Annotated in this window: 61 protein-coding genes and 1 pseudogene (2 of these 62 only partly in view); 22 read left to right on the forward strand and 40 right to left on the reverse strand. The window is 66.0% G+C overall.

Annotated features, from left to right (window positions below):
- Together GGR44_RS08740 and mgtE are read right to left on the reverse strand one after the other, a co-directional pair.
- A protein-coding gene (locus tag GGR44_RS08740) for a DUF1489 family protein (RefSeq protein WP_183955172.1) crosses the window boundary here: on the reverse strand, positions 1-259 show its 5' portion. The gene continues 140 nt to the left of window position 1, outside the view; the window shows 259 of its 399 coding nt (coding positions 1-259); its start codon is at positions 257-259; the stop codon falls past the left edge of the window.
- 38 nt (positions 260-297) lie between these two features.
- The gene (mgtE, locus tag GGR44_RS08745) at positions 298-1,752 is read right to left on the reverse strand and encodes a magnesium transporter (RefSeq protein WP_183955173.1); all 1,455 of its coding nucleotides are present in this window, start codon (positions 1,750-1,752) and stop codon (positions 298-300) included.
- Between the two features lie 148 nt (positions 1,753-1,900).
- On the opposite strand from mgtE, the gene GGR44_RS08750 reads away from it, so the two are divergent.
- A complete protein-coding gene (locus GGR44_RS08750; protein WP_183955174.1) occupies positions 1,901-2,356 on the forward strand; it encodes a peptidylprolyl isomerase in 456 nt (151 codons plus the stop codon).
- On the opposite strand, the gene GGR44_RS08755 is transcribed toward GGR44_RS08750, so the two are convergent.
- Together GGR44_RS08755 and GGR44_RS08760 are read right to left on the reverse strand one after the other, a co-directional pair.
- Positions 2,334-3,002, reverse strand: coding sequence for a hypothetical protein (locus GGR44_RS08755; protein WP_183955175.1), 669 nt, complete (start codon positions 3,000-3,002; stop codon positions 2,334-2,336). The genes GGR44_RS08750 and GGR44_RS08755 overlap by 23 nt on opposite strands.
- The gene (locus GGR44_RS08760; RefSeq protein ID WP_246344428.1) at positions 2,999-3,676 is read right to left on the reverse strand and encodes a peptidase; all 678 of its coding nucleotides are present in this window, start codon (positions 3,674-3,676) and stop codon (positions 2,999-3,001) included. The genes GGR44_RS08755 and GGR44_RS08760 overlap by 4 nt, the downstream gene beginning before the upstream one ends.
- Positions 3,677-3,743: 67 nt before the next feature.
- On the opposite strand from GGR44_RS08760, the gene GGR44_RS08765 reads away from it, so the two are divergent.
- Both GGR44_RS08765 and GGR44_RS08770 read left to right on the forward strand, forming a co-directional pair.
- Positions 3,744-3,992: a hypothetical protein gene (locus tag GGR44_RS08765; protein WP_183955176.1), complete on the forward strand. Its 249-nt coding sequence runs from the start codon at positions 3,744-3,746 to the stop codon at positions 3,990-3,992.
- Complete coding sequence (locus tag GGR44_RS08770; RefSeq protein WP_183955177.1) at positions 3,989-4,543, forward strand: outer membrane protein; 555 nt, start codon at positions 3,989-3,991, stop codon at positions 4,541-4,543. Before GGR44_RS08765 ends, GGR44_RS08770 begins: the two co-directional genes overlap by 4 nt.
- Before the next feature lie 61 nt (positions 4,544-4,604).
- On the opposite strand, the gene rpoN is transcribed toward GGR44_RS08770, so the two are convergent.
- From rpoN to GGR44_RS08795, 5 genes are all read right to left on the reverse strand, one after another.
- Positions 4,605-6,128, reverse strand: a complete 1,524-nt coding sequence (gene rpoN, locus GGR44_RS08775; protein ID WP_183955178.1) for an RNA polymerase factor sigma-54 — start codon at positions 6,126-6,128, stop codon at positions 4,605-4,607.
- A gap of 51 nt (positions 6,129-6,179) precedes the next feature.
- Complete coding sequence (gene lptB, locus GGR44_RS08780; RefSeq protein WP_183955179.1) at positions 6,180-6,968, reverse strand: LPS export ABC transporter ATP-binding protein; 789 nt, start codon at positions 6,966-6,968, stop codon at positions 6,180-6,182.
- 155 nt (positions 6,969-7,123) lie between these two features.
- Complete coding sequence (locus GGR44_RS08785) at positions 7,124-7,669, reverse strand: LptA/OstA family protein (RefSeq protein ID WP_183955286.1); 546 nt, start codon at positions 7,667-7,669, stop codon at positions 7,124-7,126.
- A gap of 35 nt (positions 7,670-7,704) precedes the next feature.
- Positions 7,705-8,349, reverse strand: a complete 645-nt coding sequence (locus tag GGR44_RS08790) for an LPS export ABC transporter periplasmic protein LptC (RefSeq protein ID WP_183955180.1) — start codon at positions 8,347-8,349, stop codon at positions 7,705-7,707.
- Positions 8,350-8,373: 24 nt separating this feature from the next.
- Positions 8,374-8,991: a ribonuclease D gene (locus tag GGR44_RS08795; protein ID WP_183955181.1), complete on the reverse strand. Its 618-nt coding sequence runs from the start codon at positions 8,989-8,991 to the stop codon at positions 8,374-8,376.
- Positions 8,992-9,229: 238 nt separating this feature from the next.
- Here GGR44_RS08795 and GGR44_RS17090 point away from each other — a divergent pair, with 238 nt between their 5' ends.
- Positions 9,230-10,045, forward strand: a complete 816-nt coding sequence (locus GGR44_RS17090; RefSeq protein ID WP_183955182.1) for a cold-shock protein — start codon at positions 9,230-9,232, stop codon at positions 10,043-10,045.
- 112 nt (positions 10,046-10,157) lie between these two features.
- Here the strand turns inward: GGR44_RS17090 and GGR44_RS08805 are convergent, their stop codons facing one another.
- Positions 10,158-10,607: a hypothetical protein gene (locus GGR44_RS08805; RefSeq protein ID WP_183955183.1), complete on the reverse strand. Its 450-nt coding sequence runs from the start codon at positions 10,605-10,607 to the stop codon at positions 10,158-10,160.
- 82 nt (positions 10,608-10,689) lie between these two features.
- Complete coding sequence (locus GGR44_RS08810) at positions 10,690-11,133, reverse strand: cupin domain-containing protein (protein ID WP_183955184.1); 444 nt, start codon at positions 11,131-11,133, stop codon at positions 10,690-10,692.
- Positions 11,134-11,185: 52 nt separating this feature from the next.
- Between GGR44_RS08810 and dapE the strand changes: the two genes are divergently transcribed.
- Together dapE and GGR44_RS08820 are read left to right on the forward strand one after the other, a co-directional pair.
- Entirely contained in the window at positions 11,186-12,337 is a 1,152-nt protein-coding gene (dapE, locus tag GGR44_RS08815; RefSeq protein ID WP_183955185.1) for a succinyl-diaminopimelate desuccinylase, read from the forward strand.
- Positions 12,338-12,392: 55 nt separating this feature from the next.
- Positions 12,393-12,788, forward strand: coding sequence for a hypothetical protein (locus GGR44_RS08820; protein WP_183955186.1), 396 nt, complete (start codon positions 12,393-12,395; stop codon positions 12,786-12,788).
- On the opposite strand, the gene GGR44_RS08825 is transcribed toward GGR44_RS08820, so the two are convergent.
- On the reverse strand, positions 12,775-13,110 hold the full coding sequence (locus GGR44_RS08825; protein ID WP_183955187.1) for a hypothetical protein: 336 nt from the start codon (positions 13,108-13,110) through the stop codon (positions 12,775-12,777). The genes GGR44_RS08820 and GGR44_RS08825 overlap by 14 nt on opposite strands.
- Before the next feature lie 89 nt (positions 13,111-13,199).
- Between GGR44_RS08825 and GGR44_RS08830 the strand changes: the two genes are divergently transcribed.
- Positions 13,200-13,981, forward strand: a protein-coding gene (locus tag GGR44_RS08830) for an IS5 family transposase (RefSeq protein ID WP_183955188.1) whose coding sequence is annotated in 2 segments (ribosomal slippage) — positions 13,200-13,524 and positions 13,524-13,981 — 783 coding nt in all. Because the reading frame shifts where the segments join, the coding sequence is not laid out codon by codon here.
- 160 nt (positions 13,982-14,141) lie between these two features.
- Here GGR44_RS08830 and purN read toward each other — a convergent pair.
- Together purN and purM are read right to left on the reverse strand one after the other, a co-directional pair.
- Complete coding sequence (gene purN / locus GGR44_RS08835; protein WP_183955189.1) at positions 14,142-15,095, reverse strand: phosphoribosylglycinamide formyltransferase; 954 nt, start codon at positions 15,093-15,095, stop codon at positions 14,142-14,144.
- 23 nt (positions 15,096-15,118) lie between these two features.
- Complete coding sequence (gene purM / locus GGR44_RS08840) at positions 15,119-16,213, reverse strand: phosphoribosylformylglycinamidine cyclo-ligase (RefSeq protein WP_183955190.1); 1,095 nt, start codon at positions 16,211-16,213, stop codon at positions 15,119-15,121.
- Positions 16,214-16,303: 90 nt separating this feature from the next.
- On the opposite strand from purM, the gene GGR44_RS08845 reads away from it, so the two are divergent.
- From GGR44_RS08845 to GGR44_RS08865, 5 genes are all read left to right on the forward strand, one after another.
- Positions 16,304-17,584 (forward strand): heavy-metal-associated domain-containing protein, encoded by a 1,281-nt coding sequence (locus tag GGR44_RS08845; RefSeq protein WP_183955191.1) that lies wholly within the window; start codon positions 16,304-16,306, stop codon positions 17,582-17,584.
- The gene (locus tag GGR44_RS08850; protein WP_183955192.1) at positions 17,581-18,204 is read left to right on the forward strand and encodes a P-loop NTPase family protein; all 624 of its coding nucleotides are present in this window, start codon (positions 17,581-17,583) and stop codon (positions 18,202-18,204) included. Before GGR44_RS08845 ends, GGR44_RS08850 begins: the two co-directional genes overlap by 4 nt.
- Before the next feature lie 19 nt (positions 18,205-18,223).
- Positions 18,224-20,365, forward strand: coding sequence for an RNA degradosome polyphosphate kinase (locus GGR44_RS08855; RefSeq protein WP_183955193.1), 2,142 nt, complete (start codon positions 18,224-18,226; stop codon positions 20,363-20,365).
- Positions 20,366-20,370: 5 nt separating this feature from the next.
- Positions 20,371-21,888 (forward strand): Ppx/GppA family phosphatase, encoded by a 1,518-nt coding sequence (locus GGR44_RS08860; protein WP_183955194.1) that lies wholly within the window; start codon positions 20,371-20,373, stop codon positions 21,886-21,888.
- Positions 21,889-21,961: 73 nt separating this feature from the next.
- Positions 21,962-22,726, forward strand: a complete 765-nt coding sequence (locus tag GGR44_RS08865; protein WP_183955195.1) for an SDR family oxidoreductase — start codon at positions 21,962-21,964, stop codon at positions 22,724-22,726.
- Between the two features lie 154 nt (positions 22,727-22,880).
- Here GGR44_RS08865 and GGR44_RS08870 read toward each other — a convergent pair whose 3' ends face one another.
- On the reverse strand, positions 22,881-23,555 hold the full coding sequence (locus tag GGR44_RS08870) for a YggS family pyridoxal phosphate-dependent enzyme (protein ID WP_183955196.1): 675 nt from the start codon (positions 23,553-23,555) through the stop codon (positions 22,881-22,883).
- Positions 23,556-23,578: 23 nt separating this feature from the next.
- Here GGR44_RS08870 and GGR44_RS08875 point away from each other — a divergent pair, with 23 nt between their 5' ends.
- Both GGR44_RS08875 and greB read left to right on the forward strand, forming a co-directional pair.
- On the forward strand, positions 23,579-24,121 hold the full coding sequence (locus GGR44_RS08875) for a thiamine phosphate synthase (RefSeq protein WP_183955197.1): 543 nt from the start codon (positions 23,579-23,581) through the stop codon (positions 24,119-24,121).
- Between the two features lie 30 nt (positions 24,122-24,151).
- Complete coding sequence (greB, locus tag GGR44_RS08880) at positions 24,152-24,634, forward strand: transcription elongation factor GreB (protein ID WP_183955198.1); 483 nt, start codon at positions 24,152-24,154, stop codon at positions 24,632-24,634.
- On the opposite strand, the gene GGR44_RS08885 is transcribed toward greB, so the two are convergent.
- The 3 genes from GGR44_RS08885 to ygfZ are packed head-to-tail and all read right to left on the reverse strand — an operon-like array spanning position 24,622 to position 26,742.
- A complete protein-coding gene (locus tag GGR44_RS08885; protein WP_183955199.1) occupies positions 24,622-25,242 on the reverse strand; it encodes a YdeI/OmpD-associated family protein in 621 nt (206 codons plus the stop codon). The genes greB and GGR44_RS08885 overlap by 13 nt on opposite strands.
- Before the next feature lie 19 nt (positions 25,243-25,261).
- Positions 25,262-26,008, reverse strand: a complete 747-nt coding sequence (locus tag GGR44_RS08890; RefSeq protein ID WP_183955200.1) for a glutaminyl-peptide cyclotransferase — start codon at positions 26,006-26,008, stop codon at positions 25,262-25,264.
- Positions 26,005-26,742 carry a CAF17-like 4Fe-4S cluster assembly/insertion protein YgfZ gene (gene ygfZ, locus GGR44_RS08895; RefSeq protein ID WP_183955201.1) on the reverse strand — a complete coding sequence of 246 codons (738 nt, stop codon included), beginning with the start codon at positions 26,740-26,742 and terminating at the stop codon, positions 26,005-26,007. The genes GGR44_RS08890 and ygfZ overlap by 4 nt, the downstream gene beginning before the upstream one ends.
- A 48-nt stretch (positions 26,743-26,790) precedes the next feature.
- Between ygfZ and GGR44_RS08900 the strand changes: the two genes are divergently transcribed.
- Positions 26,791-28,122, forward strand: coding sequence for a dihydroorotase (locus tag GGR44_RS08900; protein ID WP_183955202.1), 1,332 nt, complete (start codon positions 26,791-26,793; stop codon positions 28,120-28,122).
- A gap of 15 nt (positions 28,123-28,137) precedes the next feature.
- Here GGR44_RS08900 and rarD read toward each other — a convergent pair whose 3' ends face one another.
- On the reverse strand, positions 28,138-29,043 hold the full coding sequence (rarD, locus tag GGR44_RS08905; protein WP_183955287.1) for an EamA family transporter RarD: 906 nt from the start codon (positions 29,041-29,043) through the stop codon (positions 28,138-28,140).
- Positions 29,043-29,264: a hypothetical protein gene (locus tag GGR44_RS08910; protein WP_183955203.1), complete on the reverse strand. Its 222-nt coding sequence runs from the start codon at positions 29,262-29,264 to the stop codon at positions 29,043-29,045. The genes rarD and GGR44_RS08910 overlap by 1 nt, the downstream gene beginning before the upstream one ends.
- A gap of 131 nt (positions 29,265-29,395) precedes the next feature.
- Between GGR44_RS08910 and GGR44_RS08915 the strand changes: the two genes are divergently transcribed.
- Complete coding sequence (locus GGR44_RS08915) at positions 29,396-29,890, forward strand: flavin reductase family protein (protein WP_183955204.1); 495 nt, start codon at positions 29,396-29,398, stop codon at positions 29,888-29,890.
- Positions 29,891-29,900: 10 nt separating this feature from the next.
- On the opposite strand, the gene yihA is transcribed toward GGR44_RS08915, so the two are convergent.
- From yihA to GGR44_RS08960, 9 genes and pseudogenes are all read right to left on the reverse strand, one after another.
- Entirely contained in the window at positions 29,901-30,542 is a 642-nt protein-coding gene (gene yihA / locus GGR44_RS08920; RefSeq protein WP_183955205.1) for a ribosome biogenesis GTP-binding protein YihA/YsxC, read from the reverse strand.
- Positions 30,543-30,683: 141 nt separating this feature from the next.
- The gene (gene yidC, locus GGR44_RS08925; RefSeq protein ID WP_183955206.1) at positions 30,684-32,372 is read right to left on the reverse strand and encodes a membrane protein insertase YidC; all 1,689 of its coding nucleotides are present in this window, start codon (positions 32,370-32,372) and stop codon (positions 30,684-30,686) included.
- 34 nt (positions 32,373-32,406) lie between these two features.
- Complete coding sequence (gene yidD / locus GGR44_RS08930) at positions 32,407-32,619, reverse strand: membrane protein insertion efficiency factor YidD (RefSeq protein WP_183955207.1); 213 nt, start codon at positions 32,617-32,619, stop codon at positions 32,407-32,409.
- 14 nt (positions 32,620-32,633) lie between these two features.
- Positions 32,634-32,942: pseudogene (gene rnpA / locus GGR44_RS08935) on the reverse strand (ribonuclease P protein component); the annotation flags it as partial.
- A 32-nt stretch (positions 32,943-32,974) separates the two neighbouring features.
- The gene (rpmH, locus tag GGR44_RS08940) at positions 32,975-33,109 is read right to left on the reverse strand and encodes a 50S ribosomal protein L34 (protein ID WP_183955208.1); all 135 of its coding nucleotides are present in this window, start codon (positions 33,107-33,109) and stop codon (positions 32,975-32,977) included.
- A 137-nt stretch (positions 33,110-33,246) separates the two neighbouring features.
- On the reverse strand, positions 33,247-33,711 hold the full coding sequence (locus GGR44_RS08945; RefSeq protein ID WP_183955209.1) for an SRPBCC family protein: 465 nt from the start codon (positions 33,709-33,711) through the stop codon (positions 33,247-33,249).
- On the reverse strand, positions 33,708-34,190 hold the full coding sequence (locus tag GGR44_RS08950; RefSeq protein ID WP_343052316.1) for a VOC family protein: 483 nt from the start codon (positions 34,188-34,190) through the stop codon (positions 33,708-33,710). Before GGR44_RS08950 ends, GGR44_RS08945 begins: the two co-directional genes overlap by 4 nt.
- Positions 34,187-34,996: a VOC family protein gene (locus tag GGR44_RS08955; protein ID WP_183955289.1), complete on the reverse strand. Its 810-nt coding sequence runs from the start codon at positions 34,994-34,996 to the stop codon at positions 34,187-34,189. Before GGR44_RS08955 ends, GGR44_RS08950 begins: the two co-directional genes overlap by 4 nt.
- Before the next feature lie 31 nt (positions 34,997-35,027).
- Positions 35,028-35,387, reverse strand: coding sequence for a DUF1428 domain-containing protein (locus GGR44_RS08960; protein WP_183955211.1), 360 nt, complete (start codon positions 35,385-35,387; stop codon positions 35,028-35,030).
- Between the two features lie 119 nt (positions 35,388-35,506).
- On the opposite strand from GGR44_RS08960, the gene GGR44_RS08965 reads away from it, so the two are divergent.
- A complete protein-coding gene (locus GGR44_RS08965; protein ID WP_246344431.1) occupies positions 35,507-36,169 on the forward strand; it encodes a winged helix-turn-helix transcriptional regulator in 663 nt (220 codons plus the stop codon).
- Here GGR44_RS08965 and GGR44_RS08970 read toward each other — a convergent pair.
- From GGR44_RS08970 to GGR44_RS08980, 3 genes are all read right to left on the reverse strand, one after another.
- On the reverse strand, positions 36,166-37,089 hold the full coding sequence (locus GGR44_RS08970; protein WP_183955212.1) for a tetratricopeptide repeat protein: 924 nt from the start codon (positions 37,087-37,089) through the stop codon (positions 36,166-36,168). The two genes, GGR44_RS08965 and GGR44_RS08970, sit on opposite strands and share 4 nt — an antisense overlap.
- 144 nt (positions 37,090-37,233) lie before the next feature.
- On the reverse strand, positions 37,234-38,199 hold the full coding sequence (locus GGR44_RS08975; protein WP_183955213.1) for an MlaA family lipoprotein: 966 nt from the start codon (positions 38,197-38,199) through the stop codon (positions 37,234-37,236).
- A gap of 273 nt (positions 38,200-38,472) precedes the next feature.
- Entirely contained in the window at positions 38,473-39,843 is a 1,371-nt protein-coding gene (locus tag GGR44_RS08980; protein ID WP_183955214.1) for a class II 3-deoxy-7-phosphoheptulonate synthase, read from the reverse strand.
- Positions 39,844-39,993: 150 nt separating this feature from the next.
- Between GGR44_RS08980 and GGR44_RS08985 the strand changes: the two genes are divergently transcribed.
- On the forward strand, positions 39,994-40,650 hold the full coding sequence (locus GGR44_RS08985; RefSeq protein WP_183955215.1) for a cyclic nucleotide-binding domain-containing protein: 657 nt from the start codon (positions 39,994-39,996) through the stop codon (positions 40,648-40,650).
- 3 nt (positions 40,651-40,653) lie between these two features.
- Here the strand turns inward: GGR44_RS08985 and GGR44_RS08990 are convergent, their stop codons facing one another.
- The 6 genes from GGR44_RS08990 to GGR44_RS09015 form a co-directional block, all read right to left on the reverse strand.
- Positions 40,654-42,177 (reverse strand): cysteine--tRNA ligase, encoded by a 1,524-nt coding sequence (locus GGR44_RS08990; RefSeq protein WP_183955291.1) that lies wholly within the window; start codon positions 42,175-42,177, stop codon positions 40,654-40,656.
- A gap of 119 nt (positions 42,178-42,296) precedes the next feature.
- Positions 42,297-43,028, reverse strand: coding sequence for a TorF family putative porin (locus GGR44_RS08995; protein ID WP_183955216.1), 732 nt, complete (start codon positions 43,026-43,028; stop codon positions 42,297-42,299).
- Between the two features lie 191 nt (positions 43,029-43,219).
- A complete protein-coding gene (locus tag GGR44_RS09000) occupies positions 43,220-44,503 on the reverse strand; it encodes a mechanosensitive ion channel family protein (RefSeq protein ID WP_183955217.1) in 1,284 nt (427 codons plus the stop codon).
- Positions 44,500-45,723, reverse strand: a complete 1,224-nt coding sequence (metC, locus tag GGR44_RS09005; protein WP_246344434.1) for a cystathionine beta-lyase — start codon at positions 45,721-45,723, stop codon at positions 44,500-44,502. The genes GGR44_RS09000 and metC overlap by 4 nt, the downstream gene beginning before the upstream one ends.
- A complete protein-coding gene (locus GGR44_RS09010; RefSeq protein ID WP_183955292.1) occupies positions 45,720-46,565 on the reverse strand; it encodes a sulfurtransferase in 846 nt (281 codons plus the stop codon). Before GGR44_RS09010 ends, metC begins: the two co-directional genes overlap by 4 nt.
- Before the next feature lie 71 nt (positions 46,566-46,636).
- Entirely contained in the window at positions 46,637-47,815 is a 1,179-nt protein-coding gene (locus GGR44_RS09015; protein WP_183955219.1) for a hypothetical protein, read from the reverse strand.
- 96 nt (positions 47,816-47,911) lie between these two features.
- Between GGR44_RS09015 and queF the strand changes: the two genes are divergently transcribed.
- Positions 47,912-48,370 carry a preQ(1) synthase gene (queF, locus tag GGR44_RS09020; protein ID WP_183955220.1) on the forward strand — a complete coding sequence of 153 codons (459 nt, stop codon included), beginning with the start codon at positions 47,912-47,914 and terminating at the stop codon, positions 48,368-48,370.
- Between the two features lie 167 nt (positions 48,371-48,537).
- Complete coding sequence (locus GGR44_RS09025) at positions 48,538-51,177, forward strand: M1 family metallopeptidase (protein ID WP_183955221.1); 2,640 nt, start codon at positions 48,538-48,540, stop codon at positions 51,175-51,177.
- Between the two features lie 487 nt (positions 51,178-51,664).
- Here the strand turns inward: GGR44_RS09025 and GGR44_RS17150 are convergent, their stop codons facing one another.
- Both GGR44_RS17150 and GGR44_RS09035 read right to left on the reverse strand, forming a co-directional pair.
- Complete coding sequence (locus GGR44_RS17150) at positions 51,665-53,005, reverse strand: ATP-binding protein (protein WP_183955222.1); 1,341 nt, start codon at positions 53,003-53,005, stop codon at positions 51,665-51,667.
- A 4-nt stretch (positions 53,006-53,009) separates the two neighbouring features.
- Positions 53,010-53,735: a response regulator gene (locus tag GGR44_RS09035; RefSeq protein ID WP_183955223.1), complete on the reverse strand. Its 726-nt coding sequence runs from the start codon at positions 53,733-53,735 to the stop codon at positions 53,010-53,012.
- 146 nt (positions 53,736-53,881) lie between these two features.
- On the opposite strand from GGR44_RS09035, the gene GGR44_RS09040 reads away from it, so the two are divergent.
- Both GGR44_RS09040 and GGR44_RS09045 read left to right on the forward strand, forming a co-directional pair.
- Positions 53,882-54,283 (forward strand): hypothetical protein, encoded by a 402-nt coding sequence (locus tag GGR44_RS09040; protein WP_183955224.1) that lies wholly within the window; start codon positions 53,882-53,884, stop codon positions 54,281-54,283.
- Positions 54,284-54,363: 80 nt separating this feature from the next.
- Positions 54,364-54,386 carry the 5' portion of an EF-hand domain-containing protein gene (locus GGR44_RS09045; RefSeq protein WP_183955225.1) on the forward strand. Its footprint extends 439 nt past the window's final position, so only the first 23 of its 462 coding nucleotides appear in the window; the start codon lies at positions 54,364-54,366; its stop codon lies beyond the right edge, outside the window.

Below are 54,386 nucleotides of genomic sequence, written 5' to 3' on the forward strand. Positions count from 1 at the left end.
GCACCGCGATCAGCCGGGGTTCCAGCCTGATCCACCAGCGCCCCGTTCCCGTTTCGGCAAACCCCAATATCGGGCTGCGCCCCACAATCTGCCCGCCATGAATCCAGAATAAGGACCCGCCCGCCAGTTCGTCCGCCCGCTTGGGCAGGTAGCGGGTGGTCAGCCGCGCTTCCCCGTCGGCCGCATGGGATTCGAGCCAGGCGCGCAATGTGTCGGCGCTCTCGCTTCGGAAGGCGATCTTGGTGATGTGCAGCGGCATGGGCGCACAGATGGCGCGGCTTGGGCCCGGCTGCAAGGTCAGCCGGTCAGCCCCGCCGCCGTCGCCAGCCCCAGAAAGGCGAGGAAGCCCATCGAATCGGTGATCATGGTGACGAAGATCGACGACGCCACCGCCGGATCGAGGTTCAGCCGGTCGAAGGCCAGCGGCACCGACACGCCCGCCAGGCCCGCAGTGACGATATTGACCAGCATGGCGCTGGCGATCACGGCCCCCAGCGCGGGATTGAGGAAGACCAAGCTGACGCCGATGCCCAGCACCACCGCCACCGTGCCGCCGTTGAGCAGGGCGACGCGCATTTCGCGCACGATGGTCCGACGGGTGTTGGAGGCGGTGATCTGGTTGGTGGCGAGCGCGCGGACGGTGACGGCCATGGTCTGGCTGCCCGCATTGCCGCCGACGCCGGCGACGATGGGCATCAAAGTGGCGAGCGCCACCATGCGTTCGATCGTCCCTTCAAACAGGCCGATGATGGTGGAAGCGACCAAAGCGGTGAGGAGGTTGGTGAGCAGCCAGCGCACGCGCGTGCGATAGCTGTCGAGCACCGGTTCGTTGATGTCGCCCTCGCCCGCGCCCGACAGGCGCAATATGTCCTCGCCCGCTTCCTCGGAAATGATGTGAACCACGTCGTCCACCGTGATCATGCCGACCAGACGGCCGCTGCCGTCGACCACGGCGGCCGAGATCAGCGCATATTTCTGGAAGCGCAGCGCCACTTCCTCCTGATCCATGTCGACCGGGATAAGGGTCTGTTCGCGCTTCATCAGGTCGCTGACCGCGACATTGCGCGGGCAGGTGAGAACCCAGCTCAACTGGCAGGTGCCGATTGGCCTGTGCGCTTCGTCGACGACGAAGATTTCCCAGAAATCGGTGGTCAGGTCGCGATTGTCGCGCAGATAGTCGATCAGCTGGCCGACCGACATATGTTCGGGCACCGCGACCAGATCGCGCTGCATCAGGCGACCGGCGGATTCTTCGGGATAGGCGAGCGCGCTTTCGATGGCGGCGCGGTCTTCGGGATCGAGCGCCTCCAGAACGGCCTGCTGCTCGTCCTCCTCCATATCCTCGATGATGGCGACGGCGTCGTCGGTATCGAGTTCGGCGGCGAATTCGGCCACCTGTTCGGGGGCCAGCGCCCCGATCAGGTCGTCGCGCACATAGTCGTTGAGTTCGGACAGCACCTCCGCGCCGACCAGATCGCCCAGCGCCGCCGCCACATCGGCGCGCTGGTCCGATGGGGTGAGTTCCAGAAGGTCGGCGATGTCGGCCGGGTGGAGCGGCGACACCAGTTCGCGCGCCTGTTCGGCCTCGCCCTCCTCCACCGCTTCCAGAACGGCGGAGACGAAGCCGGGCTTCAGCCGGTCGTCTTCGTCATGGCGGGTGTCGGCGCTGTCGAATGCGCCCTCGACGGGCGCCTCATCATGGCTGTCAGGATTGTTGCGCCGGGGATCGACCGGTTCGCCGCGCTCGCTCATGGCGCCCCCTACTGTCCGGTTCCTGAAGCATGTCCGATCCTTTCGCCCATGCACAATAAAATTGCAACCTTGGAGGAAGCGCTTTCATCCCGCACCTCAGGCCTTATATGGACGCAATCCGTTTACTGTCCCTTGAGAGGAACTGCCCATGGCCGACCAGACACTGACCCTTTCCCTCGATTCCGGCGGCGATGTCGTCATCAAGCTGCGCCCTGATCTCGCCCCCGGCCATGTCGAACGCATCACCACGCTGGCCAAGGACGGCTTTTACGACGGCGTCGTGTTCCACCGCGTCATCCCCGGCTTCATGGCCCAGGGCGGCGACCCGACGGGCACCGGCATGGGCGGATCGAAGCTGCCCGACATCAAGGCGGAATTCAGCCGCGAGCCGCATGTCCGGGGCGTCTGCTCCATGGCCCGCGCGACGAACCCGAACAGCGCCAACAGCCAGTTCTTCATCTGCTTCGACGACGCCACCTTCCTTGACGGCCAATATACCGTGTGGGGCGAGGTGACGTCGGGCATGGAGCATGTCGACGCCCTGCCCAAGGGCGAGCCGCCGCGCACCCCCGGCAAGATCGTCAAGGCGACGGTTTCGGAATAAGACCGTCGGTGGCGGAAATGACCGGCAGGGTCGTTTCCTTCGCCGCCACATACGGGCCGACCGACTGGATATGCCAGCGCCGGTCGGCCTGTCCCGCGCCGGGCACATCGTTGACCCGGCGCAGCACCATCTGGCGCAGCGCATACCATGGCTGGCCGGTGGCGGCGATCCGGGCATAGACCTGCACCGGCACCGTGACATAGAGCGAGCCCGCCGCCCCTTCGATTGGCCCAGGCGAACCGATATTGGCGTGGATTTCGCTGAAACCGGCGAAGCGCCGGGCAAAGGCGGCATCGTCCTGCACCGCATTGGCGCTGGACGGCGCCCACAGATCCTGCGCCTCGTCGAAACGCTTTGCCTCCAGCAGGCCATAATAGGATTGCGCCACCTGCGCCGCGCCCTGCGGCCCGTCGGGGTCGATGGGGCCTTCAGACACCGGCGGTTCGACCGGCAGGCCGCCGGGCGCGCCCGGCGCGGGCGGGGCCAGCGGCTCCATCACCGCCATCGCCTCCGCCCGGAACTGGTTGCCGACCACCGCGACATTCGCGCCATTGGCCAGATTTTCCAAGCTGGTTTCCTCCCGCCCGTCACAGGCGGCAAGGAACAGCAAGGCCCCCAATAGGATTGCGCCGGTCTTTCCCGTCATCTTGGCTCCCGTCGTTGCGAGGGCTCTCGCCCACGGCCGAATGATTCGCGTGATGGCCGCGCCTGCGGGGCGGGCGCGGCGCGGCGTTCGCGGGGCGCGGGCGCGGCATCGCGCCGCTGCTCGCGCCATTCCGGCCGCCGACCAGCATCGCCGCCGCCAAAGGGCCGCTGCTGCGGGCGGGCGTCCTGATCGGGGCGGCGCTGATAGCCGCGACGGCCATCATCGCCGGGCCGGTCGTCCCCGCGTCGGCCATCCCATTGTCGGCCAGGCCGACCATCTCCCTGACGGCCATCCCCCCGGCGCCCTTCCCAGCGCCGGTCGGGCCGGTCATCGCGGCGCCAGCGACCATCGCGATCGCCATGGTCGCGACGCCACTGGCTGCGCCGTCCTTCCCAATAGGACCGATGGCGATCATCCCAGCGATAGCGGCGACCGCCGCGATCGAAAATATAATAGCCGCTGCCCGGATAATAATAGCCATCATACCATCCGGCATAATAGCCCGGCTGATAATAATAGGGGTCGTAGAAGCCCCCGCCGCCATAATAGCCCGCGCCGACGCTGACCCCGCTATAGCCATAGCCATCGTCATAAGCGCAGCCGCCCAGCAGCAGCGCCGCGCCCAGCGCAAAAGCGGCAAAGCCCCGTCGACGGGGCATCCAGGACAAGTTCATGTCGCATCCTCCTGCCGGTGGACCCGGCCATGGCAAAGGGGGTTAGCGCCGCCTCCTTGAATTGGCCGTGAATGCGCGCACTTTTGTGGCACAGCCGGAAAATCGCCCCATTTCGTTCACCCGTGCGACAGAAACCGTGATATTTCGGCCGCAAATTCAATCTGTTGGTCCATTTTTCGACGATGAGGGCAACCTTCCCGCCGGGCCGGGGGTTTTAATCTCTGTTCCGGTCGCCGCGCTTGTTCGCCGACCGGACCCGCCGGGTCCAAACCGCGCGGTCATCATCTTTAAACGGAAAAAAGGGTTTGCCCCATGAAGACTCCGCTTTTCGCGGCGATCGCCGCCGCGTCGCTCATTCCCTTCGCCGCCCAGGCGCAGGATGACGCCGCCTCGTCCAGCCGCATCGAACCTTATGTCGGCGTGATGGGCGGCGTGCACAATTTCGACAGTGAAACCGGCGAGGAAGGCATTCCCCCGGTCGGTTACAAGGGCCGCATGGTCGAAGGCGTGGCGGGCGTAAACGCCAATGTCGCCGGGCCGCTGGTTCTGGGCGTCGAAGGCACCGCGTCGAAGGGCGTGAGCGGCGACATCGACTGGGAATATGGCGTGGCCGGCCGGGTCGGCGTGAAGGCCGGCAAGGACAGCATGGTCTTTGGCAAGGTCGGTTATAAGTGGGTCAATTTCGACGCGCTTGGCCCCGACAGCCCGGATTATCACGGCACCACCTATGGCGCGGGCGTCGAATTGTCGCCCACCGACATGGGCCTGACCCAGGGCAAGAGCAATGTCCGCCTGCGCGTGCAGGCCGACACGATGGGCGATTTCCGCTCCATCCGGCCGATGGCGGGCGTGGTCGCGAAGTTCTGACCTCCCGCGCCTGAGCGCTCAGAAAGGCCCTCGCTCCTCCGGGCGGGGGCCTTTCCCCGTGTCAGGCGGCCTTCCCTTTCAGCGCCTTCTGCCGCCGCCTTTGCACTGACGATCCGATGCCCATCGCCTCGCGATATTTGGCGACGGTGCGGCGGGCGATGTCGAAGCCCTGCGCGCGCAGCATGTCGACGAGCGTGTCGTCGGACAGGATGGCGCCCGGCGCCTCCGCCCCGATCAGCGCCTTGATATGGCTTTTCACCGCCTCGGCCGACACGGCGGTTCCGCCATCGGCGGACTGAATGCCGCTGGTGAAGAAATATTTGAGTTCATAAAGGCCGCGCGGGCAGGACAGATATTTGTTCGACGTCACCCGGCTGACGGTCGATTCATGCATGCCGATGGTTTCGGCCACCGCCCGCAGGGTCAGCGGTTTCAAGTGCGCGACGCCCTTGCGGAAAAATTCTTCCTGCTGGCGGACGATCTCGCTCGTCACCTTGATGATGGTGCGTTGCCGCTGATCGAGCGCCTTGACCAGCCAGTTGGCGCTGGCCAGGCAATCGGCGAGCCAGGCTTTCGACGCCTTGTCCTGCGGCCCGCCCGACAGTTCGACATAATAGGAGCGGTTGACCAGCACGCGCGGCAGGGTGGCGTTGTTGATTTCGATCGACCAGCCGTCCTTCGCCGGATTGACGAAGATGTCGGGCACCACCGCCGCCGTCCGTTCGCTGGAAAAACGCAGGCCCGGCTTGGGATCATAACCGCGCAGTTCGCGGATCATGTCCGCCATATCCTCTTCATCGACCCCGCATATCCGGCGCAGCTGCGGCAATGCGCCGCGCGCCAGCAGGTCGAGATTGTCGAGCAGCCGCGCCATGCACGGGTCGTAGCGGTCGGCCTCCTTCGCCTGAAGGATCAGGCATTCGGACAGGCTGCGCGCGGCGACGCCGGTGGGATCGAATGTCTGGATCACGGCCAGCACCCTTTCCACATCGGCCAGCGCCACGCCCAGCCCATAGGCGGTCTGGAGCAGGTCCGCCTCCAGATAGCCGGCCGCGTCGATCTGGCCGATCAGTTGCGATGCGATCATCAGGTCAGCGCCGGACAGGGCGGCGCGCGCCTGATCCATCAGATATTCCTGAAGTTCCGGTTCGGGATTGGCAAAGCTGTCGAAATCGATCGCCTCGCCCGGCTGGCCAGCGCCGCCGTCGCCCAGTCCCGCGCCGCCGCCCGTTATCTGGCCGGGACCATCGCCCGGCCCGTCTTCGGCAAAGGCGGTGTCGCGCGGGTCGATGTCCAGCGGCGCGTCGGCCTCTCCCCGGCCCTGCGCCATCAACTGGTCGGCGGCGCCCGTTTCGGCCGCCAGCACCGGCGCGGCGTCATCACGGTCGACGCCGTCGGCCTGCAGCGGCTGCCAGTCCGGTTCACCGCCCATCGCTTCGAGCAGGGGGTTTTTCTCCAGCTCGACCGCGATCACCCCTTCCAGTTCCAGATTGCTCAGCGTCAGCAGCTTGATCGCCTGCTGCAACTGGGGCGTCATCACCAGCGACTGGCTTTGCCGCAGGTCCAGGCGCGGGGCGAGCGCCATCAGCGGGCCCTCCCCGGAGCGACAGGATCAAGGGCCGGGCGCATCATCATGTCACAGCGTGAAATGCTCGCCCAGATAAAGCCGCCGGACTTCGGCATTGGCGACCAGTTCGGCCGGGCTGCCCGCGAACAGCATCTTGCCGCCATAGATGATGCAGGCGCGGTCGACGATTTCCAGCGTCTCGCGCACATTATGGTCGGTGATGAGCACGCCGATGCCGCGGGTCTTCAACTGCTTCACAAGGATGCGGATGTCGGCGATGGACAGCGGGTCGATGCCGGCGAAGGGTTCGTCCAGCAGCACGATGGAGGGATTGGCCGCCAGCGCGCGGGCGATTTCGCAGCGCCGCCGTTCGCCGCCCGAAAGCGCCATGGCGGCCGAATCGCGCAGCCGTGTCAGGCCGAATTCGTCGAGCAATTGCTCCAGACGCGCTTCCCGCGCCGCCCGATCCGGTTCGGCCAGCTCCAGCACCGCGCTGATATTCTGGGCGACGCTGAGGCCGCGAAAGATCGACGTTTCCTGCGGCAGATAGCCCAGACCCAATATCGCGCGGCGATACATGGGCAGGCCGGTAATGTCCTGCCCGTCCAGCACGATGCGGCCATGGTCGGGCTTCACCAGGCCCATGACCGAATAGAAACAGGTGGTCTTGCCCGCGCCATTGGGGCCGAGCAGGCCGACGACCTCCCCCTTGCCCACGGTCAGCGACACGTCGGTCAGCACCGGGCGCTTGTCGTAACTTTTGGCGATGGAAATGACCGACAGGCCATCGCTCACCTCCTGCGGCGTGGCCGGGATCGCCTGAGCGGCGGCGCGTTCCTGGGTCATCACATCGTTCATCGCGCGTCCTTGTTCGCATCGACCGGGTTAACGGAGCGTCAGTGCGACGCACGCCTGTCCCGCAATTGGCAAGATTTGTGCATGAGGCGGGCGCAGGGCAAGGAAAAAAGCGCCTGCGCCGCGCTCATGCCTCTCCGATCAGGGGACGATTCTCGTCAGTTCTGCTTTTGCGGCACGGTGAAGGTGCCCGACACGCGGCCGCCCGAACCCTGAACCGCCGAAGCCCCGCCCGACGAGCGCCCGTCGACCGTCGACAGGCCGCTGCGCAGGTCGATGACCAGCCGGCCGCCGGTCAGCCGGTTGCCGCCCTGGGTCAGCGAGACATTGCCCAGCATGGTGATGAGGCGGCTGTTGAGATCGTAAATGGCGACATTGCCGCGCGCCGTCTCATTCCCCTTGGTCACCACCACGCCGCCCGACGCGTCGATGCGGTCGATTTCGATGCCGCCGGTCGCGCCGCCGCCGTTGCCCGGGTTCTGGCGATAGGCGACGTTCATGCGCTGGGCGTTCAGGGTCATGCCCGCCTGCGTCACTTCGACATTGCCCGACACGACGACGCGGTCGGCGCGATCCTGCACCTCTATGCGGTCGGCGGTGAAGTTGACCGGCGCATTGCTGTCATGCCCCTTGAGCACCTGGGCGTCGGCGCCCACGGCGACCAGCGCGATCAACGCGGCGGCGGACAGGGCCAGCATCGGCATCCGGGCGGAAAGGGGGACGGAGACGGAGTTCATGGTCATCGTCCTTTGAGGCCATTTTGTTCGATACGCAAGGCGGCGCGACCGTTCAGCGTCACTGTGCGCGCGGCCATGTCCGCCTCCAGATGGTCGGCGCTGAACGTGCCGATGGGAATGCGGCCGTCGACGCGGCCCGCGCTGCGCATCCGCCGGGTTTTAAGGTCGATGCCGACATCCCGCGTGGTCAGCCGGTAACCGCCCGCCGCCTGAAACTGGACCGGGCCTTCGACGGCCATCTGTTCGGTATCCATATTATACCGCCCCTTGCGCGCTTCCAGCACGGCGGGCCCTTCGGCCAGGAGGATGCGGGCGGACATGTCATTCAGGTCGACAACGGGCTCGCGCGAGCTTTTCTGCACCGCCGATCCCGCGCGCAGGGAAAAGGGCTGGCCCTTGCTGTCTTCGCCGCGATACAGCGCCTCGGTCACGCGCATCCGCTCCTTCGCCACCTCGACCTTGTTCTTGTCGAGCACGAAGCTGACGCCGCCGTCGTTGGTGAAGGGCGCGGTGAGCAGCAGCGCGCTGAGCACGCCGACAGCGACCGGCAGCCAGTTTTTGAGCAGCCCGACCAGCCGGTCGTGCGTGCCGCCGGGCGCGGCCCAGTGGCGGCGCGCATGGCGTTGCTGTTCGGCCTGAACGGACATGATGTGCCTTTTGACCCCGTGCGGTTACATATGCGCGAAAATGTCGATTTCCGGCCAGCCGGCCAGGTCCAGCCGCGCGCGATGCGGCAGGAAATCGAAACAGGCCTGGGCCAGTTCCATCCGCCCCTCGCGAATCAGGCGCTTGTCCAGTTCCACCTTCATCTGGTGCAGGTAGCGCACGTCGGACGCGGCATAATCCTTCTGCGCCTCCGACAGGACCGGCGCCCCCCAGTCGGAGGTCTGCTGCTGCTTGCTGATGTCCTGGCCCAGCAATTCGCGGACCAGTTCCTTCAGGCCGTGACGGTCGGTATAGGTGCGCACCAGCCGCGAGGCGATCTTGGTGCAATAGACCGGCGCCGCCAGCACGCCCAGATAATGGTCCATGGCGGCAATGTCGAACCGGCCGAAGTGGAACAGCTTCAACCGGACGGGATCGGCCACCACCGCTTTCAGATTGGGCGCGGCATAATCGCTGCCCGGCGAAAACCGCACCAGATGCTCGTCGCCCTTACCATCGCTGATCTGGACGACGCACAGCCGGTCGCGCGGCGTGATGAGGCCCATGGTTTCGGTATCGATCGCCACCGGGCCGGGGGCCAGGACATCGGCGGGCAAGTCTTCTTCATGCAGATATACGGTCATGGCTTCCCTCTATGGCCAAAGCGAAGCGGAAACAATCTATGCTTTTGATGCAACGCTTGACCGCGCGTGGGAGAGGAAGCGGGCCATTCCGGGGAATGTCGGCACAAATCATTCGCGTGCCCCCGAAAAACTGATATAGTGATTCTCAAACCGCGCTCTGGCGGTGGGCCCTGCATGTCATTCGCCCGACATGTTTGTCCGGTTTTTATTGGGGCGAAGCGAAAGTGACTAACAGGGCATGAGTTTTGACAGAGGGCGTCGCGGGCGCGGCAAGGACAAGCGGGACGGTTTCGGCGAAGACGGTTTTTTTGAGGCGCCCCGCGATTTCGGCGGTTTCGGCGGCGGCGATCGTGGCGGTTTCGGCGGTGGTGATCGCTTTGGCGGCGGCGGCGGCCGTGGCGGCTTCGGCGGCGGTGATCGCGGCGGCTTTGGCGGCGGCGACCGTGGCGGCTTCGGCGGCGGCGGTGGTGGCCGCGGCTTCGGCGGCGGTGGTGGCGGCGGCGGTCGCGGCATGCCCGCCCAGGTCGTTGGCGAAGGCACCGGCGTCGTCAAATTCTTCAACGGACAAAAGGGCTTCGGCTTCATCGTTCGTGACGATGGCGGCGAAGACGTGTTTGTGCACATCAGCGCGGTGGAGCAGGCCGGCCTGACCGGTCTGGCCGAAGGCCAGCAGCTCGGCTTCACGCTGGTCGATCGCGGCGGCAAGATTTCGGCCACCGACCTGAAGATCGAGGGCGAACCCCTGCCTGTCACCGATCGCGCGCCCCCGCGCGAACCGCGCGCCGGCGGCTTTGGCGGCGGCGACCGCGAACGCACCCCGCAGCGCCAGCTGACCGGCGAGCGCGCCAGCGGCACCGTCAAGTTCTTCAACGCGATGAAGGGCTTTGGCTTCATTCAGCGCGACGACGGCCAGCCGGACGCCTTCGTCCACATCAGCGCCGTCGAACGCGCCGGCATGGCCGCCCTCAATGAAGGCGACCGTCTGGATTTCGAACTGGAAGTCGACCGTCGCGGCAAATATGCCGCCGTCAACCTCCAGTCGAAGGCCGACTGACCCCTTCGTTCCTGATCGGACCGAACAGAAAGGGCCGCTCCTTCCGGGGCGGCCCTTTTTTTGGTGTGTGAGGACATTCCATCCTGCAGAAATTGCCGAAGACCCTGAAGACCTATGCGTCGCCATTGCAATAAATGGTGGTGACCCGCTGCGCCACCAGATCATATCTCAGCGTAACTTGAGTGCAGCCGCCATCCAGAATGAAGGGCAGCTCGCCTTCCGCTTTAAACCATCGAACCTCGCCAGCTCTCGCCAATGCCGAGGAGGCTGCTCCTTCAATTCCCGAAATGTCAGAAATTTCGCTCTCCGAACAAGGACGCGAGGACAGATTGTCAAGCATGATCTCACAGCCATCATCGTCCGCGCTGGAAGGGAGAGGCATTAGATAAACGGCAAGCACCTGTTTATCGGACGCAAAAGCATAGTTCCGACCATATTCTTCCAAGCGTCCGGCGCCTTCAGGGAGCACAACGACTTTCTCGATTTGCCGTGCAATCACTTCCCTGCGGCTGATAGAAGCATCCGCGCAACTCACAAGCGAAGCCGCCAGCAGAAGAGACAAGGATCGAATCATCCGGTGGTTATATCTGCGCAAAGCTCGGGAGCAATTGTGCTGATGTCACCTTGCTCTATACCGCCGATCATCAAAACCCGCCGCCATCCTTCCGGCGATAGGCCGCGCCGTCCCACATCATGTCGATGTCCGAATAATGGCATGGCCCGGCCGGTGGGCGGCCGAAGGCGAGGAAGGCGCAATCCTGACCGCTTTCATTGACCAGATGATGGCCATTGGCCTGCCCCTTGGGGAAAGCGGCCATGGCGCCCGCGCGCATCGGGTGGCGGCCATCGTCGTCGACCAGCACTGCCTCGCCCGACAGAATGACGACAAACTCGTCCTCTTCCTCATGCCAGTGGCGATGGGACGACGCCGCGCCGGGGCGCAGCACGACATGGCTGACGCCGAAATCGCGCAGACCGAACGCCTCGCCGAGGCGGCGATACCAGCGCCCCGCCACCGCCGCGTCATGGGGCGCGGGATAGCCGGTGCGATTGACCTGTTCGATGGCGTCGACGGCGATGATGGGCATGGGGCGCTCCTGATGCTGGCAAAGCGGGTCTGCTTTCGCTAACGCCCTTGGCATGACCAGCGCCAGCACCATTTCCGATCCGGTGGCCCTTGCCACGCGACTGATCGCCTGCCCGTCCGTCACCCCCGCGCGCGGTGAAATCTTTGCGGCGCTGGAGGCGATGCTGACGCCGCTCGGCTTCACCGTCGACCGCTTCGTCAGCGGCGAGGCGCCCGACGGCCCGGTCGAAAATCTGCTGGCCCATCGCACCACCGGGCCAGGGCGGCATTTCGCCTTTGCCGGGCATCTGGACGTGGTGCCGCCCGGCGGCGGATGGACCAGCGATCCGTTCGCGCCGGAGATTCGGGGCGAACTGCTTTACGGGCGCGGCGCGGTGGACATGAAGGGCTCCATCGCCGCCTTTGTCGCGGCGCTGGCCGACCTGCCCGACGCCCTGCCCGGCACGATCAGCCTGATCATCACCGGCGACGAGGAAGGCCCCGCCGTCCACGGCACGCTCGCCCTGATGGAGCGGATGGAGGCGCGCGAACTCTGGCCGGACCTGTGCCTGGTGGGCGAGCCGACGTCGGTCAACCGCTTGGGCGACATGGTGAAGATCGGCCGTCGCGGATCTGTGAACATGTGGATCAGCGTGGCGGGGACGCAGGGGCATGTCGCCTACCCCCATCTGGCCGACAATCCGATTCCCCGCCTTGTCCGCATCCTGACCGCGATCGAGGCGGAGGTGCTGGACGAAGGGACCGACTGGTTCCAGCCCAGCAATATCGAGATTACCGATCTGGAGGTCGGCAATGTCGCGCATAATGTGATTCCGGCGGCGGCGACCGCGCGCATTTCCATCCGCTTCAACGACCGGCACAGCGGCGCGTCGCTGATCGAGCGGATCAGCGCCATCGCCGCGCGCGAAGGCGGCGCGGTGGAAGCGAAGATCAGCGGCGAGCCGTTCCTGACCCCGCCGGGCGATTTTTCGACGATGATTTCCGGCGCCATCGCGCAGGTGACCGGCATCACGCCCGAATTGTCGACCAGCGGCGGCACGTCCGATGCGCGTTTCCTGGCGAAGCTGTGCCCGGTGGTGGAGTTCGGCCTGTGCAACGCCACCATGCACAAGCTGGACGAGGCCGTCGCCATCCCCGACTTACATGCGCTGAAAGCGATTTACGGGCTGATCGTGCGGCAGGCGCTGGGCGGCCAAGAGCGATAAGGTTTATCGCCACCATTGATGGCGCGGACGTGACGTTTGCTCTACTCTGGCATCCATGGACAAGGGCCATCATAGTTTAACAAACAGCCGCTTTCGTTTGGTTGGCGCATGGATCGGCCTGTTGCTGTGGCTCGCTTACCCTATCGTGGAGTCTCAAGGCCACGCCGATATATTTTTCTATCATTGTAGGCTGAAGCCGCCCTTGGCTGGCCGGGATCCCTGCTTCTCCGACCACCTGCCCATATTGGAGATTGTGGCTTTTATCCTGACGATTGCCCTCGCCTATCTCTTCGCAAGATTTGCATTTTCATTATATGCACCGCCTGAGGACCATAGGGGAAGAGGCTGGCGACTGGCCGGTCGCGCAGGCGGCGCCGGATATTATCCCTCAATCCAGCTCGCGGCGGCGCTAGGCGGCGTGGACAAATTACCTGGAGCTATCGTCGCCTGATTTTGAGCCAGAATAGCGCGATCGCTGCGCCGGCGACCGATATGAACACGTATGGCGGCACGAAGCCCGCATCGGGCGTGAACGCGCCATCGCAAGGGTCGTTGGGAAGCAAGTGACTGACGCTGAAGCCTGCGATCAGCCCGAAGGCGATCGGCAGTAAGCATCCTCCCGCCAGATTTTGGCCCGAAGTCACCGACAATCCGAAGCTGGATTTTGAGAACACGGTTGCCAGGGTGAAGCCAATGAAAGCCCCAGCGGTGATGGAAGCCAGCCCAATCGCAGCCCATAAGCCAGTTGAGATTGTGCAGAAGTCGAATGGCATACTGGCTTTTACGCGGAGCGCCTGAGGGCGGCAATGGCGGTTGACGAGCGCTCATTGGATTGATTCAAGACTGCTTTTTGGAGGCTGGCTTGAGCAGAGGCGATCTGACCGAAGCAGAATGGCGGATTTTGAAAGGCTTGTTGCCAATCGAGCCTGGAAACCGTGGTCGAGGCAGACCGCCTGAACAGAACCGTTCGATCATCAACGGCATCCTCTGGCGCCTTCGGTGCGGTGCTCCTTGGCGCGACGTGCCGCCCAAATATGGCAGTTGGAACACCATCTATCGTCGCTTCCGACGATGGAGCGAAGCCGGGGTCTGGGAGATCGTGGCGGTGACGTTGGCCGAGATCATGGCGGATACCGGCCACTACAGCATCGACAGCACCACAGTCCGCGCCCACGTCTCGGCAGCGGGCGGAAAAGGGGGGCTCATCGACGCGCTCTTGGCCGCTCGCGGGGCGGGTTCACCAGTAAGCTTCACTGCCTGGCTGATGCCCTCGGGCGACCGATGGCCTTCCACCTGACAGGCGGCGAGGCGGCAGACTGCAAAGCCTATGACGCCCTGATCAGCCTGCCCGAGCGCGCCCCTGGCGCTCTGCTCGCCGACAAGGGCTACGATGCCGACGCAATCCGCGCTGACCTTGCCGAACCGAGGATCGAGGCCGTCATTCCCGGCCGATCAAACCGTCGCGTAAAGATCGAGCATAACCGGACGCTCTATAAGCAGCGCAACCGCATCGAGCGCATGTTCGGCCATCTCAAGGTCAACCGCGCCATCGCCACCAGATACGACCAACTGGCCAATAGCTTCCTTGGAATGGTCCATCTTGCCACCGCCAGATACTGGCTCAAATTTGTCCACACCGCCTAGGCATTCTTTGGGTGGGTTTTCATCAGACACATTACCCGGTCGCGCTTTATCCTTATCACCTCTACTGGATCGCCTGGTCGGTCTGGTTCGCCCTCGGCATCTGGATCAGTTGGCCCTCGTCGGACGAGTGACTTGTTCCCGAACCGCTGACGAGCGCCCCTCAAAATTCGTCGGCGGCGTCCATCAGGGCGGTGAGCTTCTTTGGCGCGACGGTGCGCCAGCTGCGGGCGATGCGCGCCTCGACCATCTCCCAGTCGACCGCGCCGCCATCCAGCCGGATGCCGACCCAGCCCGCCGGGCCAAAATAGGCGGGGCGGAAATAAAGGTCGGGATCGGCCTCTATCAGCATCGCCTGTTCTTCGGGCGCGCTGGTCTTGACGATCAGGGCGATGACGCCGTCGCCATGATGATCGTTGGTGAAATAGGCGAATTTCTTGCCCTTCACGATGCCGAAACAGGGCATGCCGTGGGATGTGATCTCGTCCGCCTCCGGCTGGGCCATGGCGATGGCGCGCACCCGGCCGAGCAGCCATTCGGGCGACCGCTCGCGCATCACATAATCGGCGAGCACCCGCGAATAAAGCTGATGCTCCGCGATCAGCGTGCGCGCGGCCAGCGTGTCGGGGGTGTCGCCGGGCAATATGGCCACCGGCGTCTGGCCGAGCACTGGCCCGTCATCCAGTTCCGCCGTCACGATATGGACCGAACAGCCGCCATGGCTGTCGCCCGCGTCGATGGCGCGTTGATGCGTGTCGAGGCCCTTATATTTGGGCAGCAGGCTGGGGTGGATGTTGAGCATCCGCCCTTCCCATGCCGTGACGAATTCGGGGGACAGCAGGCGCATATAGCCCGCGAGCGCGACGAACTGCACGCCCGCGCGGCGGAGCTCCCCGTCGATGATGGCGTCGAATGCGGCGCGCTTCATCCCCTTGTGCGACAGGCCGAAGGTGGCGACGCCCTCCGCCGCCGCCAGCGTCAGGCCGGGCGCTTGCGGATCGTTGGCGGCGACCAGCACGATTTCATAGGGACAGTCATCCGCCTTCGCCGCATAGAGCAAGGCCGCCATGTTCGACCCACGACCGGAAATCAGGACGCCGACTTTGGCCTTGGTCATGGCACCGCTTCCCCTGCCCGCGTTCAGCCCAGATGCGTCGCCGTCCAGGCGGCTTTCGCGCTCCATGTTTCCGCGCCGCCCCTGACGGTGCAGCCCTTGTCGCCCGCTTCGACCGCGCCGATGCGATAGACCGCTTCGCCCGCCGCCTCCAGCGCGGTGGTGACGCCCGCGACATGGCTTTCGTCCACCGCCAGCACCATGCCGACGCCGCAATTGAAGGTGCGCGCCATTTCCTGCGGCTCGATATGCCCCTGCGCCTGAAGGAAGGCCATCAGGCGCGGCTGTTCCCAGGCGTCGGCGTCGACCACGGCATGGGCGCCGTCGGGCAGCACGCGGGGGATGTTTTCCAGCAGGCCGCCACCGGTGATGTGCGCCAGCGCATGGATCATGCCCGCGCGCACCAGCGGCAGGAGCGGCTTCACATAGATGCGCGTCGGCGCCATCAGCGCGTCGATCAGCAACATATCCTGATCGAACAGCGCCGGGCGGTCGAGCTTCCACCCCTTGTCCGCCGCCAGCCGCCGGACCAGCGAATAGCCGTTGGAATGAACGCCCGAGGAGGCAAGGCCGAGCAGCACGTCGCCCGGCTTCACCCGGTTGCCGGTCAGCGCGCGGCTGCGCTCCACCGCGCCGACGCAGAAACCGGCAAGGTCATAGTCGCCAGCGGCATACATGCCCGGCATTTCGGCGGTTTCGCCGCCGATCAGCGCGCAACCGGCGATGCGGCAGCCTTCGGCAATGCCCGCGATCACCCGCTGGGCGACGCCGTTTTCCAGCTTGCCGGTGGCGTAATAGTCGAGGAAAAACAGCGGTTCCGCGCCCTGCACGATCAGGTCGTTGACGCACATGGCGACGAGGTCGATACCCACGCCATCATGGCGGTCATGGTCGATGGCGAGCTTGAGCTTGGTGCCCACGCCGTCATTGGCGGCGACCAGCAAAGGATCGTCATAGCCCGCGGCCTTGAGGTCGAAAAAGCCGCCAAAGCCGCCCAGTTCGGCGTCAGCGCCGGGGCGGCGGGTGGCCTTGGCCAGCGGGGCGATGGCGCGCACCAGCGCGTTGCCGGCCGCGATGTCGACGCCAGCCTTGGCGTAGCTGTAGGATTCGGTCTCGCTCATCCCACCAGCGCCTAGAGCAATGCGGCGAAAAGGGGAACGCCCAATCGTTGCCGCTTGGCATATCGCGCAAATCCCGCCAAAAGGGCGCGCGTGAACCCGACCGCTTTCTTTTCGCGCCTCCCCTCCCTCGCCAGCGGCCTCCGGCCATGGCTGTCCCGCCCGGCGCAGATCGCGCTGGCGGTGCTGCTGGGCGTGGCCGCCGCCGGGCTGCTGGCGCAGATGGAGGGCGAACGCGGCGTGCCGCCCATCGCCAGCGGCGGCGATTTCGAAGTGAACGGGATCAGGGTCGACGTGCTGGCCAAGGATGCCGACAGCGCGCGGGAAGCGGGCTGGCGCATCGCCCAGCGCAAGGCGTGGCGGATGCTGTGGGCGCGCACCCATGGCGGGTCGCAGGGCGCGCCGGGCCTGTCCGATTCGCAGTTGCAGGCGATGGTTTCGGGGGTCGAGATCGAATATGAGCAGGTCGGCCCGACCCGCTATGTCGCGACGCTGGGCATATTGTTCGACCGCGCGCGCACCGGCGGCCTGCTGGGCGTTTCGGGCCATGTCATGCGATCGCCGCCCTTGCTGGTCATCCCCGTCCTGTGGGACGGCGGATCGGCGGTGTCCTATGAACGGACCAATGAATGGCAAAAGGCCTGGGCGCGGTATCGCACCGGCGAAAGCGCCATTGATTATGTCCGCGTCGCCGGCTCCATCGCCGACCCGATCCTGCTGAACGCGGGGCAGACCGGGCGGCGCGGGCGGCTTTGGTGGCGGGTGCTGCTCGACCAATATGGCGCGGCCGATGTCGTCATGCCCATCGCCCGGATCGAACGGCAATGGCCCGGCGGGCCGGTGCTGGGCAGCTTCACCGCGCGTTATGGCCCCGACAATATGCTGATCGGATCGTTCAGGCTGCGCGCGGGCGGCGAAAGCGCGATCCCGGCGATGATGGACGAGGCGCTGAAGCGGATCGACGCCCTTTATGTCGCGGCGCTCAACGACGGCCGCCTGCGGCCCGACCCGTCGCTGATCATCGAGGAGCCGGTCGATCCCGACGCGCTGGCCATCGAGAATGCGTCCGACCTGCCGGTCGAGACCATCGAGACGCCCGGCGCGGCGGCGACCGGCGCGACCGGTTACACGCTGCAATATGACACGCCCGATGTCGGGTCGGTGGGACAGGCCGAATCGATCGTGCGCTCCATCCCCGGCATCCGTTCCGCCAGCACCAGCAGCCTGGCGCTGGGCGGCACATCGGTGATGCAGGTGAGTTTCGAGGGCAATGTCGACCTGTTGCGCACGGGCTTGCAGGCGCGCGGCTATGCGGTGGTGGTGTCGGGCAACACATTGCGGATCACCCGGCGGGGCGCGGGATCGGCGCCATGATCCAGTTCGGCCTGCCGCTGGACTGGCCGGGCCGGGACGGCGCCGATTTCCTGACCAGCGACGCCAATGCGATGGCGGTGCGCCATCTGGAAAACTGGCGCGATTGGCCGGTGATGACCAGCATATTGACCGGCCCCGCTTTGTCCGGCCGGTCGACGCTGGGCCGCCATTTCGCGCAGCAGGCGGGCGCGCAGGTGATCGACGATGCCTGGCCGGGGGATGAAGAGGCGCTGTTCCACGCCTGGAACCGGGCGCAGGACGATCGCCGCCCGCTGTTGCTGATCGCCGATACCCCGCCCGCTTCTTGGGCCATCGCCCTGCCCGACCTGCGATCGCGCATCGGCGCGGCCCCCCATGTCGCCATCGCGCAGCCCGACGAGGCGCTGGCCATCGCGCTCATAGAACGGGGGCTGATGACGGCGGGCGCGCCCTTCGCCGCCGACGTGCCGGCATGGGTCGGCCATCGGGTGGAGCGCGATTATCGCACCATCGCCGCCGTCATCGACGCGCTCAACGCCGATGCGTTGTCATCAGGTCGCAAGATTTCCGCCGCACTGGCGAAAGAAGCCCTGCAAAAGGCGGGAATTCTGCCTATAGAGGGCAAAGATCGTTCCGACTGAACTGCGCGAGTATCTGCCCTTGGCCGAAGCCGATCCCACCGACAGCCTGACGACCCCGGCCGACCGTTATTTCAACCGCGAACTGTCGTGGCTGGGTTTCAACCAGCGCGTGCTGGAGGAGGCGATGAACCGCGCCCATCCGCTGCTGGAGCGGCTGCGCTTCCTGTCCATATCGGGCGCCAATCTGGACGAGTTTTTTTCCGTCCGCGTCGCGGGTCTGAAGGGGCAGCAATTGCAGAATGTCGATCATTGTTCGGTCGACGGGCTGACGCCGGGGCAGCAGCTCGCCGCGATCAGCGACGAATCGGCGCGGCTGATGCAGGCGCAGCAGAAGGTCTGGGGCCTGTTGCGCGGCGAACTGCATGATGCGGGGATCGAGGTCGTCGGGCCGCAGGCGCCGATGGACGCCGACAGCGAAGCCTGGCTGCGCGATCATTTCCTGCACCAGATTTTCCCGATCCTCACCCCCCAGGCGCTGGACCCGGCGCACCCCTTTCCCTTCATCCCCAATCAGGGTCTGTCCATCGTCTTCGATCTGGAGCGGCTGTCGGACCGGACGCCGATCCGCGAGTTGGTGATGATCCCTTCGTCGCTGGCGCGTTTCGTGCGGATCGCGGGCGAACCCGTGCGCTACATGGCGCTGGAGGCGGTGATCCGCCGCTATTCGGCCGACCTGTTCCCCGGATATCGCGTGCGCAACAGCGGCGTGTTCCGCATCATCCGCGACAGCGACATCGAAATCGAGGAAGAGGCCGAAGACCTGGTCCGCTATTTCCGCAGCGCCATCAAGCGGCGGCGGCGCGGCCGCGTGATCCGCATGGAGATCGAGGAGCGCATTCCCGAGCCGGTCGAGGAAATGTTGCAGGACATGCTCCACGGCCATGAAGCCATCGTCGCCGAAGTGGAGGGCTTCGTCGGCATCGGCGACCTGGCCGGCATCGTCGACGAGGACCGGCCGGACCTGAAATTCGAACCCTATGCCCCCCGCTTTCCCGAACGCATCCGCGAATATGGCGGCGACTGTTTCGCCGCGATCCGGGCCAAGGACATCGTCGTCCATCACCCCTATGAAAGTTTCGACGTCGTCATCGCCTTCCTGAAACAGGCGGCCAGCGACCCCGATGTGGTGGCGATCAAGCAGACGCTGTATCGCGCGGGCAAGCAGTCGGCGATCATCCGCGCACTGATCGACGCGGCGGAGGCGGGCAAGTCGGTGACTGCAGTCGTCGAATTGAAGGCGCGGTTCGACGAGGAACAGAATCTGCTGTGGGCCGCGCAACTGGAACGGGCGGGCGTGCAGGTCGTCTATGGCTTTGTCGACTGGAAAACCCATGCCAAGGTGTCGATGGTCGTCCGGCGCGAGGCCGACCAGTTCCGCACCTACTGCCATTTCGGCACGGGCAATTATCACCCGGTCACGGCGCGGATCTACACCGACCTCAGCTTCTTTACCGCCGATCCGCATTATTGCCGCGATGCCGCCGCGCTGTTCAACTATATCACCGGCTATGTCGAACCCCAGTCGCTGGAACGGCTGGTGATTTCGCCGCGCGACCTGCGCAACCGGCTGTGCGACCTCATCGATGCGGAAATCGCCCATGCGCGCGCCGGCCGCCCGGCCACCATCTGGGCCAAGATGAATTCGCTGGTCGATCCCGCGATCATCGAAAAACTCTATGCCGCCAGCAATGCGGGCGTCGACATCGACCTGATCGTGCGCGGCATATGCTGCCTGCGCCCCGGCATAGCGGGCATGTCGGCCAATATCCGGGTGAAATCGATCGTCGGCCGCTTTCTGGAGCACAGCCGCATCGCCGTGTTCGGCAATGGCAAGCCGCTGCCCAACAACGGCGCCCATGTGTTCATCAGTTCGGCCGACTGGATGCAGCGCAATTTCGACCGGCGGGTCGAATTTCTGCTGCCGGTCGAAAACCCGACCGTCCATGACCAGATCGTCGATCAGGTGATGGTCGCCAATCTGATGGATAATGAACAAAGCTGGGAATTGCAGGGCGATGGCCAATATCGGCGGCTGGCCGCCGGCGGCGACCGTCCGTTCAACCTGCACCGTTATTTCATGACCAACCCGTCGCTGTCCGGGCGCGGCGCGGCGCTGGACAATGCGCCGATCCCGCAACTCAGCCTCGCCCCGCGCGTCTGACGATCATGGCCCCGATGCTCAGCCGCCTGCGCGCGATCGACAATGACCGGAACAAAATGCCCGTGGCGCGGACAAGGGCGCGGCGCGCGATCATCGACATCGGATCGAACAGCGTGCGCCTGGTCGTTTATGACGGGCCGCGCCGCATCCCCTTCATCCTGTTCAATGAAAAGGTGATGGCGGGGCTGGGCGCCGCGCTGGGCCAGACCGGCCGGATCGACCCCGACGCCATGGATCGCGGGCTGGCGGCGCTGGCGCGCTTTGCCCGGCTGTGCGAAGCGATGCGGGTGGAGGATGTGCGCTGCGTGGCGACGGCGGCCGTGCGCGACGCCGCCAACGGCCCGGATTTCATCGCCCGGGCCGCGGAACTGGGGCTGTCGGTCGAATTGCTGAGCGGCGCGCAGGAAGCGACCGCCGCAGCCCATGGCGTGTTGTCGGGCATTCCCGGCGCTGACGGCATTGTCGGCGATCTGGGCGGCGGCAGTCTGGAACTGGCGCGGATCCGCGATGGCGCGGTGCATGAAACCATATCCCTGCCGCTGGGCGTGCTGCGCCTGCCCGCCATTCGCGCCAAGGGCGGAAACGCGCTGGACCAGCAGGTGAAGAGGATGCTGGCCCGGGCGCAATGGCCCGATTCGCCCGGCCTGCCCTTTTATCTGGTGGGCGGATCGTGGCGCGCGCTCGCCCGGTTCGACATGCAATTGACCCGCTTTCCCCTGCCGGTCGTCCACCAATATGAAATGCCCGCCACCCGCGCGCGGCAACTGGCGACCATCGTGACGCAGGCCGGGCGCACCCGGTTGAAAGATGTGCCCGCGATGACCGGATCGCGCATTCCCACCCTGCCCGACGCCGCCGCCCTGCTCGCCATCGTCGTGCGCCAGTTGAAAAGCGCGCGCATGGTCGTTTCAGCCTATGGCCTGCGCGAAGGGCTGTTGTTCGAGAGCCTCTCCCCGGCGCAGCGCGCCGCCGACCCGCTGCTGATCGCGGCGGAGGCCGAGGGGGAGGCGCAATCCCGTTTTCCCGATCATGGCGACCTGATCGACCGGTGGATCGACCCGCTGTTCCGCGAGGATGGCGAAGACTGGCGGCGGATTCGCCGGGCCGCCTGCCTGCTGGCCGATGTCGGCTGGCGCGCCAACCCCGATTTCCGGTCCGAGCGCGGGGTCGAGATCGCCCTGCACAGCAACTGGGTGGGCATCACCGCGCCCGAACGCGCGATGCTGGCGCAGGCGCTGCACAGCAATTTCGGCGGCGGCGCGACGACGCCCGAACCGCTCGGCCGCCTTGCCCCGCCGGAGGCGCTGCGGCGGGCGATGCTGTGGGGGCTGGCCATCCGCCTGGGGCAAAGGCTGTCCGGCGGGGTCGAGGGGCCGCTCGTCGCCAGCCATATCGACAGGGACGGCGACATGCTGACGCTGCGCTTGCCGGCCGATCAGGCCGATATTTTCGGCGAAGCGGTGGAACGTCGGCTGCGCCAGCTCGCGACGGCGATGGACGCGGCTTATGCGGTCGCCTCCTGACGGGCGCAGCCCCCCTTGCCTTGACGGCGTAAAGGCCCCACTGCCCCTGACAGGATGAAGGAGACGCGCAAAGATGCCGCATAGCCGGGGCGCAGTGCTGGTGACGGGCGCCGCCCGACGGCTGGGCCGGATGATCGCCCTGGCCGCCGCGCGCGACGGCTGGGACGTGGCGATCCATGTCCACAACCCTGGCGTAGACGCCGAACAGACAGGCGATGCGATTCGCGCGATGGGGCGGCAGGCCGTCGTCGTCGTCGCCGACCTTGGCGATGCGGATGACGTGCGCGCGCTGGTCGGCAACGCGGCGCAGGCGATGGGACGGGCGATCACCGGCCTGGTCAACTGCGCCTCCCATTTCGCCTGGGACGACAGCAAGACGTTGAATGCCGATCGCTTCGCCACCCATATGGCGGTCAACAGCCTGGCGCCGATGCTGCTGGCGGCGGAACTGATGCGGCTGTTGCCCGACGATGCGGAAGCCAGCGTCGTCAACATCCTCGATTTCAAACTGTCCAATCCGGATCGTGATTTCCTGTCCTACACCCTGTCCAAATATGCGCTTGCCGGGGCGACGGAGGTGCTGGCCCGCGATTTCGCGCCACGCGGCCGGGTGAACGCGGTCGCGCCCGGCTATATATTGCCCGCGCCGGACCAGCCGGTCGCGACATTCGAGACGTTGAGCGCCCGCACGCCGATGGGCCGCCGCGCCGCCGCCGAAGATGTCGCCGCCGCCGCCGCCTTCCTGCTGGGCAACGCATCCGTCACCGGGCAGAAGCTGACCGTCGATTGCGGCCTGCACATGATGTCGCGCGACCATGATGTGGGGCGGGAGGATTAGGAGAGGACCGCCATCGCCAGACGGCGCGCGCTGATCGGCCCTGCCCTCAGCGCGCCCTGCATTTGATCGGCAGCAGGTCGCGTGCGCCGGTTTTTTCTTTTCGCATCGCTTGCGGCGGAAAGCCGGTTGCCGCTTTTCCGCACGATGCCGTGAATCAGCGCGCGCCGAACAGGGCGGCGCCGACGCGAATATCGGTCGCGCCCAGCATGATCGCGGTTTCATAATCGCCCGACATGCCCATCGAGAGCCGGTCCAGCCCCTCCTCGCGCGCTATCTTGGCGAGCAGGGCGAAATAGGGCGCGGGTTCGACATCCGCCGGGGGCACGCACATCAGGCCCGCGACCGGCACGTCCGCCGCGCGCGCCGCCGCGATCAACGCAGGCGTGTCGGCGATCGGGCAACCGCCCTTTTGCGCCTCCGCGCCGATATTCACCTGAATGAAGCAGGGGATGCGCCGGTCCGCCTTGTCCATCGCTTTGGCGAGGGCGGTGAGCAGCGACGGGCGGTCGAGCGAATGGATGACGTCGAACAGGGCGACGGCGTCGTCCGCCTTGTTCGATTGCAACTGGCCGACCAGATGCAGGACGATGCCGGGCGTCGCGTCGCGCAGCGCGGGCCATTTGCCCTGCGCCTCCTGCACGCGATTCTCCCCGAAAACGCGCTGGCCCGCGTCGATCAGCGGCTGGATGGCGGGGGCTTCATGCGTCTTGGATATGGCGATCAGGTTGATGTCGGCGCCCCGGCGGCCGGTCAGGCTGGCGGCGCGATCAATATTGTCGCGAATGTCGGAAAGGCGCGCGGCGGCGGCTTCGATGCTGTCGGTCGTCATGGGGGCTGCTATAGGCGATAGGGATGATCCGCCGCAACGCCCGCAAGCCACTGCCTGCCCTATGGCTGATGACCGACGAACGGATTGCGCCGGACGCGCTGCTGGCGGCCGCCGCTCGATTGCCGCGCGGGCGGGCGGGCGTGATTTTCCGCCATTATGCAACGCCGCCGAAGGAGCGCCGCGCCCTGTTCGACCGGCTTGCCGCCATCGCCCGGCGGCGGCGGCTGGCGCTGATGCTGGCGGGGAGCGCTCGGCAGGCGGCGGCCTGGCGGGCGGATGGCTGGCACGGGCGCGACCATCGCCGCGCCGCCCGGCCAATGCTGCACAGCGCCCCCGCGCATGACCGGCGGGAAATAATGGCGTCAGGCGCGGCCGACCTCATCCTGCTCTCGCCGCTCTTTCCCACCCGCTCGCACCCCGGCGCACCGGCGCTGGGACGCGTGCGTTTCGCTGCGCTCGCCCGCATGGCCCGCGCGCCGGTGATCGCGCTGGGCGGCGTGCGGCGCGATCACCGGCTGCACGGCCTTGGCGCCCATGGCTGGGCGGCGATAGACGGGCTGGTCTGACCGGCGGCTTTGCGGCATGGAGGGAGCCGCATGACCAGCCATCCCAACTATATCACGCCCCAGGGTTTCGCCCGGCTGCGCGCCGAATATGACCAGTTGCTGGGCGTCGAGCGCCCGCGCATCGTCGAGGTGGTGAGCTGGGCGGCGGGCAATGGCGACCGCAGCGAAAATGGCGACTATCTCTATGGCCGCAAGCGGATGCGCGAGATTGACGGGCAATTGAAGCGCCTTTCGAAGAAGATGAAGGACGCCAAGGTCGTCGACCCGCGTCAGCAGCCCGACAAGAGCCGCGTCTATTTCGGCGCGACCGTCACCATCGCCGATGAGGACGACAATCATCGCACCGTGACGCTCGTGGGCAATGACGAAACCGATGTCGCCGCCGGGCGGATCGGCTGGGCGACGCCCATCGCCCGCGCGCTGCGCGGGGCGGCGGTGGGCGATGTGCGCCGGGTGATGCTGCCCGCGGGGGAAAGGGAATATGAGGTGATCGCGATCGGCTATCCCGACTGATCGCCGCCCTTTTCATATTTCCAGTTGCGGCCCTTGCCCTGCGCGATCCACTCGACAGCCTGCGCGATGCGGCGGGCGCGGGTCGCATCCTGCTTCGCATCGTTGATCCATTCACAATAGTCGCGCACCTTGCCGGGCGGAAAGTCGGCCCAATGCTTGGCCGCAGCCGGATCAGCCCGAATTGCGGTGGCAAAATCGGGGTGCAGGGGCAGGGGCTCGCGCGGCGCTTTCGGTTCGCTCCGTGGTCGGTCGCCCGCGTCGATCAGCGCCATGGCCTGCGTCAGCAGTTCGGCCAGCCTGTCGTCGGCGGGCAGGTCGCTGATGCTAGCAATCCGGCCGAACTGGCCCATGGCGTCGCCCCGGCCACTGGCCCGATCACCGTCCCGCGCGACCTTGTCATGCCAGAAGCCGAAGGCCGCATGGCTCTTGAACGCCGCCATGTTGCACAGATTCTGGTCGCGATAGGTGAAGAAGGGCATCCCCCATTTGATCGCCTCTCCTATGGCAGGCGATGCTGCATGGATGCGCGCGCGCAAATGCCGGAGAATGGGTCGGGCAAAATCGGCCTGACGGTCGATATAGGCGGTCACCGGGTCGTCCTGCACCATCGTCCTTCCCCTTGCGGCTTTATCGTTCGACCTTGATCTCGAACAACCTGGGCCAGTTTTTGCCGGTCACGAACACACGATCCTTCGCCGCGTCATAGGCGATGCCGTTGGCGACCGCTTCATCGGCCTTGACCCCGGCCGCCTTCAGCAGCGGCGCGAGCTCGATCCAGTCGATCACCGCGCCGGTGGCCGGATCGATCCGGGCGATGCGCGTGTCATACCAGATATTGGCCCAGATCTCGCCCTTCACCCATTCCAGCTCGTTCAGCCGGGGGACGGTGCGCCCGTTCCAGGTGACGGTGATGCGCCGCTGTTCGGTGAGGGGTTCAGGATCGATGAAGCGCAATTGCGCCGTGCCATCCGACATGATGAGGCTGCGTCCGTCCTGCGTCAGTCCCCATCCTTCGCCTTCATAGCGGAAATCGCCGACCGGGCTCATATCCTTCAATGACCAGATAAAGCCCTGCCGGTGCCGCCAGGTCAGGCTGATGATGCGGTCATCCCAGTGGACGATGCCCTCGCCGAAATAGGGCGGCTTCACCACGCGCCGTTGCAGTATCTTGCCCGATTTGAGCGCCACCTTGCGGATTTCCGATTGCCCCTCCAGCCCGGTGCTTTCGTAGAGCGCGCCGTCATGGAAGAAGAGCCCCTCGGTAAAGGCCTCCGGGTCATGCGGGTAGCTTTTCACCAGCGTCCAGGGCGTTTGCGCGCTGGCCGGGGCGATCAGCAGGAGCACGCCCGCCAGCGCCGCGATCAGCCGCCTCACCCGGCGGCCTCGCTGGCCAGCGCATCGGCCAGCCAGCCGGGCAGGGTCGCGGGGTCGATGTCCTCCACCCGGCGCAGTTCGATGGACAGGGCCATGTCGTCGATCACCGCGCGCTGGCGCTTGGCATCCGCCTGGGCCAGCGGCACGGCGATCAGGCGACGGCTGACCTTGTTGCGATAATGCATTCGGGCGGTGTTTTCCTGCCCGACATAGCAGCCCTTGTCATAATCGACGCCGTTCAGTTCGCCGGCATTGGTTTCCAGCCACAGCACGGCGTCCTGCCCCAGTTCGCCAACCCCTTCGAACACGCCCAGCGCCAGCCGACGGGCGCGAAAGGCGGCGGATGCGTCGCCCTCGCCTGCGGGCGCGATCCAGCGATGGCCGAGCGTCGGCAGGCGCGGGTCGACCGGATGCTCCATGGCGTCAAGCGCCCAGTGGACGGCCAGCGCCTCCTCGCGCGCGATCGCCACCTTGCGGCGCAGGCGATAGAGGGTCAGCCGCTTCGCCAGCGCGTCGGCCTGCGCCGCTTCGCAGTCGATCAGCAGATCGTTACCATCCGCCCACAGGATGAAATCGAACAGCGCCTTGCCCTGCGGCGTGAGCAGCCCGGCCCAGCGCGGCTCGCCTGCTTTAAGCGAGAGCACGTCGCGGGTGATGAGCCCTTGCAGGAAGGGGCGGGCCTCTTCGCCCGAAAGACGGATCAGCGCGCGGTCGCGAAGGGTGGTGCTGCTCATCGGCTTTAGGTAGGACAGGCGTCGACCATAGCCAAGCGGTGAGCCACCATGTCCGAGAATTTCGACCTGATCCTGAAGAACGGCACTGTCCACACCCCCGGCGGGGCGGAACAGGTCGATGTCGGCGTGCGCGGCGGGCGGATCGTCGCCATCGGCGCGGCGCTGGGCGATGCGGGCGAGGTGATCGACTGCACAGGGCTCGACGTGCTGCCCGGCTGCATCGACAGCCAGGTCCATTTCCGCGAACCGGGGCTGGAGCATAAGGAGGATCTGGAATCGGGCAGTCGTGCGGCGGTGCTGGGCGGGGTGACCGCCGTGTTCGAAATGCCCAACACCAATCCCAACACCGACACGGCCGAGCGCGTCGCCGATAAACTGGCCCGGGCCCATCACCGCATGTGGTGCGACCATGCCTTCTATGTCGGGGCGACCGCCGACAATGCCGAGGATCTGCGCGAACTGGAACGGATTCCCGGCACGGCGGGGGTGAAGATTTTCATGGGCGCGTCGACCGGCAGCCTGCTGGTCGACGATGACGGCGCGCTGGCCCGCGTGCTGGCGTCGGGCACCCGCCGTGTCGCCATCCATGCCGAGGATGAGGCGCGGATGAACGCGCGCAAGGATTATCGGGTGGAGGGCGATCCGTCGTCCCATCCGGTCTGGCGCGACGATGAAAGCGCGATGCTGGCCACCCGGCGGATCATCGCGCTGGCCCGCGCGGCGCGGCGGCGCATCCACATCCTGCATGTCACCACCCCGGCGGAGCTGGAATATATCGCCGGGCACAAGGATATCGCCACCTGCGAAGTCACCCCCCAGCATCTGACGCTGGCGGCGGAGGACGCCTATCCGCGCCTGGGCAGCTATGCCCAGATGAACCCGCCGATCCGGTCCGGCGCGCATCGCGACGGGCTGTGGCGCTGGCTCAATCAGGGCGTGCCCGACGTGCTGGGCAGCGACCATGCCCCGCATACGAAGGAGGAGAAGGCGAAACCCTATCCCGCCTCACCCAGCGGGATGCCCGGCGTGCAGACGCTGGTTCCCTTGCTGCTCAACCATGTCGCCCATGGGCGGCTGTCGCTGCGCCGCTTCATTGAACTGACGTCATCCGGGCCGCAGCGCGTCTTCGGGCTGGTGGGCAAGGGGCGGATCGCGCTTGGTTATGACGCCGACTTCACTGTCGTCGACCTCAAGAAGCGGTGGACGGTCGGGCGCGACTGGCTGGCTTCACGCTGCGACTGGTCGCCGTTCGAGGGGATGGAGCTGACCGGCAAGGCGGTGGGCACCATCGTGCGCGGCAACCGGGTGATGTGGGAAGACAGCCTGGCCGATGAAGCCGTGGGCGAGCCGGTGCGGTTCGAGGCGACAGAGTTCGCCTGAACCGGCCGTCGGCGATCAGGTGGCGGCGGCCATCCGCGCGCGGCGCGCGCCGCCATAGCTGTCGAGCGCGAACAGGATGAGGCCGATCCAGATCAGTCCAAAGCTGATTATCTGCCCCTGGCTCAACTTTTCGCCATAGAGCAGCACCCCGCACAGAAATTGCAATGTCGGCGCGATATATTGCATCAGGCCCAGCGTCGCCATCGGCAAGCGCTGCGCCGCCACGGCGAACAGCACAAGCGGCGCCGTGGTGATGGCCCCGCTCGCGATCAGCATGGCGGTGGTGAAGCCGTCGGCGCCGAAGGCGATGCCGCCATGGCTGCCCAGCCACAGCAGATAGAGGAGCGCCATCGGCATGAGAATGAGCGTTTCCGCGCCCAGCCCGGCCATGGGCGCGACCGGCGTCAGCTTGCGGACGAGACCGTAAAAGGCGAAGGAAAGGGCCAACATGATGCTGATCCACAGGGTCGTCAGCGCGGTTGCCGCCATGATGGCGACGCCGACGGCCGCCACCGCGATCGCCACGGACTGTCCGGGCCGCAACCGTTCTTTCAGCACCATCACGCCCAGCGCGACGTTGACCAGCGGGTTAAGGAAATAGCCCAAACTGGCGGCGACGATATGGCCATCATTGACCGCCCAGACATAGGTGGTCCAGTTGACGCCGATGAACAGCGCGGACGCCGTCAGCGGCAGGAGGACGCGGGGATTGACGATCGCCGCGCGCAGGGGGCCAAGCGCCCTGCGGAAGGCCAGCAAGCCGACGACCAGCGCCAGCGACCAGACGACCCGTTGCGCCACCAGTTCGAACGGACCGACATGGTGCAACGATTTGAAAAAGATCGGCAGCAGGCCCCACAAGCCATAGGCGGCGACCGCCGCCGGCAGACCCCCGCGATTGTCCTGCTCCCCCGCGCCGATCACAGGATGCCGCCGCCCAGAAACAGGCGGAGGGCGCCAAATCCGGCGACGATCAGGCAGAAATTCTGCCCGCCTTTCCTTGACGACATCAGGCCGATGAACGCGCCAAACAGCGCCATCGGCACCAATATCCAGTTGAGCGCGCCCAGCAGGGGAAAAACCGCCGGAATCATCAGGATCAGGGTGATCAGCCCGATCAGCGCGGAAAGAAAGTTCAGCATGGTTGGACAGATGGCGATGGCGCAAGCAGGCCGCAAGGGCCAGATGGCCGCAACCGGACACTGCCGATCCTGGTTATTGGCGTGACCGATGTTCTGGGCTATGCGGGGCCAGTGACAACAAGGGAAAGATGATGACCGCCAGTTTTGACAATGCCGCTTTTCGCCGTGTTCTGGGCCATTATCCAACCGGCGTCTGCGTGGTGACCGCAGTCGACGAAAGCGGCGCGCCGATCGGCATGGTGGTGGGTTCCTTCACCTCGGTATCGCTTGATCCGCCGCTGGTGGCCTTCTTTCCTGACAAATCCTCGAAAAGCTGGCCGCCAATCCAGCAGGCCGGCCGTTTCTGCGTCAATGTCCTGGCCAGCGACCAGCGCGATCTGTGCCGCCAGTTCGCCGTCAGCGGCGGCGACAAATATGCCGGGGTCAGCCACCGGGCCTCGGTCAACGGGTCGCCGATTCTGGACGATGTCGTCGCGTGGATCGACTGCACCCTCGAAGCGGTGCACGAGGCCGGCGATCATTATATCGTTCTGGGCCGTGTCGCCGCGCTGGAGGTAGACCGGCCGAGCAGTCCGCTGCTCTTTTTCCAGGGCGCCTATGGCGCCTTTGCCGCGCTGACCGCCTGAACGCGGTCCGTCAGCTCAGGCTTTCGATCACCGCCGCGCGCAGTTCGGGCAGGCCCATGCCCTTTTCCGCCGATGTGGCGATGATGTCGGGGTGGGCTGCGGGCCGCTTGCGGATCGCCTCGGCCGTCTCCTCGAGGACGGCGGCGAGATGGCTGGCCTTCACCTTGTCCGCCTTGGTCAGGACGATGCGATAGCTGACGGCGGCGCCGTCCAGCATGTCCAGCATGTCCTTGTCCACATCCTTGATGCCGTGGCGGCTGTCGATCAGCACCAGCGCGCGCTTCAGCTTGGCGCGCCCGCGCAGATAGTCGTTCACCAGGAAACGCCACTTCTTCACCATGTCCCTGGGCGCGCGGGCATAGCCATAGCCGGGCATGTCGACGAGGCGGAAACGCAGCGGCGCGCCGACATCGAAGAAGTTGAGTTCCTGCGTGCGGCCGGGCGTGTTCGACGTGCGGGCAAGGCCATTACGGCCGGTCAGCGCGTTCAGCAGCGATGATTTGCCGACATTGGACCGCCCGGCAAAGGCGACTTCCTCAACCGAAGCATCGGGCAGATATTGCAGGCTGGGCGCGGATTTGAGGAACGCGATCGGCCCGGCAAAGACCTTGCGCGCTTCCTCGATCAGGTCGGGGTCGGATTGGTCGGTCATAATCTCTCTTTCATCCTCCCCCGGCGGGGGAGGGGGACCATTTGCCATGCAAATGGGGGAGGGGTGTCGCCCCATCGTTAGGGCGGCGCCCCTCCGTCTGGCCTGCGGCCATCCACCTCCCCTTACAGGGGAGGATCGGCTTCACTTCGCCGCCGCGTTCAGTTGCGGATGGCGCGTGTAGAGGAACCATTGCTGCAGCATCGACAGGCAGTTGTTGGTGATCCAGTAGACCAGCAGGCCCGCGGCGAAGGGCGCCATGATGAACATCATCAGCCAGGGCATGATGGCGAACACCTGCTGCTGCATCGGGTCCATCTGCGCGGGGTTCAGCTTGAACTGGAAATACATGGAAACGCCGAGCAACAGCGCCAGAACGCCGATCGCCAGGAAGGCGGGCGGGTTGAAATCGAGATAGCCGAAGAGGTTCAGGATATGCGCCGGATCGGGCGCGGACAGATCCTTGATCCACAGGACGAAGGGCTGGTGCCGCATTTCGATGGTCAGTTGCAGCACCTTGTAGAGCGCGAAGAAGATCGGGATCTGGATGAAGATGGGCAGGCAGCCGGCGAGCGGATTGACCTTCTCCTTCTTGTACAGCTCCATCATCTCCTGCTGGAGCTTGGGCTTGTCGTCCTTGTACTTTTCCTGAAGCGCCTTCATCTTCGGCTGCACCGCGCGCATCGCCGCCATGCTGGCGAACTGGCGCTGGGCGACCGGGAACATCAGGCCGCGCACGACCAGCGTCAGGCAGATGATGGCGACGCCGAAATTGCCGATATGTTCGAACAGCCAGTGGAGCAGGGCGAAAATCGGCTTTTCGAACCAGTAGAACCAGCCCCAGTCGATCGCCCGGTCGAACAGCGGAATGCCCGCGTCCTGATAGGCTTCCAGCGTCTTGACTTCCTTCGCGCCGACGAAGAGCCGCGACGTCTGCGTGATCGCCTTGCCGGGGGCCAGCATGACCGGAGGCAGGCTGAAATCGGCCTGATACTGGTTGCCCGCGCCCTTGCGGAACTGGCCGGTCATCGCCGCCTTCTGATCGGGGATCAGCGCGGATAGCCAATATTTGTCGGTAAAGCCCAGCCAGCCGCCCGTGGACTGGAAGCTCTGGGCCGACGGGCCCTCGTCCAGGTCGGAGAAGTTGACATCATAATTGGCCGCGCCGTTGAACACCCCCATCGGCCCGATATGGATGGTCCAGGTGTCAGGTTCCTTGGGAATGCCGGTGCGGCTGACAAAGCCGTAGGTCTTGACCCCGACCGTCCCGGCGCCCCGATTGGACAGCGTCTGTTGCGCCGAAATCATGTAATTCCGGTCGACCGACAGGCGGATGGCGAAGATCTGGCCCGCGCCATTGTCCCAGCGCAGCGTGACCGGGGTGGCAGGCGTCAGTTCCTTGCCCTCGGCGGTCCAGACGGTGTTGCCGTCGGGCAGCTTCAGCCCTTCGCCCTGCCAGCCGAAACCGGCATATTCGGCATGTTGCGTGCCGCGCGGGCTGAACAGGCGGACGGCGGGCGATCCCTTGTCGATGGTTTCGCGATAGGTGGGCAGGACGATGTCGTCGATGCGCGCGCCGACCAGGTTGATCGAACCGCTCAATTTGGGCGTGCGGATGGGGATGCGCTGACCCTGGGCGAGCGCGGCGGACAGCGGCACCACCTTGCCCGCGCCCTCGGCGGCTGGCGCGCTGGTCGTTGCGGGCGCGGCTGCGCCGGTCGCCTGCGCGGGGGCCTTGGCCTGGGGGAAGAAATAGTCGGCGACATATTGCCAGCCAAAGATGATCAGCGCGGTCAGGATGACCGCCATCACGATATTCTTCTTGTCGTCCACGCTGTGTCGGCTCCGCCGTGTCTGTCTGTTTTGGTCAGGGGACCGGGTCATAGCCCGAACCGCCCCATGGGTGGCATCGCATTAGCCGTTTGAAGGCGAGCCAGCTACCCTTGAGCGCGCCATATTTTTTGAGCGCCTGAATGGCGTATTCCGAGCAGGACGGGGCGTAGCGGCAACTGGGCGGCAGGATGCGCGAAGGGCCGATCTGCCAGGCGCGGGCGACCAGCATCAGCAGCCGGGCGATCATGGCGCTTTCCTCGCCACCTTGCCCAGCGCCTTTTCCAGTTCGGCGCGCAGCAGGGCGAAGTCGCGCTCCACCCCGTCGGCCCGGCCGATCAGCACATGGTCGGCGCCCGCGCGGCCGCGCACCGGCAGCAACTCGCGGGCCAGAACGCGAAAACGGCGCTTCATCCGGTTACGAACGACAGCGCCGCCAATCTTCTTGGTCACGGTGATGCCGAACCGCATCGCCGGGTCGCCGTCCTGCCGATCACGGACCAGCAGGACAAAGCCGGGCATGGGCGCGCGGTGCCCGCGATTGGCGGCCAGAAAATCGGCCCGCCGTCGCATCACCGTCGGCGCCATGCCGACTGCGTCCTCGTTCAGGCGCAGAGATTCTTGCGGCCGCGAGCGCGACGGGCGCGAATCACATTGCGGCCGCCGGGGGTGGCCATGCGGCTGCGGAAACCGTGACGGCGCTTCCGAACCAGATTGCTCGGCTGAAAGGTGCGCTTCATCGTTCTATCCTCAATAAAAATCGCGAATCGGGCATGACGAAAAAGGGCCGCCAAAGCCGGCGGCCTCTTGTCAGGCTGGCTCCGATAGGGAAAGGGCCGCGCAAAGTCAACGCCCGAGCGCGGCCTTCCGCCCGTTTTCAGTCGGCCGCCATGGCCGCTTCCGCCAGTTCGGCAAGCTGGTCGGCGACGATGGCCCAGCCCTGTTCAAAGCCCATATCCTTGTGGCTCTGCATCGCTTCATCGCTCCAATGACGGGCCGTTCCGGTATAGCGCGTGCCATCGCCCTCCGGCTCGAACGCGAAAATGCCGGTCATAAAGGGCTCAGCGGGAATCCACCCGGCGCGGAAGGCGTCGGTGGTGACGGCCAGCCGTTCGGGGACAACCTCCAGAAAGACGCCGTCGCTCGGCATTTCCTCGCCATCGGGGCCTTTCATCAGCATGGCGAAGCGGCCGCCGGGGCGCAGGTCCATTTCGATGATTTCGGCCCGCCAGGGCTTTGGGCACCAGAATTCGGCGGTTTGCTGAGTCCACACGCGCCACACGACCGATGGCGGCGCGGCGATATGGCGCGTGACGGACAATTCATGGAGATTGTCGCTCATATCGCTTCCCCTCCAAAAGCCGCCTCCAGCTTGGCGACGTCCAGCTTGCCCATTGGCATCATCGCGGCCATCATCCGGCCGATGGCGGCGCTGTCGCCGCTTGCGTGCATGGCGATCACGCTTTGCGGAACCAGTTGCCAGGACAGCCCATATCGGTCCTTTACCCATCCACATCGGCTTGGCGTCCCGCCATCGGCGGTCAGCGCGTCGAACAGCCTGTCGACCTCCGCCTGGTCGGCGCAGGCGACCGACAAGGAAATGGCCTCGGTAAAGGGGAATTGCGGGCCGCCGTTCAGCGCCTGGAACGGTCGCCCGCGCAGGGTGAAGGCGACGAGCATGGCGGTTCCGGCGGGCGCCGCCATGCCATCGCCATAATGGCTGACCGCGTCGATCGAGCCGCCGAACAGGTCGACGTAGAAGCGCGCCGCTTCCTCCGCCTGCCCGTCGAACCACAGGCAAGGCGCGATAACGCCGGTCACGCGCCCTTTTCCGCGTCGGCGCGCATTCCCACCAGCGCGAACATCGCGCCCTGCGGGTCTAGCCCCTGAATGATCCATGCGCCGCCCGGCACTTCCATCGGGCCGTTCAGCACCGTGCCGCCGCCCGCCTTCACCCTTTCGACCGCCGCGTCTATATCGGTCACGACGAAATAGAAAAGCCACAGCGGCATGGGCATTTCGGCGGGGCGGGCCATCATGCCGCCGTCCATCGCCTCAAAATCGGCGTCGCCGGATTGGGAGAAAAGCTGATATTGGCCCATCTCGCCCATGTCCATGGCGTCGCCTGTGGTCCAGCCGAACTGTCCGGTGTAGAAGGCGAGATCGGCGTCGAAAGCGCCGCTGTAAAGCTCGTGCCAGCCGACATGGCCGGTCGCCATCGGGGGCGGCGCATCCATGCCTTCGGGGCTGGAGCCTTTCATCAGCATGAAGGTCGCGCCGCCCGGATCGCCGATCACGGCGAAGCGGCCGACGCCAGCTATGTCCTCCGGCGCGCGGCGCACCGATCCGCCCGCGTCGGTCAGTCGCCGGGCATCGGCATCGACATCAGCCGAGCCGATATAGCCGCCCCACCAGGGTTGCATGCCGCAATCCTTCGCGTCGTCGGGAATCGCCATGATCCCGCCCAACGGCCCGGCGCTGCCCGAGATGATGGTGTAGGGATAGCCCACATCGCCGCCGAATGCCGCGCTCGTCCAGCCGACGACGTGGCTGTAAAAGGCGATCGCGCCCTGCGGATCGCTGGTCATCAGTTCATACCAGAAGAATCGGCCGTTCGGGTCGGTCATCATCGCTCTCCAGGGGGAAGGAGGAAAAGGATCAGGCGCGCTCGTCCACCAGCACGGAAAAGCCGCCATAGATGAGGCGCGCGCCGGCAAAGGGCATGTCGCCATCCTCCGGCTGCATCCGTTCATCGGCCATGATCTTGTCATGGGCGGCGTCGCGGATTTCGCGGCTGGGCCATTCGATCCAGGAAAAGACGACCTCCTCGCCTTCTTCCGCGATCACGGCGGTGCGAAAATCATTGATCTTGCCGGGCTTTATATCGTCGGCCCAGCATTCGACGACGCGGGTTGCGCCATATTCGATGAAAATCGGCGCGGCCTTCGCCGCCAGCGCGCGATAGGCTTCCTTGTTGCCGCGCGGCACGGGAATGACGAAGCCTTCCATATAGGCCATATTCTCTCTCCTCGGCACAGGCGCCGCGACCGTCGAGCGACTCGCGGCTTGATCCTTGTGCCGCCATGACTTACATAATTCAACTCACAAGTTATGAAATATAACCAGAATGGGTTGAGTTGAAAAAGAGAGCCTATATCGACGGGTGCGCCACCGCTCATGCGCTGGATCTGGTTGGCGACCGCTGGGCCATGCCCGTCATCCGCGAACTGATATTGGGGCCGAAACGCTTTTCCGACCTGCGCGCCGCCCTGCCCGGCATCAGCGCCAATGTGCTGACGCAGCGGCTGGAGGAACTGGAGGCCGGGGCCATCGTCATTCGCCGCCGTCTGCCGCCGCCCGCCTCCGTGCAGGTCTATGACCTCACCGACTGGGGGCGTGAATCGGAAATATTGTTTCAGGTCATCGGGCGTTGGGCGGCGCGATCCCCCACCATGCGGCCGGGGATGCCGATGAGCGTGTCGTCGGTCATCCTGTCGATGCGCACCATGATCGCGCGGGACCGGATCGGCGACAGGCGCGCCGCCATCGGCTTCCGTTTCGGCGAGGAGCAGTTTCGCGCGGTGCTGGCCGATGGCGACATGCGGCTGGATCGCGGACAGGCCGATGGAGCCGACGCGATTTTCAGCGGCGATCAGAACGCGCTCGCCGCCGCCCTCTATGCGGCCGCGCCGCTGGAGGCGCTCGACGGGTTGCGGGTGGAGGGGGATGCGGCGCTTGCCCGCTGGTTCACGGGCCTGTTCCCGCTGCCGCCCAAGGCGCCAGCCGCCGGGAGCCATTAGCGGCGCTGGCGCGCCCGCCTGGCGGCATCGTCGCGCCCGACGGTCAAGGCGCGGACGCGCTCGACGCCTTCCCTGAACTCGCCGCCGCGAATGCCGCCCTGTCCCGCGCGGGTATAGAAAGCCTCGGCCACGCCATAATCGCCCCGGCGTTCGGCGCACAAGCCCAGGTTGAAGAGCAGCGATGCGTTGCCCGGCAAGGCGCGGTCCATGTCGGCCCATTGGGCGCAGGCGGCGTCGGCGTCGCGTTGGGACAGTTTGACGCTGTCGCGGAACCGCTGGCCGGTCGCCTTGTCCATGCCCTCACGCCCTTCGCGCAGGCGCACGCGGTAATTTTCATGGCGCGGGGTGATGTCGTCGACAAAGCGATCGGCAGCGGTCCCGACCATCCGGCGGATCGAATCGCGTGGGCTGCGCTGATCCTTGTCGCCCGGACAGGTCACGATGATGTCGGTCTGCGGGCGGGTTTCGGTGTAAAGAATGCGCCCGTCGCCGCTGTCCGCCACCCGCAATGTGGACGAGAAACTGACCGTCTGTTGCAGGCAGAGCGCCTCGACCTTTTCCTTGCGGACGCATTTGTCGCCCGACCGCTCGACGCATTGCTCCTTCTGTCGCTTCACGTTGCTGTCGCGCACCGTGGCGTCGGCCATGCCGTTGACGATCATGTCCGCGTCGGGGCCATTGCGGGTCAGCGCGATCAGATCATAATGGGGCGCTCCATCCGGCCCGGTGCGCGCCAGCCGGTCCTCGATGGCGAGGGCCAACGCCGCGCCATCCCGTCCGGCGATGCGGTCGACGCCGATGCTGCGCGCCAGACTGACCTCCCGCCAGCGCGCCGGGAAATGGCCGTTCATTTCGAACACTTCCGCCCGGGCCGATGGCGCGGCGCTGGCGATCAGGAACAGGCATAGGGCGCGGCGCATGAAATTTCCCCGGCAAAATGGCGGCTGCACGGGGGTTTAGCAGGGCTTCGCGTGCGATCAAGCGGCGCGCCCGGCGTTAGTGGGCTGTGGGCCGGTCGGGAAGGCTGAAATCGCGCAATGGTTCCCGATGGCGCAACAGGCTGTTCACGGCTGCGTCGAGGTGGAAGGTTCGCCCTGAGAGGAGACTGGCTCACCGGAAACAGGCGCCGTGACGGGGCGTTGCTTCGTCCTGCGCTCTGGCGGCGCGGGATCGTCGAGGCTGGTGCGCATTCCGCGCAGAACATCTATTTCCGCCTTGCGCCGCGCCAGATAAAAATCGCGGGTGGTGGCGTAGGGATCGGCGCTCTCGTCGCGCAGCTTCCTGATCAGGTCATCATTATTGGCGCGTTCGTCGAGCGAGCTGATGACGGTCTTGGAAACGGCGAATAGCGGCGTGTTGAAGGGCTTACCGACCGCCAACGGCAGGATCGCCAGGTCAAAGGGGCGCGCCAGCATGTCGCGCAAGGTGGTAGGGCCGATCACCGGCAGAAAGAAATAGGGGCCGGGCCCAACGCCATAATAGCCCAGCGTGTCGGCCATGCCATTGGACCGGCGGGGCAGGTGGAACGGCTTGCGCTTGGCGATGTCGAACAGGCCCGCGATGCCCAAAGTCGTGTTGATGACGAACCGGCCGGCGGTTTCGGCCGCCTTGCCAGGCTTCATCTGTAGCAGGAAGTTCACGAACACGATCGGTTCGTCGAGATTTTTCAGCACATTGGTCACGCCACGGCGCGCGGCGCGCGGCATAGTGTCCTTATAGGTCGTCGCGATCGGGCCGACCACCGCCTCGTCCACAGCCTGCACCGCCTTGAACGAGGCGACGTTGATCTCCTCCACGGGGTCGGCGGCGATCCGCTTGCGCCCGGTGATGATGATTTCGCCGCTGGACGGGGACGGCGGCGTGGAAGTGGGTTGCTCGTCCGGTGCGGCCGCAGCCTCCGCCGGCGGAGCGACCGGGTCGGACCCGGATATGACCTGTTCGTCGGCCAAAGCCATGGGCGCATAGGCAAGCTGGGCGGCCGGGGGCTGACTGGCGGCAAGCAGGGGGATGGCCAGCAGTTGAAAACTCATTCGACGGTCACTCTACCCCAGTTTGGCGGCGCGCCGGCGCGCCCGAAAGACCGGCAACCACGCCCGGATGCCCGTGCGTGCGCCAACCGCCTGCATAACAGGACTCCGCCGAAGCGGAAAAACCTCAGTCCGAAAATCATGCTGGCGCCGGTTCCGACCGTATAAATCATTTTCGGGACCGGTCGTTCCATCGGTCATAGCAGATGAACGACCGGTGAATCCGACGGGGCGCGGCCCATTGCGGCTCGCCCCCTGTCGGTAAAAGACCGAAAATCAGGCCGCCGCGCGGCGTTCCTTCAGTTCCTCGTTCAGCATTTCGGCGAGCAGGAAAGCCAGTTCCAGGCTCTGCGCCGCGTTGAGGCGCGGGTCGCAATGAGTGTGGTAACGGTCGGCCAGCCCTTCGTCGGTGATGGCGATGGCGCCGCCGGTGCATTCCGTCACATTCTGCCCGGTCATTTCGGCATGGATGCCGCCGCCAAAGCTGCCCTCCGCCCTGTGGACGGCGAAGAAGCCGCGCACTTCGGCCAGGATACGGTCGAACGGACGGGTCTTGTACCCATTGGCGGCCTTGACGACGTTGCCGTGCATCGGGTCGCAGCTCCACACCACCGGATGGCCTTCGCGCATCACCGCGCGGACCAGTCTGGGCAGGCCCGCCTCGATCTTGTCATGGCCATAGCGGGTGATGAGCGTGATCCGCCCGGCTTCCCTTGACGGGTTAAGCGTGTCGAGCAGGCGCAGCAGCGCATCGGGCTCCAGCGTCGGACCGCATTTCATGCCGATCGGATTGCCGATGCCGCGCAGATATTCGACATGGGCCGACCCGTCGAACCGGGTGCGGTCGCCGATCCACAGCATGTGGGCCGACGTGTCATACCATTGTCCGGTCAGCGAATCGCGCCGCGTCAACGCCTGTTCATAGGGCAGCAGCAAGGCTTCATGGCTGGTGTAGAAATCCGTGCCCTTCAATTGCGGCACGGTTTCCGCGTCGAGGCCGCAGGCGCGCATGAAGGCCAGCGCCTCGCCAATGCGGTCCGCCATTTCCTCGAACTTGGCCGACCAGGGGCTGCGGCCCATGAAGTCCAGCGTCCATTGGTGGACATGGTCCAGCGTGGCATAGCCGCCGGTCGAAAAGGCGCGCAGCAGATTGAGGGTCGCCGCCGACTGGTTATAGGCGCGCACCATGCGCTGCGGATCGGGCTCCCGCGATTCGGGCGTGAAAGCGATGTCGTTGACATTGTCGCCGCGATAGCTGGGCAGTTCGACGCCATCGATGGTCTCGGTCGCCGCCGAGCGGGGCTTGGCGAACTGGCCCGCCATGCGGCCGACCTTCACCACCGGCAGCTTCGACGCGAAGGTCAGCACCACCGCCATCTGCAACAGCACGCGGAACGTGTCGCGGATGTTGTTCGGGTGGAACTCCGCGAAGCTTTCGGCGCAATCGCCGCCCTGGAGCAGGAAAGCGTTGCCGGCCGAAACCTTCGCCAGTTCCGCCTTCAGGTTGCGCGCTTCGCCCGCAAAGACGAGCGGAGGAAAGCTGCCAAGCTGGGTTTCGACCGCGGCCAGCGCCGCCTTGTCCTTATACTCCGGCATCTGCAGCCCCTGATGGGACCGCCAGCTTTCCGGCGTCCAATTCGCCGCCACGTCACGCACTCCTGCCATTAAGCCTGAAAAATAGGGGCCGCCTCTACGCCTGTGAAGGGGTCAAGGCAAGCATAAGCGCGGTCGCACGGCGGTTTTCATGCGCGTCGCGCCGCTTTAGGGTTAGAGGATGACGGGTAAGGAAGGTGATTCATGGGCGACATGGGGATGATCGCGGGCGGGCTGGCGCTGGTTATTGCGCTCGCCATGCCCGATTTGCGGCGTTGCCGGATGGCGGCGGTGCTGGCGGCGGCGTTAATTCTGGCCGGGGCCGTCGCGCAAGGCCTGTGGATCGTCGCGGGCATCGCCGGGGCGGGATTGCTGGTCGGCGCCGCGCCGCTGGTCGTGCAGATGCTGCGCGCCGGGATGGTGCGGTTTACGCCCGACGAGGCGGTGATGAAGGATCGCTATCTGACCGGCCTGGATGCGACGGCGGCGCGCGCCCTGCTCGATCAGGGGCATTGGCTGACGGCGCGGGCTGGCGAAACGCTGACGCGCGAGGGCGAGGCGTTGACCAGCCTGTTCTTCCTGGCGCGGGGCGAGGCGCGGGTGATGCGCGCCGGGCAACTGGTCGGCCGGATTGGCGCTGGCGAACTGATCGGGGAAGCGGGGGCGCTGGATGATGCGCCCGCCACCGCGACCGTGGTTTTGGAAAGCGACAGCCGGCTGTGGTTCATGCTCGCCCCGGCGCTGCGCGACTATGTCGCCGTGCATAGCGGCGTGGGGCTGGCGCTTCGCAAGAGTTTCGCGGCGGCACTGCGCGGCAAGCTGGAGGAGAGCAACCGGGCGCTGGCGGGGCGGATCGAGTAACCCTCAGCCGAGCGCCAGTCGCCATTCCCAGCCTAGCGGGTCGCCGTCCATCACCTCCACGCCGCACGCGCCCAGCGAGTCGCGGATGCTGTCGGACAGGGCGAAATCCTTGTCCGCGCGGGCGGCGCGGCGGCGCGCCATCTCCGCCTCGATCTCCGCTTCGGTGATCGTGGCGTCCTTTGGCCGCAGGCGCAGGTCTGCGCGGTTCAGGGTCAGCAGATTGAGGCCCAGCACCCGGTCGAACGCAGCGATCAGGCGCAGCTTGTCGTCGACCGGGACTTTCTTCATCGCAATGGCTTCCTCCAGCAGCGGCAGGCAGCGCGGGGTCATCAGGTCGTCGGCGATGGCCTCGTCAAACTGTTCGAGCAGCGGGGCGAGTTTGATCGGCATGGTCGCGCGCAGCACCGCCGGATCATCCGACCGCCAGTCGGCCCCTTCGGCGCGGGCCTTCAACCCTTCGACTCCCATGACCAGCCGCTTCAGGCGGGTCAGCGCGGCGGCGACGCTGTCGGCGCTGAACTCCAGCTCGCTGCGATAATGAGCGGTCAGGCAGAGCAGGCGATAGGCCAGCGGATGGACGCCCGCATCGATCAGCGAGAAGAGCGTGGTGAACCCGCCCTTCGACTTGCTCATCTTGCCCTGGCGATCCACCAGGAAATTATTGTGCATCCACCAGCGCGCGCCGGTGAAGCCGGCCGCCGCCGCGCTCCCATCGCCGCCGCCGCAGCAGGCGGCATGGAAGGCCTGATTCTGCGCGATTTCATTGGGATGGTGGATTTCGCGATGGTCGATGCCGCCGGTGTGAATGTCGAACGGGTGCCCGAGGCGCGCCTGGCTCATCACCGAACATTCCAGATGCCATCCCGGCGCGCCCCGGCCCCAGGGGCTGTCCCATTCCATCTGGCGGTTTTCGCCGGGGGCCGATTTGCGCCAGATGGCGAAGTCCGACGGGTTGCGCTTGCCTGCCACCGGGTCGATCCGGGCGTGGGCGGCGTCGTCGCGCCCACCCGCCAATGCGCCATAGTCGGGCACGCTCGCGCTGTCGAAATAGAGCCCGCTCGCCAGTTCATAGCAATGGTCGGGCGCGATCCTTTCCGCAAAGGCGATCATCTGCGGCACATAGTCGGTGGCGACCGTCCATTCGCTGGGCGCGATGATGTTGAGGTCGGCGATGTTGCGCTTGAAGGCGTCGGTATAGTGGGCCGCAATGTCCCAGATGCTTTTCGCGCTGGCGCGGGCGGCGGCCTCCATCTTGTCGTCGCCCGCGTCGGCGTCGCTGGTCAGGTGGCCGACATCGGTGATGTTGATGATATGGGTGACGGACAGGCCGGACCAGATCAGCGCGCGGCGCAGCGTGTCGGTAAAGACATAGGCGCGCAAATTGCCCAGATGCGCGTAATTATAGACGGTGGGGCCGCAGCTATAGACGCGCGCATGGCCCGGTTCGATCGGCGCGAAGGGCTCGACCGCGCGGGTCAGGCTGTTGAACAGGCGCAGGGGTGCGGCAGGGGCGGGCTGGTCGGTCATGGCGCGAGCCATGCGGCGCTTTGGCGCAAGCGTCAACCGCGCTTGTCGCCGCCGCCATCATGGAAAAGGCCGCGACCCGTGGGGATCGCGGCCTGAACCTGTTTACGCGGATCGCCCGATCAGAAGGCGGCGGTCAGCGAGAAGACGACGGCGCCGTCGGCGCCCGCGGCGTTCTTCACGCCTTTCCAGTCGGTGTTGACGTAGGCGATGCCGAAGGTGAAGTTCTTCCAGCTCGTGTCGACGCCGCCCATATAGTCGATGGCGTCGCCGTCGGGGCCGCCCAGGAAGCTGTCGCTCTTGGCATAGCCGATATGCGTTTTGAGCGTGAAGGGCGTGCCGGGGATGGCGGCGTTGTTGTCGTTATAGATATAGACGGCGCTCGAATCGCCCAGCGAATTCTGGTCGGGAGCATAAGCGACGCCGACCTTGGTCTTGACCGGGCCGATGGCGCCCGAAACCGCCAGATAGGGTTCGACGATGTCGAAATCGGTGCCCTTGTCGTTGCCGGGATACCAGTAATAGGTGACGCCGCCGTCGATGGTCCAGCCGGGGGTGAATTCGGTCGCGTAGCCCGCGATCAGGTCGATTTCCGCGCTGCCTTCGCCAACATGGCCGAAGTCGATGTTCGAACCCCAGGTGCTGACATAGAAGCCGCTGTCATGGGCGAGCGTGAAGCCGCCCTGAATCGCGAAATTTTCCTGATTCTGGCTGACGCCGCGGAAGCGATAGTCGGACGTGACAGCCGCGCTGCCGGTGATGGTGAAGCCGTCGGAAGGTTCATCCTGGGCGAAAGCCGGCGCCGAAACGGCGGCCAGAGCAAGGGCCGAAAGGCCGAGAATGGACTGACGCATAATATACCCCTTTGTGGTGCTGCGATCGTCCCGCCTGCGTTAAGCGCCTCGCCTCTGTCGCCCATGTCGGGGTGGGCAAGGTCGTCGTAACGATTTCGCAATGCCGATCCATGCCGCACCGCACAAGAGAATATTGCTGTATTGTTTCTTTTAACCGCTCAATGTTGCCGTTGTGCAACATTGTTTTGCTGTCAAATGTCTGGCTTGTTGCTCCCCGCCTCCCCCTCCTTCTCTCGCGCGGCGGCCCAGTGCAGCATGCGCTGCGGATAGGGGATGGCGACCCCGTTCGCCCGGAACAGCCGCCACAACCGCCCCAGCACGTCGGAGCGCACATTGCCCACGCCGCTTTCCGGATCGTTGATCCACACCAATATGTCGAATTCGACCCTGCTCTCCCCAAAGCCGGTCATCCACACATTGGGCGGCGGGGATTGCAGCACGCGCGGCGATTCGCCCGCCGCTTCCAGCATCAGGCGCTGGGCGAGATCAAGGTCGGCGTCATAACCCACGCCAACGGGAATGCGGATGCGGACATTGCGGTCGGAATAGGACCAGTTCTCCACCTCCTGCGTCATCAGATTCTCGTTGGGAATCAGATGTTCCTTGCCGTCGCGGGTGATGACGCTGACGGCGCGCACGCCGATCTTGTTGACCCATCCGAAGCTGTCGCCCACGACGATCACGTCGCCCGGCTTGATCGACCGGTCCATCAGCAGGATGATGCCCGCGATCAGATTGCCGAAGGTCTTCTGAAGGCCAAAGCCCGCCGCCAGGCCGAGCGCGCCGGAAAAGACGGCAAAGGCGGTCAGGTCGATGCCCAGCATGTCGATGCCAATGAAGAAGGCCGCGATGACGATGGCGATGGCCGCCAGTTTCTGGGCCAGCAGCTTCTGGGTCGCATCGAAACCGTCCGCCAGCGCGATCGAACGGCTGACGACGCGGTTGGCCAGACGCACCGCGGCGAACAGCGCGATCGAGGTGATGGTGATGGTGACGATGCCGAGCAGCGTGATCCGCCGCTTGCCCAGATCGATGCCGATGCTGTCCAGCATGTGGCGCACCGGCACGACGCCGCCATTGCTGCTCGACAGCACCAGTCCGAACAGCAGCAACGCCACCAGCATCACCGCCCAGCGCGGCATGGCGGCGGCGTGGAGCAATTGAACCGCAAACATCGCCACGCTCAGGCCCAGCGCGGCGCCCAGGATCAGGTGGGCGACATCGCCCTGAGGCCACAGCGCGACGGCGCCGGCCAGCAACAGGCTGGCGATGCCGAAGTGGATGGCGCGGCGCAAATGGCCCGTCATTGTCGTGGCCGGTTGACGCAGGGCATGGCTGATGCGCGGTGCGGCGACGCGCGCGACGGATCGGGCGATCAGATAGGTGATCGCAATGACGGCAATGGCCATGGCGGGATGGACGATGGCGGCGTCGCCCGGCAATGCGGCCAGCAACGTGGCGACCCGCGCGCTCATCCCCGCGCCGCCCGGAAACGGGCCAGTCCCGCCGAGAGGTCGGCGATCAGGTCGGCGGGATCCTCCAGCCCGACTTGCAGGCGCACGACCGGCCCCTCCCCGTCCCATCGGGTGGCGGTGCGGTATCGCGCCGGGTCGACGGGCAGGGCCAGACTTTCAAAGCCGCCCCAGCTATAGCCGATGCCGAAATGGTCGAGGCCGTCGATCAATGCAGCGCGCGCGGCCTCGTCGCCGCCCATCAGGACGAAGCTGAACAGGCCGCTGGCGCCGGAAAAGTCGCGCGCCCAAAGGTCATGGCCGGGGCAGGAAGACAGGGCGGGGTGCAGGACGCGGGCGACATCGGGCTGTCCGACCAGCCAGCGGGCGATCGCCAGCGCGCTGTCCTGATGCTGTTTCAGCCGCACGCCCAGCGTCCGCAGGCCGCGCGCCGCCAGCCAGGCGTCGTCGGGGCTGACCATCTGGCCGAACAGATAGGCGCTTTGCCGGATCGTTTCGAACCAGTCGGCGCTGGCGCTGACCGATCCCATCATCACGTCGCTATGGCCGACGATATATTTGGTGCAGGCGAGGATCGAAATGTCGACGCCACGGGCCAGCGCCGGGAAGAACAACGGCGTCGCCCAGGTATTGTCGATCAGCGTCACGATGCCCCGATCGCGCGCCACGGCGCAGATGGCGGGCACATCCTGCACCTCGAAGGTCAGGCTGCCGGGGCTTTCCATGAAGATGGCGCGCGTCCGGTCGGTCAGCAGGTCCGCGATGCCCGGTCCGATGAGCGGGTCGTAATAGATCGTCTCAATGCCCAGCGGCCGCAGCATCCGCTCGCAAAAGCCGCGTGTCGGATCATAGGCGCTGTCGACCATCAGCAACTGGTCGCCGGGTTTGAGCACCGCCATCAGCGCACAGGCGATGGCCGCGACGCCGGAGGGAAACAGCATCGTTCCCGCCGCGCCCGGCTCCATTTCGGTGAGCGCGTCGGCGAGCGACCAGGCGGTCGGCGTGCCCTTGCGCCCATAGAACAGCCGTTCATGCGTGCTGCTGCCCGCGGCGCGGCGCAGGTGGGCGACATCGTCGTAGAGGATGGTCGATGCGCGCCACACCGGCGGGCTGACGATGCCGCCGGGCTGGCCGGGCATCCCCGTCCATTCCGCCCGCCGCCCGGCCTGCGCCAGCTTCGTCAGCGGGCGGCGGTCGTCCTTGCCTTCGTCCTTCATGCTCATGCCGCGCCCGTCGCCTTGGGCGTTTCCGGGTCCATGCCCCATTCCGACCAGCTTCCGTCGTAAAGGGTCACGTCATCCTTGCCGAGCAGTTTGAGGCCTGCGAGCAATAGGGCGGCGGTCACCCCGCTGCCGCAGGTCGTGATGACAGGCTGGTCGAAATCGACCCCGGCCCTGACGAACAGGGCGCGCAGTTCGTCTCCGGTCTTCATGCTGTTGTCGGGCTTGAACAATAGGGGTGAGGGCAGGTTGCGCGATCCGGGGATATGGCCCGACGCCATGCCGGGGCGCGGCTCCTTCTCCTCACCGGTAAAGCGCCCCGGCCCGCGCGCGTCGAGCACCTGCGCCGCGCCGCTGGCGACATTGGCGATCATGGCGGCCTTGTCGCGGACCATGCCCGGCTGGCGGCAAGCGACGGCGTTGCCCGGCGTCGGCGCGGAGTCGCCCGCCTGCGTCGGTCGCCCTTCGGCCAGCCATTTGGTCATGCCGCCATCCAGGATCGCCGCGCCCGCGCCTATGCCGTACAGCCCCATCATCCACCATGCCCGCGCTGCGCTGTGGATCGGGCTGTTGTCATACAGGATGATGCGGCTGTCAGCGTTGACGCCCAGCGCCCGCATATGGTGCGTCATCAGCGCGTCCGGGGGAACCATGCCCGGCGCGGGATGATCGGGATCGGCGAGCGTGGCGAGATCGAGGAAGGCCGCGCCGGGGATATGGGCGGCCTGATATTCGGCGCGCGGGTCGCGCGGCGTGCCGGGCAGGAAAAGGGTTGCGTCCAGTATGACCAGATCGTCCGCGCCCAGTTCGGCCGCCAGCCATGCGGTTGATACCAATATGTCCATGCACGCCTCCGGAATTTCGGGCTTCACCCTAGGCCGTGGCGGCGGTGCTGGAAAGGGGCCGGTTCGCCGGTTCAGCCCTCTGGCGCGAAGCCGGTGGCGCGCGCGCCGGGCCGCCGATACTGGCGCGGGCCAAGGTCGAGGCGGAAGGGCGCGAGGCGCTGGGCGGGCGGCTCCTGTTCCTGCCCGACGATGAAGGCGCCGCCGGTGCGGCCCGCGCCGGACGTTTCCCCTTGCGCCCAGCGGTATTGCACGTCGAACGCGACCAGCGGGATCAGCAACCGCCGCGTCCCGACTTCGATGGGCCAGGTGGTTTCGGGCGGCAGCGTAATCTCGCCGCCCACCGCATGGGACGCGCCCGGTTCGATGGTCAAGCCGTTGGCGAACGGATGGCCGATGGCGCCGTCGAAAAACTGTTGCAGCACCTCAGCCGGACTCGTGCCGGCAGAGGCGATGAGCGCACGGATGCCGGCGTCCTGCGCCGCCAGTTCGCCTTCATTGGTCAGAGTCAGACGATAGCCCACCGTCAACCCGGCCAGACCCAGCCGCGCGGATATAATGTCCAGCGCCAGTGCGAGCCGCGCGCGCGGCGATGCAATCGGGACGGCCGGCACAGGCGCAGGCGGCGGTGGGGCGAGCGCAGGCGCGACCGGCGGCTCTGGCGCGGCCGCAGGGGCGCCATCCGCCGCAATGGCTGGCCGCGGTTCGGGCTTGCGCCGCCGCCAGGTCAAAAAGGCGAGGCCGCCGATCAGCGCCAGCCCGCCGATGATCCAGACCCATCGCTTATCCGGCGTCGCGGGCGTTGCTGCGGTTTCAGGCGCGGGGCCGGGTTGCGGCGGCTCCGCGATCGGCGCGGCCGGTTCGGCGGGGGGCGTCGCTGCACCGGCAGGCGATGCTTCGGGTTCCGTCACGGCCGCCGGTGTTGCAGCTTCGGGTTGCTTTGCAGGCGTCGCAGCGTTTCGCGTCGGCTCCCGCTTGGGTCTTGTTGGGGCGGGCGCTGTCGCGTCGCTGGTGGTCCGGGGCGCTGGCGCAGGCGCCGCTTGCGGCGCGAGGGTCGGCGCCACCGCAGGCGCGTCGGCCGGCGGCGTCGCAACCTCGGGGTGGAATATGTCCAGTTCCGGGCCCTGTCGCTGCGGCTGAGTGTCTGCGGGCCTGCCCGGTTGCAGGGAAAGACTGGGCGCGGCGTTGTTCTGCTGCGCCAGCGCATCGGCCGGCGACAGCGCCAGCATGATCGCGATGTGGCGGATTTTCATGGACCCCATGGCCAGCGCAAAGCCTGTCGGGGCCTGAACGCCCGATGAACGCGCGCACGCGATGACAGGAGCCGTGCAATAGCGTAGAGGAGCCGCATGACCGATAGCCTCAAACCCCTGCATCTGGGTCAGGCCAGCGCCCTCCCCGCCTCCCCGGACGAAGCGGTGCTGGATTATGTGCCCAATCCGCGCCCCGGCAAGCCCTATCTTGTGCGCTTCGCCGCGCCGGAATTCACGTCGCTCTGTCCGGTGACCGGCCAGCCCGATTTCGCCCATCTGGTGATCGACTATGCGCCCGGCGCGACCATCGTCGAATCCAAGTCGCTGAAGCTGTTTCTCGGTGCTTTCCGCAACCATGCCGCTTTTCACGAGGATTGCACCGTCGGCATTGGCGAGCGGCTGTTTGCCGAGATGCAGCCAGTCTGGCTGCGCATCGGCGGTTACTGGTATCCGCGCGGCGGCATTCCCATCGACGTTTTCTGGCAATCGGGCGAACCGCCCGCAGGCATGTGGCTGCCGCCGCAGGACGTGCCGGGCTATCGCGGCCGGGGATAGCGTTTTTTTCGCAAGTTCCGGCGACGAACGGCGCGCGCGTTTCGACAAACGACATGGAACGGGCGGCGGGGCGCTTGACCGCGCGCGGCAAAGGGCCGATCCCCGCTTCATCGCGGCGATCGGCCGTCCCGGCCCGCCGATTTCAGACTTGTCGGAGTCTTGCATCCATGTCCCTTACCAAAATCCTGCCCCTGATGCTGGCGACAGCACCCCTGGCGCTGGTCGCGCCCAACGCCGCGCTGGCCGCGCCCGCCGAAGGGATCACCACCCAGTTGCCGCGCGGCGCCGCGCCCACCCATTATGCGATCACCGTCACGCCGGACGCGCCCAACCTCAAATTCACCGGGCAGGTGACGATCGACGTCACCGTGGCGGCGCAAATGCCTGTGCTGGTGCTGAACGCCGCTGACCTCAGCTTCGGCGACGTCATGCTGACCCCCGCCAGGGGCAAGGCGATCAAGGGCGCGGCCAAGGTCGACGTGAACGCGCAGACGGTGACGCTCGATTTCGGCAAGCCTCTCGCGCCGGGCAGCTACAAGCTCGCCATCAGCTATGCGGGCATCATCAACACCCAGGCGAACGGCCTGTTCGCGCTCGATTACACCGATAATGCGGGGCAGGCGAAGCGCGCGCTCTTCACCCAGTTCGAAGCGCCCGACGCCCGTCGCTTCGTGCCGAGCTTCGACGAGCCGAGCTACAAGGCGACCTTCGACCTGTCGGCCATCATCCCCACCGGCCAGTTGGCGGTCGGCAACATGCCGGTCAAGGAAACAAAGGATCTGGGCGGCGGCAAGACCCAGGTGACCTTTGGCGCCAGCCCCAAAATGTCGTCCTATCTGCTGTTCTTCGGCCTCGGCGAACTCGATCGCGCGACCAAGATGGTTGGCGACACCGAAGTCGGCGTCATCACCGGCAAGGGCAATACCGGCAAGGCGCAACTGGCGCTCGACGCGTCGGCCGCCATCCTGCCCTGGTTCAACGACTATTTCGGCACCCCCTATCCGCTGCCCAAGCTCGACAATGTCGCAGGGCCGGGCCAGAGCCAGTTTTTCAGCGCGATGGAAAACTGGGGCGCGATCTTCACCTTCGAACGGGCCTTGCTGGTCGATCCCCGTTTCACGTCCGAAGCAACCAAGCGCCGCATCTATGAAACGGTCGCGCATGAAATGGCGCACCAGTGGTTCGGCGATCTCGTCACCATGGCCTGGTGGGACGATCTGTGGCTGAACGAAGGCTTCGCGAGCTGGATGGCGACCAAGGTCACCGACAAGCTGCAACCGACCTGGGAAATGCTGCTGACCCGCGTCGACGGGCGCGAGGCGGCGATGAGCCTTGACGCGCTGGCCACCACCCACCCGGTCGTGCAAAAGATCACCACCGTCGACGAGGTGAATCAGGCGTTCGACGCCATCACCTATCAAAAGGGTGAAGCGGTCATCACCATGCTGGAAGGCTATGCCGGCGAGGATGTGTGGAAGGCCGGCATCCAAGCCTATATGAAGGCGCACGCATACGGCAATACTGTCACCGACGATCTGTGGAAAGCGGTCGAGGGCGCGGGGGCCAAGGGTCTCGTCAGCATCGCGCATGACTTTACCTCGAAGCCGGGCATCCCGCTGGTCAAGGTCGACAGCGCTCAGTGTCAGGGCGGCAACACGCTGCTGACGCTCAGCCAGGGCGAATTCAGCCGCGACCAGAAGGACAAGGCGCCGCTCAAATGGAACGTGCCGGTGATGGCCCAGACCATTGGCGGCGCGCCGCAGCGCCTGATCCTTCAGGGCGCGGGCACGATGACGCTGCCGGGTTGCGGCGCCTATGTCGTCAATGCCGGGCAGACGGGCTATTATCGCTCGCTCTATCCCGCCGCCAATGTGACCGCGCTGGCGAAGGATTTCACCAAGCTCGCCAGCATCGATCAGAACGGCCTGTTGGCCGACAACTGGCAGCTTGGGCTGGGCGGCTATCAGCCCATGGGGCAGGCGCTCGACCTGATCGACGCGGTGCCCGCCAGCGCCAGCCCCGCCGTGCTGGCCGAAGTGCCCGGCTATCTGAACGGCGCCTATGACATGCTGGAAAGCGACAAGGCGGCGCAGGCCAAGGTGGCGGCCTATGCCTCGGCCAAGCTCGGCCCGGTGCTGACGGCCATCGGCTATGATGCAAAGGCCGATGAAGGACCGCAGACGCCGGTGCTGCGCGCCAGCCTGGTGTCGACCCTGGGCGCCATGGGCGACCCGGCCGTGGTGGCGGAAGCCAATGCACGCTTCGCCAAACTGGCCAGCGATCCCGCTGCGCTCGACGGGCCGCTGAGGAACGTCTGGCTGCGCATCATCGCCGAAAATGCCGATCAGGCGACTTGGGACAAGCTGCGCGCCATGGCGAACGCCGCCAAGACCGATCTGGAAAAGAGCACGCTCTTCGCCCTGCTGGGCAGCGCCAGGAACAAGATGCTGGCCCAGAAGGCGCTTGACCTGGCCCTGACCGACGAGCCAGGCAAGACCACCAGCGCGGCGATCATCAGCGCCGTGGGTTATGAACATCCCATGCTGGCGGTCGATTATGTGCTGGCCCACCGCGCGCAATATGAAGCGCTGATCGACGTGTCGGCGCGCAGCCAAGCATTGGCGCGGCTGGGCATCAATTCGGCCGAGCCGCTGATGGCGACGAAGCTGGACGCCTATGCCACCAAATATCTGACGCCCGAATCGCGCAAGGTGGTGGATCGCGCCATCTCCACGATCACGACCCGGATTGAAACGCGGGCGCGGCTGAAGCCCGCGCTGACGGCCTGGTTCGCGGCGAAGAAGTAAGGACAAAGGGGCGGTCCGTCACCGGATCGCCCCCGTCAGGGCATCGTGCGGAAAAGCGGGAAACGGTTTTCTGCCGAAAGCGATGCGAAACAAAAGACCGGAGCACGCCGCCCGCAAGGCCAGAGCCAACGGCATCGCTGCCAGCACCGTCTCCGGCCCCGGCGGCATCGACCGACGTGGTCCCGGCCACTGCCACGCCTCTGGACGATACCATCCAGTTCGCCAACGCCGCCAATTGCGAGGCGTGGAAGGAAACGGAGGCCCTGTTCAGCAACATCCTCACGCCGCCGCAGGGCGATATCGCAAATATCAACGCTGTGCGTCAGCACCCCATGGGCACAGACAGCGGGGGTCGGTCGCCCTGGCAGCCGACCATCTGCTATTCCGGCGGTTGCCGACCAGGGTCGGCAGTTCACGATCAATATTGTGAGCGGCAGCTTCCCGCTAAAGCTGCCACAAGATCCTGCTCGACCGATCAAGCTTTGGACTATGTCGTCGCATTCTTGCGAAAGACGATGTTGATCCGCAAACCGCCGTCGTTCGACGTTCCAAACGCCACTTGCGCCCTCATGGCGTCTGCCAGCGCCTGCACGATGGCGAGGCCAAGGCCCGCCCCTCCCGCCTTTGGGTTGCGGGAAGGATCCAGCCGATGATAGGCCAAGCCGAGTTGGGGCAAATCTGCGGGCGCGACACCCGGGCCATTGTCCTCAAACTGCCAGACAATGGTGTGTGCGTCCTGCCGGACGGCTATTCGCATGAGATCGGCGTGGCGGAAGCCGTTGTCGACCAGATTGCCGAATATCCGCTCCAGCCCGGCCGCTTCCGCTTCGATCAGAGCCGGCTCGTGGGCAGACACCGCAATGCGATCCGCCTCGAACCGCGCCTCGACCAACGCGCGCGTCAGGGCCGACAGATCGATCCGTTGCATCGGGGTCACATTGTGACGATCGATGCTGGCGAACAGCAGATTGTCGTCGAGGAGCGCGGACATCTGGTCCAGGTCTCGTTCGGCGCGGGCGCGCTGGCCATCGTCGGCGATGAACTCCGCGCGCAGGCGCAGCCGGGTAAGATAGGTTCGCATATCGTGCGCTATGCCGGCGAGGATGAAGGTTCGCTCATCCATCAGCGAGACGATCCGCGCCTTCATGTCGTTGAAGGCCTGCGCCAGCGCGCGCGTTTCGCGGCTGCCCTCCACGGTCGCGTCGGGCGCGCGCAGATCGTCTCCCAATGCCTGGGTCGCCCGGGTCAGGCGGCGCAGCGGCCGGGTGGTCTGCCGCAGCGCGATCCAGAGCATCAGCAGGAGCAGCGCGCCGCTGACGGCACCCAGCAGACTGCGCCGCGCGAGATAGGCGCTGAGCGCGCGCGATGGCCGCCCGGTCAGTATCAGCACGCGCCCGTCGCGCATCCAGATGGTCAGGCGGATCGGGACGAAAAACCGCATCGGCCTCGCCCGATCACCCATCCATGCGCCGAACACGCCCGGCCCGCCGTCCACGACCACATTGTGATCGGCAAGAGCGCGGCGGTAGCGGCTGGCAAGTTCAGACAGAGCGGTCGGCACTTCGCGAAAATCATTGGGTGGCGTGCGCCCGATCGTCACAGTGAAGATCGACCCGTCATAGCTGTCGGCAAGTTCGGCCGCCCCGGCAGGTCCGGCCCGCTCCATCGCGTCGACCATGCGGGCGAGCGTAGCGGGCGCGGGCAGGCCGTAGTTCGCGTCGGCGCCGCCCCGGCCCGGCGTTTGCCAGACGAGCAGCAGCAGAAGCTGCATCAGGATGAAGCCGACCAGCATGACCATGCCGATGCGGAATGACAGCGTCGTGCCCACCGGATCAAACCTTCCGCACGGCAGCGACGAACACATAGCCGCCGCCGCGCACGGTCTTGATCAGGGCATCTCCGCCCGGAACCCTGGCGAGCTTGCGGCGAACCCGCCCCAGTTGCACGTCGATGGTTCGATCGAAGGGGGCGGCTTCCCGCCCGCGCGTCCAGTCCAGCAGCTGCTCGCGCGACAGGACGCGTTGCGGGCGCTCGACCAGACACAGCAGCAGGTCATGCTCGCCCCCGGTCAGCTCCAGCGCGGAACCGTCCGGCGCGATCAGGCTGCGGGCATCGACATCCCAGAGCCAGCCTTCGAACGCATAGCGACGCAGGCCGGGCGGCTGTATCGTCGCCTCGCTCGCCTGCGAACGACGCAGCAGCGCCCGCACGCGGGCCACCAGTTCGCGCGGGTTGAAGGGCTTGGGCAGATAATCGTCGGCGCCGATTTCAAGCCCCACGATACGGTCGACATCGTCGCTGCGCGCGGACAGGATCATCAGGGGAAGCTGCCCGGCCGCGCGGACACGACGACATAGCGACAAGCCGTCCTCGCCCGGCAGCATGATGTCGACCAGCGCCATGTTGACTGGCTGACGTTGCACCAGCGCCTCGAACTCGGCCGTCGTGCGGCAAGGATGGGCGTGCAAGCCCTCCCGCATCAGAAGGCCGCAAACGAGATCGCGAATTTCATCATCATCCTCGACGACGGCGACATGCGGGCGGTTCGGGTCTTCCATCCCCGCAGAATGCCATCGCGCCTTGCGGCCGCAAGCGCTGTTACATTTTGTCACCCTATGATTCCGACGGTTCGTCCAGCCGTTACCACGCACCGGCAAACCGGTCTCCAGCGGGACATGATCCCCCTCATGCAAGGAGACAAACCATGAAGACCTTTTTGACCGCGGCCGCCCTTGGCCTGACCCTGGCCGGCAGCATTGCCGCCACCGCCGCCGAGGCGGGCACGCGCAGCCGGAGCGTCAGCGCGCAAGGCGCCTACGGCCATGGCTATAACCGCTCGCGCGCCGTGACCCGCCAGCCGGGTTCGACTTCGGTCAATCGCGACATCCAGACGAACAGCGGTCGCGGCGTCTCCTCCAGCCGCAGCGCGAACTGGGGCGATGGCAGCTATCAAGGCGGCGCCAGCCACACCACCAACAACGGCGCCAGCTGGGGTCGCTCGACCAGCGCGGTGCGCAACGACGACGGCAGCGTCAACGCCGTGACCACGCGCACCCGCCCCGACGGCTCCACCGGCACAGTGACGCGGGAAACCAGCCCCTACTGATCCCGCGCACCGCACGCCGGGTCGGCTCCTCCTGACCCCCCAAACGGCCCGGCGTGCCCCCCTCTTTGGAAAGCAGCGTCATGAAGACCTTCTCCCTTCTCCT

Origin of the sequence: Sphingobium fontiphilum, from assembly GCF_014196635.1 — a bacterium.
GTDB lineage: Bacteria > Pseudomonadota > Alphaproteobacteria > Sphingomonadales > Sphingomonadaceae > Sphingobium > Sphingobium fontiphilum.

Bases quoted from the DNA above. Each gene is read 5' to 3' on its own strand.
- mgtE (WP_183955173.1), bottom strand. From the start codon at position 1,752: ATGAGCGAGCGCGGCGAACCGGTCGATCCCCGGCGCAACAATCCTGAC.
- GGR44_RS08750 (WP_183955174.1), top strand. From the start codon at position 1,901: ATGGCCGACCAGACACTGACCCTTTCCCTCGATTCCGGCGGCGATGTC.
- GGR44_RS08755 (WP_183955175.1), bottom strand. From the start codon at position 3,002: ATGACGGGAAAGACCGGCGCAATCCTATTGGGGGCCTTGCTGTTCCTT.
- GGR44_RS08760 (WP_246344428.1), bottom strand. From the start codon at position 3,676: ATGAACTTGTCCTGGATGCCCCGTCGACGGGGCTTTGCCGCTTTTGCG.
- GGR44_RS08770 (WP_183955177.1), top strand. From the start codon at position 3,989: ATGAAGACTCCGCTTTTCGCGGCGATCGCCGCCGCGTCGCTCATTCCC.
- rpoN (WP_183955178.1), bottom strand. From the start codon at position 6,128: ATGGCGCTCGCCCCGCGCCTGGACCTGCGGCAAAGCCAGTCGCTGGTG.
- lptB (WP_183955179.1), bottom strand. From the start codon at position 6,968: ATGAACGATGTGATGACCCAGGAACGCGCCGCCGCTCAGGCGATCCCG.
- GGR44_RS08785 (WP_183955286.1), bottom strand. From the start codon at position 7,669: ATGCCGATGCTGGCCCTGTCCGCCGCCGCGTTGATCGCGCTGGTCGCC.
- GGR44_RS08790 (WP_183955180.1), bottom strand. From the start codon at position 8,349: ATGTCCGTTCAGGCCGAACAGCAACGCCATGCGCGCCGCCACTGGGCC.
- GGR44_RS08795 (WP_183955181.1), bottom strand. From the start codon at position 8,991: ATGACCGTATATCTGCATGAAGAAGACTTGCCCGCCGATGTCCTGGCC.
- GGR44_RS17090 (WP_183955182.1), top strand. From the start codon at position 9,230: ATGAGTTTTGACAGAGGGCGTCGCGGGCGCGGCAAGGACAAGCGGGAC.
- GGR44_RS08810 (WP_183955184.1), bottom strand. From the start codon at position 11,133: ATGCCCATCATCGCCGTCGACGCCATCGAACAGGTCAATCGCACCGGC.
- dapE (WP_183955185.1), top strand. From the start codon at position 11,186: ATGACCAGCGCCAGCACCATTTCCGATCCGGTGGCCCTTGCCACGCGA.
- GGR44_RS08820 (WP_183955186.1), top strand. From the start codon at position 12,393: ATGGACAAGGGCCATCATAGTTTAACAAACAGCCGCTTTCGTTTGGTT.
- GGR44_RS08825 (WP_183955187.1), bottom strand. From the start codon at position 13,110: ATGCCATTCGACTTCTGCACAATCTCAACTGGCTTATGGGCTGCGATT.
- purN (WP_183955189.1), bottom strand. From the start codon at position 15,095: ATGACCAAGGCCAAAGTCGGCGTCCTGATTTCCGGTCGTGGGTCGAAC.
- purM (WP_183955190.1), bottom strand. From the start codon at position 16,213: ATGAGCGAGACCGAATCCTACAGCTACGCCAAGGCTGGCGTCGACATC.
- GGR44_RS08850 (WP_183955192.1), top strand. From the start codon at position 17,581: ATGATCCAGTTCGGCCTGCCGCTGGACTGGCCGGGCCGGGACGGCGCC.
- GGR44_RS08860 (WP_183955194.1), top strand. From the start codon at position 20,371: ATGGCCCCGATGCTCAGCCGCCTGCGCGCGATCGACAATGACCGGAAC.
- GGR44_RS08865 (WP_183955195.1), top strand. From the start codon at position 21,962: ATGCCGCATAGCCGGGGCGCAGTGCTGGTGACGGGCGCCGCCCGACGG.
- GGR44_RS08870 (WP_183955196.1), bottom strand. From the start codon at position 23,555: ATGACGACCGACAGCATCGAAGCCGCCGCCGCGCGCCTTTCCGACATT.
- GGR44_RS08875 (WP_183955197.1), top strand. From the start codon at position 23,579: ATGATCCGCCGCAACGCCCGCAAGCCACTGCCTGCCCTATGGCTGATG.
- greB (WP_183955198.1), top strand. From the start codon at position 24,152: ATGACCAGCCATCCCAACTATATCACGCCCCAGGGTTTCGCCCGGCTG.
- GGR44_RS08885 (WP_183955199.1), bottom strand. From the start codon at position 25,242: ATGGTGCAGGACGACCCGGTGACCGCCTATATCGACCGTCAGGCCGAT.
- ygfZ (WP_183955201.1), bottom strand. From the start codon at position 26,742: ATGAGCAGCACCACCCTTCGCGACCGCGCGCTGATCCGTCTTTCGGGC.
- GGR44_RS08900 (WP_183955202.1), top strand. From the start codon at position 26,791: ATGTCCGAGAATTTCGACCTGATCCTGAAGAACGGCACTGTCCACACC.
- GGR44_RS08910 (WP_183955203.1), bottom strand. From the start codon at position 29,264: ATGCTGAACTTTCTTTCCGCGCTGATCGGGCTGATCACCCTGATCCTG.
- GGR44_RS08915 (WP_183955204.1), top strand. From the start codon at position 29,396: ATGACCGCCAGTTTTGACAATGCCGCTTTTCGCCGTGTTCTGGGCCAT.
- yihA (WP_183955205.1), bottom strand. From the start codon at position 30,542: ATGACCGACCAATCCGACCCCGACCTGATCGAGGAAGCGCGCAAGGTC.
- yidD (WP_183955207.1), bottom strand. From the start codon at position 32,619: ATGATCGCCCGGCTGCTGATGCTGGTCGCCCGCGCCTGGCAGATCGGC.
- rpmH (WP_183955208.1), bottom strand. From the start codon at position 33,109: ATGAAGCGCACCTTTCAGCCGAGCAATCTGGTTCGGAAGCGCCGTCAC.
- GGR44_RS08945 (WP_183955209.1), bottom strand. From the start codon at position 33,711: ATGAGCGACAATCTCCATGAATTGTCCGTCACGCGCCATATCGCCGCG.
- GGR44_RS08955 (WP_183955289.1), bottom strand. From the start codon at position 34,996: ATGACCGACCCGAACGGCCGATTCTTCTGGTATGAACTGATGACCAGC.
- GGR44_RS08960 (WP_183955211.1), bottom strand. From the start codon at position 35,387: ATGGCCTATATGGAAGGCTTCGTCATTCCCGTGCCGCGCGGCAACAAG.
- GGR44_RS08970 (WP_183955212.1), bottom strand. From the start codon at position 37,089: ATGCGCCGCGCCCTATGCCTGTTCCTGATCGCCAGCGCCGCGCCATCG.
- GGR44_RS08975 (WP_183955213.1), bottom strand. From the start codon at position 38,199: ATGAGTTTTCAACTGCTGGCCATCCCCCTGCTTGCCGCCAGTCAGCCC.
- GGR44_RS08985 (WP_183955215.1), top strand. From the start codon at position 39,994: ATGGGCGACATGGGGATGATCGCGGGCGGGCTGGCGCTGGTTATTGCG.
- GGR44_RS08990 (WP_183955291.1), bottom strand. From the start codon at position 42,177: ATGACCGACCAGCCCGCCCCTGCCGCACCCCTGCGCCTGTTCAACAGC.
- GGR44_RS08995 (WP_183955216.1), bottom strand. From the start codon at position 43,028: ATGCGTCAGTCCATTCTCGGCCTTTCGGCCCTTGCTCTGGCCGCCGTT.
- GGR44_RS09000 (WP_183955217.1), bottom strand. From the start codon at position 44,503: ATGAGCGCGCGGGTCGCCACGTTGCTGGCCGCATTGCCGGGCGACGCC.
- metC (WP_246344434.1), bottom strand. From the start codon at position 45,723: ATGAGCATGAAGGACGAAGGCAAGGACGACCGCCGCCCGCTGACGAAG.
- GGR44_RS09010 (WP_183955292.1), bottom strand. From the start codon at position 46,565: ATGGACATATTGGTATCAACCGCATGGCTGGCGGCCGAACTGGGCGCG.
- GGR44_RS09015 (WP_183955219.1), bottom strand. From the start codon at position 47,815: ATGAAAATCCGCCACATCGCGATCATGCTGGCGCTGTCGCCGGCCGAT.
- queF (WP_183955220.1), top strand. From the start codon at position 47,912: ATGACCGATAGCCTCAAACCCCTGCATCTGGGTCAGGCCAGCGCCCTC.
- GGR44_RS09025 (WP_183955221.1), top strand. From the start codon at position 48,538: ATGTCCCTTACCAAAATCCTGCCCCTGATGCTGGCGACAGCACCCCTG.
- GGR44_RS09035 (WP_183955223.1), bottom strand. From the start codon at position 53,735: ATGGAAGACCCGAACCGCCCGCATGTCGCCGTCGTCGAGGATGATGAT.
- GGR44_RS09040 (WP_183955224.1), top strand. From the start codon at position 53,882: ATGAAGACCTTTTTGACCGCGGCCGCCCTTGGCCTGACCCTGGCCGGC.